Origin of the sequence: Mycobacterium sp. GA-2829, assembly GCF_001499965.1 — a bacterium.
Lineage (GTDB): Bacteria > Actinomycetota > Actinomycetes > Mycobacteriales > Mycobacteriaceae > Mycobacterium.
Map to the genome: position 1 here is coordinate 1 of NZ_LQIT01000042.1, position 45,723 is coordinate 45,723.

The 45,723-nt window shown below is 69.0% G+C and carries 50 protein-coding genes, 1 tRNA gene and 1 pseudogene; 27 read left to right on the forward strand and 25 right to left on the reverse strand.

Annotated features, from left to right (window positions below; all coding sequences use genetic code 11):
* A partial coding sequence (locus AU194_RS22515) for a DUF222 domain-containing protein (protein WP_157576418.1) occupies positions 1–497 on the reverse strand: 497 nt, incomplete at its 3' end.
* Between the two features lie 80 nt (positions 498–577).
* Between AU194_RS22515 and lnt the strand changes: the two genes are divergently transcribed.
* Positions 578–2,044, forward strand: coding sequence for an apolipoprotein N-acyltransferase (lnt, locus tag AU194_RS22520; protein WP_059091493.1), 1,467 nt, complete (start codon positions 578–580; stop codon positions 2,042–2,044).
* A 211-nt stretch (positions 2,045–2,255) separates the two neighbouring features.
* Positions 2,256–3,017, forward strand: coding sequence for a TIGR02206 family membrane protein (locus AU194_RS22525; RefSeq protein ID WP_369804198.1), 762 nt, complete (start codon positions 2,256–2,258; stop codon positions 3,015–3,017).
* 7 nt (positions 3,018–3,024) lie between these two features.
* Here AU194_RS22525 and AU194_RS22530 read toward each other — a convergent pair whose 3' ends face one another.
* Positions 3,025–3,663: a VWA domain-containing protein gene (locus tag AU194_RS22530; protein ID WP_157576421.1), complete on the reverse strand. Its 639-nt coding sequence runs from the start codon at positions 3,661–3,663 to the stop codon at positions 3,025–3,027.
* A 372-nt stretch (positions 3,664–4,035) separates the two neighbouring features.
* On the opposite strand from AU194_RS22530, the gene AU194_RS22535 reads away from it, so the two are divergent.
* Genes AU194_RS22535 through AU194_RS22545 form a run of 3 tightly spaced genes read left to right on the forward strand, consistent with a single transcriptional unit; the run spans position 4,036 to position 9,011 of the window.
* Complete coding sequence (locus AU194_RS22535) at positions 4,036–6,882, forward strand: RND family transporter (RefSeq protein ID WP_059091494.1); 2,847 nt, start codon at positions 4,036–4,038, stop codon at positions 6,880–6,882.
* 49 nt (positions 6,883–6,931) lie between these two features.
* On the forward strand, positions 6,932–8,299 hold the full coding sequence (locus tag AU194_RS22540) for a cytochrome P450 (RefSeq protein WP_059091495.1): 1,368 nt from the start codon (positions 6,932–6,934) through the stop codon (positions 8,297–8,299).
* A 13-nt stretch (positions 8,300–8,312) separates the two neighbouring features.
* Positions 8,313–9,011: a proteasome protein gene (locus tag AU194_RS22545; protein WP_059091496.1), complete on the forward strand. Its 699-nt coding sequence runs from the start codon at positions 8,313–8,315 to the stop codon at positions 9,009–9,011.
* Between the two features lie 2 nt (positions 9,012–9,013).
* Here the strand turns inward: AU194_RS22545 and AU194_RS22550 are convergent, their stop codons facing one another.
* A complete protein-coding gene (locus AU194_RS22550) occupies positions 9,014–9,211 on the reverse strand; it encodes a hypothetical protein (RefSeq protein ID WP_059091497.1) in 198 nt (65 codons plus the stop codon).
* A 95-nt stretch (positions 9,212–9,306) separates the two neighbouring features.
* Here AU194_RS22550 and AU194_RS32720 point away from each other — a divergent pair.
* The 3 genes and pseudogenes from AU194_RS32720 to AU194_RS22560 form a co-directional block, all read left to right on the forward strand.
* Positions 9,307–9,627: pseudogene (locus AU194_RS32720) on the forward strand (transposase); the annotation flags it as partial.
* A 216-nt stretch (positions 9,628–9,843) separates the two neighbouring features.
* Positions 9,844–10,890, forward strand: coding sequence for a resuscitation-promoting factor (locus tag AU194_RS22555; protein ID WP_231743545.1), 1,047 nt, complete (start codon positions 9,844–9,846; stop codon positions 10,888–10,890).
* A gap of 77 nt (positions 10,891–10,967) precedes the next feature.
* Positions 10,968–12,530: a serine hydrolase gene (locus tag AU194_RS22560; RefSeq protein ID WP_059091498.1), complete on the forward strand. Its 1,563-nt coding sequence runs from the start codon at positions 10,968–10,970 to the stop codon at positions 12,528–12,530.
* 6 nt (positions 12,531–12,536) lie between these two features.
* On the opposite strand, the gene AU194_RS22565 is transcribed toward AU194_RS22560, so the two are convergent.
* Positions 12,537–13,337, reverse strand: a complete 801-nt coding sequence (locus tag AU194_RS22565) for a DUF1906 domain-containing protein (RefSeq protein ID WP_082698798.1) — start codon at positions 13,335–13,337, stop codon at positions 12,537–12,539.
* Between the two features lie 263 nt (positions 13,338–13,600).
* Here AU194_RS22565 and AU194_RS22570 point away from each other — a divergent pair, with 263 nt between their 5' ends.
* Together AU194_RS22570 and AU194_RS22575 are read left to right on the forward strand one after the other, a co-directional pair.
* On the forward strand, positions 13,601–13,975 hold the full coding sequence (locus tag AU194_RS22570) for a heme-binding protein (RefSeq protein ID WP_369804199.1): 375 nt from the start codon (positions 13,601–13,603) through the stop codon (positions 13,973–13,975).
* 52 nt (positions 13,976–14,027) lie between these two features.
* On the forward strand, positions 14,028–14,312 hold the full coding sequence (locus AU194_RS22575; protein ID WP_231743541.1) for a hypothetical protein: 285 nt from the start codon (positions 14,028–14,030) through the stop codon (positions 14,310–14,312).
* A gap of 26 nt (positions 14,313–14,338) precedes the next feature.
* Here the strand turns inward: AU194_RS22575 and AU194_RS22580 are convergent, their stop codons facing one another.
* From AU194_RS22580 to AU194_RS22590, 3 genes are all read right to left on the reverse strand, one after another.
* Positions 14,339–14,827: a universal stress protein gene (locus tag AU194_RS22580; RefSeq protein WP_059091499.1), complete on the reverse strand. Its 489-nt coding sequence runs from the start codon at positions 14,825–14,827 to the stop codon at positions 14,339–14,341.
* Positions 14,828–14,960: 133 nt separating this feature from the next.
* Positions 14,961–15,314: a hypothetical protein gene (locus tag AU194_RS31965; RefSeq protein ID WP_157576427.1), complete on the reverse strand. Its 354-nt coding sequence runs from the start codon at positions 15,312–15,314 to the stop codon at positions 14,961–14,963.
* A 101-nt stretch (positions 15,315–15,415) separates the two neighbouring features.
* Positions 15,416–15,979 (reverse strand): YbaK/EbsC family protein, encoded by a 564-nt coding sequence (locus AU194_RS22590; protein ID WP_082698799.1) that lies wholly within the window; start codon positions 15,977–15,979, stop codon positions 15,416–15,418.
* 78 nt (positions 15,980–16,057) lie between these two features.
* On the opposite strand from AU194_RS22590, the gene AU194_RS22595 reads away from it, so the two are divergent.
* Together AU194_RS22595 and AU194_RS22600 are read left to right on the forward strand one after the other, a co-directional pair.
* Positions 16,058–16,435 carry a hypothetical protein gene (locus tag AU194_RS22595; RefSeq protein WP_369804200.1) on the forward strand — a complete coding sequence of 126 codons (378 nt, stop codon included), beginning with the start codon at positions 16,058–16,060 and terminating at the stop codon, positions 16,433–16,435.
* A 41-nt stretch (positions 16,436–16,476) separates the two neighbouring features.
* Positions 16,477–17,115 (forward strand): GNAT family N-acetyltransferase, encoded by a 639-nt coding sequence (locus AU194_RS22600; protein ID WP_059091502.1) that lies wholly within the window; start codon positions 16,477–16,479, stop codon positions 17,113–17,115.
* On the opposite strand, the gene mbtN is transcribed toward AU194_RS22600, so the two are convergent.
* The 6 genes from mbtN to crcB (AU194_RS22630) form a co-directional block, all read right to left on the reverse strand.
* The gene (mbtN, locus tag AU194_RS22605; protein WP_059091503.1) at positions 17,116–18,282 is read right to left on the reverse strand and encodes a mycobactin biosynthesis acyl-ACP dehydrogenase MbtN; all 1,167 of its coding nucleotides are present in this window, start codon (positions 18,280–18,282) and stop codon (positions 17,116–17,118) included.
* Complete coding sequence (gene mbtM, locus AU194_RS22610) at positions 18,279–19,847, reverse strand: long-chain-fatty acid--ACP ligase MbtM (protein ID WP_157576436.1); 1,569 nt, start codon at positions 19,845–19,847, stop codon at positions 18,279–18,281. Before mbtM ends, mbtN begins: the two co-directional genes overlap by 4 nt.
* A gap of 5 nt (positions 19,848–19,852) precedes the next feature.
* Positions 19,853–20,122: an acyl carrier protein gene (locus tag AU194_RS22615; RefSeq protein ID WP_059091534.1), complete on the reverse strand. Its 270-nt coding sequence runs from the start codon at positions 20,120–20,122 to the stop codon at positions 19,853–19,855.
* Between the two features lie 63 nt (positions 20,123–20,185).
* Complete coding sequence (locus AU194_RS22620; RefSeq protein ID WP_059091504.1) at positions 20,186–21,208, reverse strand: DUF190 domain-containing protein; 1,023 nt, start codon at positions 21,206–21,208, stop codon at positions 20,186–20,188.
* Positions 21,205–21,564 carry a fluoride efflux transporter CrcB gene (gene crcB, locus AU194_RS22625; RefSeq protein ID WP_059091505.1) on the reverse strand — a complete coding sequence of 120 codons (360 nt, stop codon included), beginning with the start codon at positions 21,562–21,564 and terminating at the stop codon, positions 21,205–21,207. The genes AU194_RS22620 and crcB (AU194_RS22625) overlap by 4 nt, the downstream gene beginning before the upstream one ends.
* Positions 21,561–21,959 (reverse strand): fluoride efflux transporter CrcB, encoded by a 399-nt coding sequence (gene crcB / locus AU194_RS22630; RefSeq protein WP_059091506.1) that lies wholly within the window; start codon positions 21,957–21,959, stop codon positions 21,561–21,563. Before crcB (AU194_RS22630) ends, crcB (AU194_RS22625) begins: the two co-directional genes overlap by 4 nt.
* A 71-nt stretch (positions 21,960–22,030) precedes the next feature.
* Here crcB (AU194_RS22630) and pgm point away from each other — a divergent pair, with 71 nt between their 5' ends.
* From pgm to AU194_RS22645, 3 genes are all read left to right on the forward strand, one after another.
* Positions 22,031–23,677 (forward strand): phosphoglucomutase (alpha-D-glucose-1,6-bisphosphate-dependent), encoded by a 1,647-nt coding sequence (gene pgm / locus AU194_RS22635; protein WP_059091507.1) that lies wholly within the window; start codon positions 22,031–22,033, stop codon positions 23,675–23,677.
* Positions 23,674–24,939, forward strand: a complete 1,266-nt coding sequence (locus AU194_RS22640) for an MFS transporter (RefSeq protein WP_059091508.1) — start codon at positions 23,674–23,676, stop codon at positions 24,937–24,939. Before pgm ends, AU194_RS22640 begins: the two co-directional genes overlap by 4 nt.
* Positions 24,940–24,994: 55 nt before the next feature.
* A tRNA-Ala gene (locus AU194_RS22645) sits at positions 24,995–25,067 on the forward strand.
* Positions 25,068–25,161: 94 nt separating this feature from the next.
* Here AU194_RS22645 and AU194_RS22650 read toward each other — a convergent pair.
* Entirely contained in the window at positions 25,162–26,370 is a 1,209-nt protein-coding gene (locus AU194_RS22650) for a Fic family protein (protein ID WP_059091509.1), read from the reverse strand.
* A gap of 300 nt (positions 26,371–26,670) precedes the next feature.
* Positions 26,671–27,033: a hypothetical protein gene (locus tag AU194_RS31435; protein ID WP_082698801.1), complete on the reverse strand. Its 363-nt coding sequence runs from the start codon at positions 27,031–27,033 to the stop codon at positions 26,671–26,673.
* A gap of 330 nt (positions 27,034–27,363) precedes the next feature.
* Here AU194_RS31435 and AU194_RS22655 point away from each other — a divergent pair, with 330 nt between their 5' ends.
* From AU194_RS22655 to AU194_RS22665, 3 genes are all read left to right on the forward strand, one after another.
* On the forward strand, positions 27,364–27,723 hold the full coding sequence (locus AU194_RS22655) for a heme-binding protein (protein ID WP_059091510.1): 360 nt from the start codon (positions 27,364–27,366) through the stop codon (positions 27,721–27,723).
* Between the two features lie 10 nt (positions 27,724–27,733).
* Positions 27,734–28,216: a hypothetical protein gene (locus tag AU194_RS22660; RefSeq protein ID WP_059091511.1), complete on the forward strand. Its 483-nt coding sequence runs from the start codon at positions 27,734–27,736 to the stop codon at positions 28,214–28,216.
* 84 nt (positions 28,217–28,300) lie between these two features.
* Entirely contained in the window at positions 28,301–28,993 is a 693-nt protein-coding gene (locus tag AU194_RS22665; protein WP_231743543.1) for an HdeD family acid-resistance protein, read from the forward strand.
* A 1-nt stretch (position 28,994) separates the two neighbouring features.
* Here AU194_RS22665 and AU194_RS22670 read toward each other — a convergent pair whose 3' ends face one another.
* Positions 28,995–29,426 carry a TIGR03618 family F420-dependent PPOX class oxidoreductase gene (locus tag AU194_RS22670; RefSeq protein ID WP_059091512.1) on the reverse strand — a complete coding sequence of 144 codons (432 nt, stop codon included), beginning with the start codon at positions 29,424–29,426 and terminating at the stop codon, positions 28,995–28,997.
* Between the two features lie 53 nt (positions 29,427–29,479).
* Here AU194_RS22670 and AU194_RS22675 point away from each other — a divergent pair, with 53 nt between their 5' ends.
* Complete coding sequence (locus AU194_RS22675; RefSeq protein ID WP_059091513.1) at positions 29,480–29,695, forward strand: hypothetical protein; 216 nt, start codon at positions 29,480–29,482, stop codon at positions 29,693–29,695.
* Position 29,696: 1 nt separating this feature from the next.
* On the opposite strand, the gene AU194_RS22680 is transcribed toward AU194_RS22675, so the two are convergent.
* On the reverse strand, positions 29,697–29,870 hold the full coding sequence (locus tag AU194_RS22680; RefSeq protein ID WP_231737667.1) for an AlpA family transcriptional regulator: 174 nt from the start codon (positions 29,868–29,870) through the stop codon (positions 29,697–29,699).
* Positions 29,871–30,015: 145 nt separating this feature from the next.
* Here AU194_RS22680 and AU194_RS22685 point away from each other — a divergent pair, with 145 nt between their 5' ends.
* From AU194_RS22685 to AU194_RS22700, 4 genes are all read left to right on the forward strand, one after another.
* A complete protein-coding gene (locus tag AU194_RS22685) occupies positions 30,016–31,014 on the forward strand; it encodes a PE-PPE domain-containing protein (protein ID WP_082698802.1) in 999 nt (332 codons plus the stop codon).
* Between the two features lie 69 nt (positions 31,015–31,083).
* Positions 31,084–31,464 carry a helix-turn-helix transcriptional regulator gene (locus AU194_RS22690; RefSeq protein WP_231743547.1) on the forward strand — a complete coding sequence of 127 codons (381 nt, stop codon included), beginning with the start codon at positions 31,084–31,086 and terminating at the stop codon, positions 31,462–31,464.
* Between the two features lie 4 nt (positions 31,465–31,468).
* Positions 31,469–31,879 (forward strand): VOC family protein, encoded by a 411-nt coding sequence (locus AU194_RS22695; protein WP_059091515.1) that lies wholly within the window; start codon positions 31,469–31,471, stop codon positions 31,877–31,879.
* Between the two features lie 3 nt (positions 31,880–31,882).
* Positions 31,883–34,264 carry an excinuclease ABC subunit UvrA gene (locus tag AU194_RS22700; RefSeq protein WP_059091516.1) on the forward strand — a complete coding sequence of 794 codons (2,382 nt, stop codon included), beginning with the start codon at positions 31,883–31,885 and terminating at the stop codon, positions 34,262–34,264.
* Here AU194_RS22700 and AU194_RS22705 read toward each other — a convergent pair whose 3' ends face one another.
* A complete protein-coding gene (locus AU194_RS22705) occupies positions 34,265–34,921 on the reverse strand; it encodes a hypothetical protein (protein WP_059091517.1) in 657 nt (218 codons plus the stop codon).
* A 154-nt stretch (positions 34,922–35,075) separates the two neighbouring features.
* On the opposite strand from AU194_RS22705, the gene AU194_RS22710 reads away from it, so the two are divergent.
* Together AU194_RS22710 and AU194_RS22715 are read left to right on the forward strand one after the other, a co-directional pair.
* Positions 35,076–36,038, forward strand: a complete 963-nt coding sequence (locus AU194_RS22710; RefSeq protein ID WP_059091518.1) for a hypothetical protein — start codon at positions 35,076–35,078, stop codon at positions 36,036–36,038.
* A gap of 24 nt (positions 36,039–36,062) precedes the next feature.
* Positions 36,063–36,710: a nucleoside/nucleotide kinase family protein gene (locus AU194_RS22715; protein ID WP_059091519.1), complete on the forward strand. Its 648-nt coding sequence runs from the start codon at positions 36,063–36,065 to the stop codon at positions 36,708–36,710.
* Here the strand turns inward: AU194_RS22715 and AU194_RS22720 are convergent.
* The 4 genes from AU194_RS22720 to AU194_RS22735 are packed head-to-tail and all read right to left on the reverse strand — an operon-like array spanning position 36,696 to position 41,973.
* Positions 36,696–38,912: a molybdopterin-dependent oxidoreductase gene (locus AU194_RS22720; RefSeq protein WP_059091537.1), complete on the reverse strand. Its 2,217-nt coding sequence runs from the start codon at positions 38,910–38,912 to the stop codon at positions 36,696–36,698. The two genes, AU194_RS22715 and AU194_RS22720, sit on opposite strands and share 15 nt — an antisense overlap.
* 42 nt (positions 38,913–38,954) lie before the next feature.
* Positions 38,955–39,545 carry a TetR family transcriptional regulator gene (locus tag AU194_RS22725; RefSeq protein ID WP_059091520.1) on the reverse strand — a complete coding sequence of 197 codons (591 nt, stop codon included), beginning with the start codon at positions 39,543–39,545 and terminating at the stop codon, positions 38,955–38,957.
* 52 nt (positions 39,546–39,597) lie between these two features.
* The gene (locus AU194_RS22730; RefSeq protein ID WP_059091521.1) at positions 39,598–40,740 is read right to left on the reverse strand and encodes an acyl-CoA dehydrogenase family protein; all 1,143 of its coding nucleotides are present in this window, start codon (positions 40,738–40,740) and stop codon (positions 39,598–39,600) included.
* Complete coding sequence (locus AU194_RS22735) at positions 40,741–41,973, reverse strand: acyl-CoA dehydrogenase family protein (protein ID WP_059091522.1); 1,233 nt, start codon at positions 41,971–41,973, stop codon at positions 40,741–40,743.
* Positions 41,974–42,085: 112 nt separating this feature from the next.
* On the opposite strand from AU194_RS22735, the gene AU194_RS22740 reads away from it, so the two are divergent.
* On the forward strand, positions 42,086–42,487 hold the full coding sequence (locus AU194_RS22740) for a PAS domain S-box protein (RefSeq protein WP_059091523.1): 402 nt from the start codon (positions 42,086–42,088) through the stop codon (positions 42,485–42,487).
* Positions 42,488–42,494: 7 nt separating this feature from the next.
* Here the strand turns inward: AU194_RS22740 and AU194_RS22745 are convergent, their stop codons facing one another.
* Both AU194_RS22745 and AU194_RS22750 read right to left on the reverse strand, forming a co-directional pair.
* Entirely contained in the window at positions 42,495–43,145 is a 651-nt protein-coding gene (locus AU194_RS22745) for a ScbR family autoregulator-binding transcription factor (protein ID WP_059091524.1), read from the reverse strand.
* 55 nt (positions 43,146–43,200) lie between these two features.
* Positions 43,201–43,932: a TetR/AcrR family transcriptional regulator gene (locus AU194_RS22750; protein ID WP_231743544.1), complete on the reverse strand. Its 732-nt coding sequence runs from the start codon at positions 43,930–43,932 to the stop codon at positions 43,201–43,203.
* A 411-nt stretch (positions 43,933–44,343) separates the two neighbouring features.
* Here AU194_RS22750 and AU194_RS22755 point away from each other — a divergent pair, with 411 nt between their 5' ends.
* Positions 44,344–45,213 carry a hypothetical protein gene (locus AU194_RS22755; protein ID WP_059091525.1) on the forward strand — a complete coding sequence of 290 codons (870 nt, stop codon included), beginning with the start codon at positions 44,344–44,346 and terminating at the stop codon, positions 45,211–45,213.
* On the opposite strand, the gene AU194_RS22760 is transcribed toward AU194_RS22755, so the two are convergent.
* Positions 45,175–45,723 (reverse strand): EAL domain-containing protein (locus AU194_RS22760; RefSeq protein WP_157576430.1); only part of this gene is annotated, 549 nt, incomplete at its 5' end. The two genes, AU194_RS22755 and AU194_RS22760, sit on opposite strands and share 39 nt — an antisense overlap.

Consider the following 45,723-nt stretch of genomic DNA (forward strand, 5'->3'; position numbering starts at 1 on the left):
CCGACGGCGGTGCGCACCAGGTTGACCTCGAACTGCTCCCGCGTCACCGTGTCCACCCAGGCGGGGAGTTTGTCGACCGCTTTGCGGATCACCTCCACGTGTTTGGCGGTGATACAGCCCAACGCTTGGGCCGCCGCGGTCGCCGCCAACACAGGTGGCAGCGACGGGCCGGTCAATGCTTGGCGCGGCGCCAACACCGCGGCTTCGGTCAGCCGGCGGTGGGCCTCGCTGCTGGAGATCCGCCACCGCACCGTCAACACTTCTTTCCATGATTTCGCCCCGAGTTGCTGCGGGGTGGCCTCGGCCTGCAGCCGGGCCAGCAGGCGGTGACTCATCGTGGGCAGCTGACATGACAGGGTTTCGAGCTCGTCGAGGGCGGCGAGCAGTTCGGTCTTGTCGAGCAGGTCGACCTCACAGGCGGCCACCGCCTCATAGGCGGCCCGCAGCGCGGTCACCGCGTCCTGGAGGCCGTTGCTCGACATACACCGAACATACATTCGACCACCGACAAGACCTGACGGCCTACTCAACCCCTGTGCACCGGACAGACGGTCCCTTCGGATGTGACGCTGGGGCGGTGAACGCGTCGTGGCGGGGACTCGTGGCGGCGGTCGCCGCGGGCGCGCTGCCGGCGCTGGCTTTTCCGGCACCGGCGTGGTGGTGGTTCGCCTGGGTGAGCCTGGTCCCGCTGCTGTGGGTGCTGCGGGCCGCACCGACCCCGCGGGCGGGGGCACTGCGGGCGTGGTGCGGGATGACCGCCTACGTCGTGGCGACCCAGTACTGGCTGCTGCCGAGTGCCGGACCGCTTCTGGTCGTGATGGCGGCCGGTCTCGGTGCGCTGTGGCTGCCCTGGGGGTGGGCCGCGCAGGTGATGCTGCGCGGGCAACCGACTGTCCGGGCGACCTTCGCGGCGATCGCGGTGCTGCCGAGCGCGTGGGTCCTCGCGGAAGCGGTGCGGGCCCGGCCCGGCCTGGGCGGTCCGTGGGCGGTGCTCGGCGCGACGCAGTGGAATCAGCCGGTAACGCTGGCGTCGGCGTCCCTCGGCGGAGTCTGGCTCACCGGGTTTCTGATCGCGGCGGTGAACACCGCGCTCGTCGGCGTGATCCTGCACCGGCGGTGGGCCGTTCGCATGGTTGCCGCGGCGGTCGCGCTGGCGTGCGCGGTCGTGGGTCCGGCGTGGTACTGGCTCGGGTCGGCGCCGCAATCGGGTCCGGCGGTACGGGTGGCGCTCGTCCAACCCGGCGACATCGACGACTCGACGGCTCGTCAGGCGGCCGGCGAGGCGTTGACCGAGGAACTGGGGGGCCGGTCGATCGACCTGGTCGTCTGGGGGGAGAGCAGCGTCGGTGTCGACATCGCCGGCCGACCGGAGGCGATGGCCCACCTCGCCGACCTGTCCCGGCGAGTCGGGACCGACCTACTCGTCAACGTCGACGCCCGCGATCGCACCGGCGCGATCGCCAAGACCTCGGTGCTCATCGGGCCGGACGGCTCGCGGGGTGAGTACACGAAGATGCGCTTGGTGCCGTTCGGCGAATACCTCCCGCTCCGGTGGCTGTTCGACTGGGCGGCGCGGCACACCAAGGCGGCCGCGGAGGACCGGCGCCGCGGCGCCGCGCTGGCCGTCGTGCACACCGACGACCTCGCGATCGGGCCGCTCATCAGTTTCGAGACGACGTTCTCCGACCTTCCGCGCCGGCTCGTCCACCAGGGTGCGCAACTACTCGTGTATCAGAGTTCCACCTCGACCTACCAAGGGAGTTGGGCGCAGCCGCAACTGGCGAGCAAGGTCGCGGTCCACGCCGCGGAGGTCGGCCATCCCGCGGTGCATGCCGGGCTGTCCGGCGTCAGCGCCGCCTTCGACGCCCAGGGCAGGCGAATCGCGTGGTATCCCGCCGCCGAGCGTGGCGTGGTGGTGGTCGACGTCCCGCTCGGCAACCACACCACCGTCTTCCAGCGGTTCGGCGATTGGGTTCTGGTCATGGCGCTTTCGATCCTTGCCTTCGCAATCGTCTTTCACGGCTGGGCAATACGCCGGAGCTGATCGATTCAGCGGTGTGATGCGGTCTGGATCACCTGTCGCACAGGCACTCCAACGGTGCGCGGGGTCCGCACGCTGCTCGGCGACGGCCTCGGCGACGGCACGGCCCATCGAACGCTCGGCTTGGACGGGCACATCGCCCGGGCGCGGTCGTTGCGCGACCCACACGGCGGTCGTCGGCGGTAACTGACGGAGGATCCGGTCTCGGACTGGGATGATCAAGACCGTGGTGGAGCTGATCTCAGCGCAGCGGGAGTTCTCGGCGTACGGCCCGTCGCATCTCGTCGTGCTGGTCGTGTTCGCGATCGGTGGGGTGATGCTGGTCTGGCGCGGGCGCCTGCTGACCGAAGCGCAGGCGCGGGTGGTCGCGCGGGTGCTCGCGGTTCTCCTCGTGACCGCATTCGTCGTCGCCCTGGTCTACAAACTCATCCGCCCGGACCTCGCGACGTCGGTGCCGCTGCAGCTGTGCGACATCGCGGAACTGACCGCCGCGTACGCGCTGTGGTCGCAGCGGCACCGGGCCTTCGTGCTGACGTACTTCTGGGGGCTGTTGCTCAGTTCGCAGGCGCTGCTCACCCCTGACATCGGGACGCCGCAGGAGGGTGCGCCGGACTTCCCGCACCACCTGTTCGTCACGTTCTTCACCCTTCACGTGCTCGTGGTGTGGGCCGCGGTGTACCTGACCTGGGGGCGGGGGATGCGGCCCGGCTGGCGCGACTACCGCTTCGCGGTGGTGGTCACGCTCGGGTGGGTGGCATTCACGTTGCTGTTCAACACGATCGCGGGAACCAACTACGGCTACCTGAACGGGAAACCGCCGACCGCGTCGGTGCTGGACCTCCTCGGTCCGTGGCCGGTGTACCTGGTCATCGAGATCGCCGTCGTCATCGTGGTGTGGGCGCTGATGACGTGGCCGTGGACGCGAAAGCCCCGCCGCCCGACCGTGAGCCGGGCCGACGGGGCCTCCGCGTCCTGAATCCGGGTCAGGTCGTCTCACCCATCGCGGCCCTGCGGTCGTGGTCGGTGAACGCGACCTGCCTGCCGTTGCGGATGTTCGTCACCATCTCGCGGGCCACACCGGTGACCGCCATCGTCGAGTCGTAATCGCTGTCGTCGTAGGTGATCGACGTCGTGCCCGCGATGCCCATCCGACTACCGACCTCGACGGCGTCGATGTTCGCGCCGAGGAAGATGAACGTCCAGTTCCACTGGTCCTGTTGCTGCTTGGTGAGTCGGTGGACCGCGTCCCAGCTCCACTGTTGGCTGGCGTTCTCCATTCCGTCGGTCATGATGAGGCAGATGACCCGGCCGGGGCGTTGCTCCTCGGGCAGCGCCGAGAGCTCCGCGCCGATCTCGGTGATGAAGGTGCCCACGGCGTCGAGGAGCGCGGTCATGCCGCGGGGTTCGACGACGAAGTCGGGCACCCGGTCGATCGGCGTCGACGAGTACACGCGTTCGTAGACGCTGTCGAACTGTGCGAGCGTGACGTCGCAGCGGCCGGGCAGCAGGCGCTGTTCGGAGATGAGCTCGCGCCAGCCGTCCTCGGTGGCCTGTTTCGAGGTGGCCATCGAGCCGGAGCGGTCGAGCAGTGCGGCGAGCAGTGTCTTGTCGGGATCAGTCACGGGTTCTCCTGATGCGTATTGCTGTTCGCCCGGTTTCGTCAGCGCGCAAGCACGGCCCTTCGACGGACCCTTCGAATGCTTGGTTTCGCCACCGGCGCCGCGGGCCGGCGGGCCCGTGACGATCGTGTACGGGCATCTCCACGTACCCCTTGATTATAGTGTCTGAACTGCACTTATGGACCGAATTCGGGGATTGTTCGGCGGCGGCGTCCAGCTGTGAACTAGCTGTCAATCGACGGTTTGACCGGTGCTCCGACCATGAAGGTTTGACAAGCTAGTCGAGTTACACGCGGGGCATGTTCTGTCACGCGACGGGTGTGCTCGGCGGCCGCAGGCCCGACCGCGCGCTGAACTGCTGGTGGTGGACGATTCATGGGCAGGACTGCCGAGCGATCACGCATCGCGCACGGTATTCGAATACTGGCGTTACCCATCGTGGTGGCCTGGCTGGCGCTCACGGTCGTGACCAATGTGTTCGTCCCGTCGTTGGAGAAGGTCGGCGAGGCGCACACGGTCGGTCTCAATGCCAAGGACGCGCCGTCGTTCACGTCGATGCAGCAGATCGGCCACAACTTCGAGGAGTTCGACTCCGACAGCAACGCGATGGTGATCCTCGAGGGCGAGCGACCCCTCGGTGCCGAAGCGCACGCCTACTACGACGGGCTGATCAAGAAGCTGGAAGAGGACACCGCCCACGTCGAGCACGTGGCCGACTTCTGGGGCGACCCGCTCACCGCGTCGGGAGCGCAGAGCAACGACGGTAAGTCGGCCTATGTCCAGGTGTATCTGCGCGGCAACCAGGGCGAGGCGCTCGCGAACGAATCCGTGGCCGCCGTCCGCGAGATCGTCGACACCACACCGACCCCGCCCGGACTGAAGGCGTACGTCACCGGCGGCGCACCTCTGTCTGCCGACCAGCACCACGCCGGCGACAAGGGCGTCGTCAAGGTCACCCTGATCACCCTCGGGGTCATCGCGGTGATGCTGCTGTTCGTCTACCGGTCGATCGCGACGATGGTCCTGATCCTGCTGATGGTGTTCGTCGAACTCGGCGCCTCCCGCGGCATCGTGGCCTTCCTGGGTCAGTACGAGATCATCGGGCTGTCCACGTTCGCGGTGAATCTGTTGACACTCATGGCGATCGCCGCGGGCACCGACTACGCGATCTTCGCGATCGGCCGGTATCAGGAGGCGCGCGGCGCGGGAAACGACCGAGAAACCGCGTACTACACGATGTTCGGCGGCACCGCCCACGTCGTGCTGGGCTCCGGTCTGACGATCGCCGGCGCCATGCTGTGCCTGAGCTTCACGCGGCTGCCGTACTTCCAGACGCTCGGGGTGCCGTGCGCGGTGGGCATGCTCGTCGCGGTCGCCGCGGCGCTGACGCTCGGGCCCGCTGTCATCGCGATCGGCGGCCGGTTCGGGCTGTTCGAACCCAAACGCCCGATCGCCTCACGGGGGTGGCGCCGGGTGGGCGTCGTCGTGGTGCGCTGGCCCGGACCCGTTCTGGTGGCGACCTGCGCGCTGGCGCTGGTCGGATTACTCGCGCTGCCCGGGTACGAGACCAGCTACGACACGAAGAAGTTCATTCCCGCCGACATGCCGTCCAACCTCGGGTACGCGGTCGCCGACCGGCATTTCGACACCGCGCGGATGAATCCCGAACTGCTGATGGTCGAATCCGACCACGATCTGCGCAACTCCGCGGACTTCCTGGTGATCGACAAGATCGCCAAGAAGATCTTCCGGGTGCCCGGGATCTCGCGGGTACAGACCATCACCCGGCCCGACGGCACCCCGATCGAGCACACCACCATCCCGTTCCTGCTCAGCGCGCAGAGCGCGAACCGCGACCTCACCGACAAGTACAACGAGGACCTGACCGCCAACATGCTGGTGGAGGCCGACGAGATGCAGACCTCCATCGACACCATGGAACGGATGTCGAGCCTGACCCGTCAGATGGCCGCCACCACCCACGAGATGGTGACCAAGACCCGCAACATGACTGTCGACATCGCCGAATTACGGGACCACATCGCCGATTTCGACGACTTCCTCCGGCCCATCCGGAACTACTTCTACTGGGAACCGCACTGTTACGACATCCCGGTCTGCTTCGCGATCCGCTCGGTGTTCGACACCCTCGACGGCGTCGACACCATGACCGACGACGTGCAGGCTCTGGTGCCCGACCTCGAGCGGCTCGATGCGCTGATGCCGCAACTCGTCGCGACCCTGCCGCAACAGATCGAATCGATGAAGTCGATGAAGTCGATGATGCTGACGATGTACTCGACGCAGAAGGGGATGCAGGACCAGTCGACCGCGATGCGGGAGAACTCCGACGCGATGGGGGAGGCGTTCGACACCGCCCGCAACGACGACACGTTCTACCTGCCGCCCGAGGTGTTCGACAACGCCGACTTCAAGCGGGGGATGGAGAACTTCATCTCCCCGGACGGCAAGTCGGTGCGGTTCATCATCAGCCACGAGGGCGATCCGGCCACCATGGAGGGCATCTCGCACATCGACGCGATCAAGACCGCGGCCAAAGAGGCCATCAAGGGCACGCCGCTGGAGGGGTCGTCGGTGTATCTCGCCGGTACCGCCGCCACCTACAAGGACATGCGGGACGGCTCGTTCTACGACCTGCTGATCGCCGGAATCGCCGCCGTGACACTGATTTTCGTCATCATGCTCGTCATCACCCGAAGCGTGGTCGCAGCCGCGGTGATCGTGGGGACAGTGCTGCTGTCGCTGGGTGCGTCGTTCGGGATGTCGGTGCTGCTCTGGCAACACATCCTCGGGCTGGATCTGCACTGGATGGTGCTGCCCATGTCGGTGATCCTGTTGCTGGCGGTGGGGTCGGACTACAACCTGCTGCTGGTGTCGCGGTTCAAGGAAGAGCTCGACGGCGGGCTCAAGACCGGCATCATCCGGGCCATGGCCGGCACCGGGTCGGTGGTGACGTCGGCAGGCCTGGTGTTCGCCGCAACGATGGCGTCGTTCGTGTTCGGCGACCTGCTGGTCATCGGCCAGGTGGGCAGCACCATCGCCATGGGGTTGCTGTTCGACACGCTCATCGTGCGTTCGTTCATGACACCGTCGATCGCGGCGTTGCTGGGGCGCTGGTTTTGGTGGCCGACGCGGGTGCGCACCACGGCGTCGCGGCGCCGGTTGGCGGCCATCGGCCTGGGGTCCGGCAACGCCGGCTGAGGGCGCCGAGGTCGCATCCCCGCGGCCGGCCCGCCATGATGGGGGTGTCATGGTTGCGACGAACGAGGACGCGGGGCTCGGCACGCTGCCCCTGCCGCCGAAGAATCCGCTGCCCTACCGGCAGTTGCTGCCCCTGGTGCGCAACTTCCACACCGGTCAGGAGGTGTTGCGGCGCGTCGGCGGGCCGGTGATCCGGCTCAAGCTCGGACCCGCGTGGATGATCCCGCAGATCGTGGTCGTCACCTCACCGGCCGGGATCCGCGACGTCCTGGGACGCAACCACGCCTCGGCCGAACGCTGCCGGGTGCACGACGAGGTCCGCGACCTCGGCGGCGAGAGCCTGTTCGTGCTGCGCAACCTGCCGTGGGTGCCGCGGCGCCGGGCCCTGCAACCGGTGTTCACCAAGCCGAGCGTGCGCGGCTTCGGTGGGCACATGTCGCGCGCCGCGGAGATGGTCGGGCAGGGCTGGGCCGCAGGCGTGCGCGTCGACCTGGACGAGGAGTGCCGCCGGTTGACCATGCGGTCGCTGGGCCGGTCGATCCTCGGGCTGGACCTCGACGCGAAAGCCGACGTGATCGCCGGGCCGCTGCCGGTGGCCGCGGGGTACGCCGCCGACCGCGCGCTCAAACCCGTGCGGGCGCCGCGCTGGCTGCCCACGCCCCAGCGCCGCCGCGCCACCGCGGCCGTCGCGACGATGAAGGCGGTCACCTACGACATCCTGCGCGCCTGCCGGGCCGACCCGACGATCGACGCGCCCCTGGTGCACGCGTTGATCAACGCCTCGGACCCCGAAACCGGTCTGGCGCTGTCCGACGACGACATCTGCAACGAACTGCTGGTGTTCATGTTGGCCGGCCACGACACCACCGCCACCCTGCTGACCTACGCGTTGTGGGCGCTCGGACACCACCCGGACCTGCAGGAGCGCGTCGCGGCCGAGGCCCGCGCCATCGGCGACCGGCTGCTGACCCCTGAGGACGTCGGCCGGCTCGGCTACACCGTGCAGGTGCTCAACGAGTCGCTGCGGCTGTGCCCGCCGGCCGCGGGCGTCGGTCGGCTGGCGCTGCGCGACATCGAGATCGACGGTTACCGAGTCGAGGCGGGCAGCCTCGTGGGGGTCGGGATCTACGCGGTGCACCGCGATCCGGAATTGTGGGAGCGGCCGCTGGAGTTCGACCCCGAGCGGTTCGCCCCGCACAACGTCAAGGACCGCGATCGCTGGCAGTTCATCCCGTTCGCCGGAGGTCCGCGCGCCTGTATCGGACAGCACTTCGCGATGTTGGAGGCGACGCTCGCGCTGGCCACGCTGGTCCGCGACCATGAGATCTCCTCGATCGAGGACGATTTCCCGCTCGAGGTGCCCTATACGACCGTGGCGGCCGGGCCCATCTGGGCCCGCGTGCGCCGCCGCACCTGAGAGCATCGCTGCTATGACGGTCGTGATTGCCCTGCGCTGCGCCGACGGGATCGTGCTCGCCGCGGACTCCCAGATCACCGAACCCGCCCGCGGTCTGACGTACCCGGCTCAGAAACTGCACGGGCTCGGTAAGCGCGCCGCCTGGGGCGGCAGCGGCTCCCGTGCGGTGCTCTACGACCTCGAGCAGCTGTTCGACGCGCAGCCCGAGACCATCGTCGAGGCCCAGGACGTCGGACGGGCACTGCAGTCCCGGGTCGTGCCGGTGTTGCGCCACCACTACGAGAACTTCATCGAGACCGTTCCGGGCAGCGACGGCGGCGGCGCCACACCGGCGACCTATGTGCTGGCCGCGGGGTACTCCAATGGCGCCCCGTTCATCGTCGACATCGACCCCCACGGGTTGATCGGGCACTACGAGGAGACCGGCTTCCACGCCGTCGGCAGCGGCGCCCCGATGGCGCAGCAGGCGCGGGCGTTGCTCGCGAACTTCGGGATGTCGCAACGGCCGATCCGATACGGCGTGATTGCGGCGCTGCGCGTCTTGGACGCACTCGATGAGAGCTCCCCGACGGTCGGCGGCCCGATGGACCTCTGTCGCATCACCGCCGACGGCGCCGAGCACCTCTCCGACGACGAAGTCACGAAGGTTCGCAACGACGTACGCCGGTGGCAGGAGCTCGAAGACCGCGTGCTGGACGGGCTCTTCGACTGACCTCACTCCAGGCTGTCGCGCCGTTCGCCGATGAAGCGCAACAGTTCCGGGTCGGAGGAGACGAACCTGTCGACCTCCTCACCGCCGTCGCAGCGCAGCAACGCCACCGTGACCCGGTCCGGTGTTCGCGACAGGACCGTCCAGACGGCACCGCTGTCCTGCCAGCGTCGCAACTCCTCGACCAGATCTCGCTCGGACATGCCTCCACGATCCCAGTGCCGCTGTGCGGTACGCGCACAACACGCCGGACGGGTTGACCGGCCGACGGCCCGGTCAGGGGCATGATTGACCGCTGATGAAGCTCGCGACGGTGACCACCCGCCCGCCCGCCGGGGCGTCAGGCGCTCCCGCGCAGGGGCTCTCGCCCGACCATCTGTTGATCGCGGCGCTGGTCGACGAACACCTGGACCTCGCCCGCATCCGGGCCGCCTACGGCGACGATCCGCGGGTGCCGGTCAGCATCCTGCTCCTCGGTTACACGTCCGGGGTGTACTCGTCGCGGGAGATCGCCCGTAAGTGTGTGGATGACAACGATTTCCGATGGCTGGCTGCCGGGCAGAGACCCGATCGCCATGCGATCGCCGAATTCCGCACACGGCACCTCGCCGCGCTGACACCATTGTTCGTACAGGCGTTGGTGCTGTGCCAGGCCACGGGTGTCGCCCGGGTGGGACACGTCGTGCTCGACGGGGCGACCCGGGGTGCGCTCGCCGAAGACGTCCTGGCGATGCTGGCGGAGGCTGAACGCGCCGACGCGTTCGAAGCGGCGCCGCCGACCCCAACGGCCGCCCGACGGCCGACGCTGCACCGGGCGCTGCTCGGTGCGTTGCTGATGGTGCTGATGGTCGCGGGCACCTACACCGTGGCGGCGCACAAACGCGTCACGCTCACCGTCGACGGCGAGTCGATGACGGTGTCCACGATGCGGTCACGGGTCGGCGATATTCTGCGGGACAACGGTTTCCGCGTCGGCGCGCACGACCAGGTCAGTCCGGCTGCCGACGCGGCCGTCGCGGATACCGTCGTGTTGCGGCGCGCGCGGCCGCTGCAGTTGTCCGTCGACGGGGGACCGGGCAGGCAGGTGTGGACCACCGCCCTGACTGTCGAGGATGCGCTGAACCAGATGTCGCTGACCGAGGCCGCACCCGTCACCGCCTCCCGGACCGACCGGTTGCCGGTGGAGGGTATGGCGTTACCCGTGGTGACCCCCAAGCGGGTGCACCTCGATGACGGCGGTGTCCCGAGCGACCATCGCCTGGCGGCGGCCACTGTGGGGCAGTTCCTGGCCGCGGCGGGCGTACCGCTGCAGCAGAGCGACAGGGTGGAACCGGCCGCGTCCAGCCCGGTCCGTGAGGGCATGCGCATCGTGGTGACCCGCATCCGGGTGCACCGGGAATCCGCGCGCCTGCCGCTGCCTGCGCCGCTGCGGCGCATCCACGATCCGGGCCTCAACATCAGCCGCAGCGTGGTCGACGATCCGGGCGCCCCGGGGGCACAGGACATCACCTTCGCGGTGTCCACGGTCAACGGCAGGGTGACGGGGCGGCAGGTGGTGGCCCGCGACGTGGTGGCCCCCGCTCGGCCGCAGGTACAGCGGGTCGGCGCGAAACCGGGCACGCAGGTGCCGCCCGTGCGGACCGCCGCCTGGGACGCGGTGGCGTCATGCGAATCCAGCGGCAACTGGGCCATCAACACCGGCAACGGGTTCTACGGCGGGGTGCAGTTCAAGCAGAGCACCTGGGAGGCCTATGGCGGTCTGCGGTTCGCGCCGCGCGCCGACCTGGCCACCAGGGAGGAGCAGATCGCAGTCGCCGAGGCCACGCGCGCGGGACAGGGGTGGGGTGCATGGCCGGTGTGCAGTGCGCGGGTCAAGCGCTGATCCGGTTTTCGCGTTCCAACCGCCGCCGAGAGCCTATGCTGGCCCGCACGTGATCCCCGGAACCGACGGCGTCTCTCTTGGCCACTGAAACCCTGGCCGCCCTGGCCGGCAGCCTCCGCAAAGTCGTTGTGCTGGCAACAGTTTGCGTGATCGCCGCCGCGTGCGGTCACACCGCCGAGGATGTCTCCGCGCGCCTCCCGTCGACCCCGAGCCCGAGCGCGCCGCCCGCACCGCCACCGCCACTGCCACCGGCGCCTGCCGCCCTGGCCAGCCCCGCGATCACCGCCGACTTCACCGGGGTCTCCCGGCCGATCGAGGATGCGATCGCGGCCCGGCGGCTCCCGGGGGCGGTGCTGCTCGTCGGGCACGGCGGCCGGGTCGTCTTCCAGCGCGCCTACGGCGATCGCAGACTCGCCGGCGAGCCGGGGCTCGACGGCAGGCCGGGCCCTGCCGAACCGATGACCGAGGACACGATCTTCGACCTGGCCTCCCTGACGAAGGTCCTCGTGACGGCCGTGGCCGTCCTGCAGCTCTACGAGCAGGGCAGGGTCGGGGTCGACGACGCCGTGCAGGACTACCTCCCCGAGTTCAACCCGGCTCACGACCCGCAGCGCGCCACGGTGACGGTGCGGATGCTGCTCACCCACTTCTCGGGGGAGCCCCCCGACGTCAACCTCGACGATCCGTGGGGTCTGGCGCGGGCGGACAAGAAGGAGGGTCTCCATCGGGCGCTCACCGCGCCGCTGGAGGCCCCGCCCGGGACTGTCCTCCGGTACGCCGACATCAACTACATCCTGTTGGGCGAACTGATCGAGCGGGTCACCGGCGAGCCGTTGGACGCCTACGCCGAGCGGAACATCTTCGCGCCGTTGGGGATGACGGACACCCGGTACCTGCCGCCCGCGCGGGCATGCGGGCCGCACAGGTTCCGGGGCGCCGTGCTGCAGTGGGCGCCGGCCCCGAAATCCGGTGCGCCGGTCCGCTGTCCGGCGGACACATGGAACACCGAACTGCTCGCGCGCATCGCGCCGACCGCCCACGACGACGAAGGGCGACGCGACCCGCGCACCAACCCGGACTGGGACCACCTGTTGCGCGGCGCGGTGCACGACACGACCACGCGGCGCATGGGCGGCGTGGCCGGTCATGCCGGGGTGTTCTCCACCGCACGCGATGTGGGGACGTTCGCCCAGGCGCTGCTCGACCGGCTGGCGCACCGCCCGAGCGGATTCCCGCTCAGCACAACCACACTCGAGCTGATGACGACTCCACAGCAACCTGGCCGCACACCCGGGCAGGTCGACGCCGCCAATGCGGCCGCCGCGGTCGCGCCACCCAACACCCGGCATCCGCTGCTGGCGTCGAGCTATCCGGCGGTCCGTGGCCAGAATCTGCGCGGGCTCGGCTGGGACATCGACACCGCGCAATCCCAACCGCGCGGCAAGGTCTTCCCCGTCGGGAGCTTCGGCCACACCGGTTTCACGGGAACGTCGGTGTGGCTCGATCCGGCGTCGGACACCTATGTGGTGTTGCTGGCCAACGCGATCCATCCACGGGGCAATTGGCCGATCTCGACACTGCGGGGTGAAGTGGCGACCGAGGTGGCCCGTGCCCTCGGTCTCGGACACGCGCCGCGCTGAGCCGCATCAGCCTCGAGGGAGGTCCCACTGCCCGAAGTCGGCGGCGAGCACCTCGTCCACGTCGACGCTGGTGCCGCCGAGGCGCACCCCGGGATTCGACGCGGTGACGACCACGGACTGGAAGAGCACCGCCCTGGACTCGCGCTCCCCACCAGACCAGGCTCTGGTCTGCCAGGCCCACCAGTGCCCCGGCGTGGTGGAGCGGCCGATCACCCCGTCCTCGATCGCCCAGGCGCACACCCGGTTGTGGCCGTAGACGCCGGTGCGCGCGACCCCGAGAACCGAGTTGATGCCGCGCAACCACTGCACCGCGACGCTGCCCCAGGTGTCCTGGTCGATGTCCTCGTCGATGCTGAAGAAGATCGGCGCCGAGGCCGGACCACCGGCGGCGCTGTGCCACCGCAGGGCAGTCTCGGCGTCGGCCACCCCGCCGTCGTATCCGCGGGTGAAGTCCGACGGGGTGGGCCATCCGGGCTTGCCGTACTGGTAGCAGCTGACGACGTGCAGACCGGCGGCGCGCAGCGCGTCCGCGTAGCCGCGGGTGACCGGTTTGAAGTCGAAGTCCGCACCGGGCCGCAACTCAGAGACGTAGACCAGCGCACCGTCGAAACCCGCCGCCCGGATCTCCTCCGGTGCGACCAGCCGATGGGTGAAATCGATCAACTGGAGGTCCGCGGCCGCCGCCGATCCTGCGGTCAGGGTCGCAACCGCCGGACCGGCCACGAGAAGAGCCGGGGCGGCCACGGCACAGGTGAGGACCTCGCGCCGGGAGACGGCACGACCGGACGGCCCCTGGGAAACGTGCACTGCGGAATGGTAACCACTTCCCGGCTGCGCCCGGGCCCTGTCGGCCGAGTCGACGAAAATCGTTGTGCTCCGGCGGATGTCACGGGACGTGGGCAACCGTGTGCCGGTCGCGACGACCGACCGGGGTTGCCAGAAACCCGAGAACGGTTCCTTCCGAAAACTTTCACGTCGGAATCGCGACTCGTCACGCGAATTCCGACCGTGTGCGTGCGCGTCATGGCTACGGTGTCCTTGACTCAACCGCACGGTGAAGGAGTCAACGCGTGTCCCACTCAGACCACGTCATCCGGAAGACGTTGACGATCATGGGAATCGGAGCGGTCCTGCTGGCCGGCTCGGCGTCCGCAACCGCTCAGCCCGCACCGCCGCCACCAGGGTGTACGGCGGGAGACCTCGCACAGGTGTCCGGCGCGGTCGGTACGGCGATGGCGAACTACCTGTTCAGCCATCCGGACGTCAACACCTTCTTCACCAGTCTGCGGGGCCTACCCAACGAAGAAGTCCGCGGCCGCGTCCAGGACTACATGACCGCCAATCGCCAGGTGGAGGCCGAGATCAACGGGATCCGCCAGCCGCTGACCGATCTGCGGAACCGGTGTGACGCCCCCGCGCCGGCAGGCCCGCTCGGCCCGCCGTGATGTGCATCCGCCGGCCGTTCTCGGTGAGGGGAGTGAAGCGATGAGTCGAGGGATGCGAGCGATCAGACTGGCGGTGGCAGGCGCCTCGGCAAGTGCGGCCGTATTCGGCGTCGTCTCGGTGGTTCATCCGCCGGGAGACGCGACGGCCGATGTGTGCGCCAGCGTCGGGCGCCGCGTCTCGGTCAGCGGGTGCGCGAACATCGCCGACGCGGTGGCGCCCTATGTGCCCCCGCCCGCCTACTACGCGCCGATGCCGTACGACCCACCACCGCCGCCGAACGCCACCGGATGCGTCAGCTACAACGGCAGATGGGTCAGCGCGGGCGGCTGCAACTAGGCCGGTCCACAACGGTCGACGGCGGCTCAACCGGCCGTGTGGACGATCAGGATGTCGACCTTGGCGCGCCGGGCGACATTCGCGGGTACCGAGCCGAGTAGCCGGCCGGCAACCGTGTCGAGTCCCACATCGCCGACGACGAGCAGGTCGGCGTTCACCTCGTCGGCGAGTTTGATCAGTGCGTCGACCGCCGCACCCACGATCGCTCGCTCCTCGATTCGCTGCGCGCCGACGGCTTTCGCCCGATCGTGGGCTTCCCGCAGGACCGCGTAGGTGGGAGCGCTGCCGTGCAACATGTAGCCCTCCCGGCCGAGGCTGTCGGAGCCGCTGCGGTCGGTGATCCCGTCCGGCGACGGGGGCCTCGACCAATGGCCCTTCTCGACGGCGGGGAAGTGCGCGCTGGCCAGGACCAGCCGGGCATTCTCCGCAAGGGCGACCTCGGCGGCCCGTTCGACCGCCCGCAGCGACGACGCCGAGCCGTCGGTCCCGACGACCACGGTCCGATACCCGTCCATATCGCCTCCCGTCGCACGGCTGTGGACCACCTCGGCGCAAAAAGGGAGAAGCGGTCCCGAATCGGCGTCGCGTTTTCCGGTCATGCGACCCGAAGACGAGAAGGCGCTCGGATTTCCCGCGCCGGGGCGTGGATCAATTCTCGATCGATCGATCTCCCAGTGGATGATCATTTTCGACCTTGAATTGTTCGAAGCGGTGCACCATGCGCTCGCTCAACCGGATGAGCGGGTCCTCGTGCCCACCGGGCATGGTGTACGCCAGCTTCCGCAGTTCGATGGCAAACCCGTATAGATCCCGGCTCAGTGATCCGGCATTCATGAATTCGACCTCCCGGGAGGGGTATTTCCAAACGCAAAATAGTCGGCGGATTTTGATCTTGTGGAGATAATCCGCCGGCACCCGAGTTTCTCCCGACCACCCTCTGATGGGGAACCTTTTCATCCTGGCAAGATTCTGAGGATTCACCGGGTTGCGAATGCGCGCCATGAATGGCTGGGCATCCGCTCAACCATTCCGCGAATTGCCGCTGCGCGTAATTCCGGTGTTGGCGGGCGTGTTCTCGTTCGCCGGCCAATGCACTCGAAGCGCTACTCCGCCTTGGTGATCGGCAGCGCTTCGGCGTGCGGTCGGGCGGCGAGCCGGCCCGGTTCGGCGAGGATCTTGGACCCGCGCACACCGCTACCGACGACGACGCGGGGCTGTTCGAGCACGAGTTCGTCGATGAGGATCGGCCAGCCCCCGGGCAGCCCGACGGGGGTGATGCCCCCGTACTCCATGCCGCTGAGTCCTACGGCGATGTCCATCGGCGCGAACGACGCCTTGCGCGCGTCGAGCCGCTTGCGCACGACGCCGTTGACGTCGGCGCGCGCGGTGGCCAGCACCAGGCACGCTGCGTACCAGACCCGGTCGGCGCGCTTGGCCTCCACGACCACGCAATTGGCCGAGTGCTCGAGGGCGATGCCGTAGTGCGCGCAGAATTCGGCGGTATCGGCCAGGTCGGGATCGATCGCGCTGACCCACAGCCCCCGCGGGCCGTGGCTCTCCACATTCCGCCGGACAGGCTCGGCCACGAGGTCGAGCGCGTCGGCGATCGGTGTGAACTCGAGGGCGCCCAGACGCTGCACGTCCCCGGCCCGGTCCCGCTCACTCATGGCATCACCCTGACATACGCTCGCTGCGTGAACGCAGCCGCTGCGGTGGGGGTCGCCGCGATCTTCGTCTGGGTGGGCATGGTGGTCGCGATCTCGTTCCTCGAAGCACCGCTGAAGTTCCGGGCGCCCGGCGTGACGTTGCCGCTCGGACTCGGCATCGGACGGCTCGTGTTCCGTGCCCTCAACGGTGTCGAGGCGGTGCTCGCGGCCGCGGTGGTCGTGACGCTGCTGGTGCACCGACCGGGGATCGGCGTCATCGCCTCGGCCGCGGTCGCGATCGTGTGCCTGCTGGTGCAGGTGCTGGCCGTGCGTCCGCGGTTGAGCCGGCGGTCGGATGCGGTGCTCGCGGGTGCGGAGGGACCGCGCTCGCACGCGCACTTCTGGTACGTCGGTTTCGAGGTGGTCAAGCTGGTCGCGCTGATCGTCGCCGGGGTGCTCCTGCTCACCACGGCGTAGGTAAACCTACCCTCAGTCGCTCGGGTAGGCTCGTCGCTCAAATGACCGAGATCGATGAGGCGCTCAAGCCGGTCCTGCCCCGTGAACTGACGACCATCTCCGACGAGGTGCGCGCCGTACCGGCCCCGCCGCTGCCCGTGTTGGCCGAACCGTTCGCGCTGCGCCCTGCCGACCCGGCCGCCGACGCGGAGATGGTCTCGGAGTGGATGAACCGGCCCCACCTCGTCGAGGCGTGGGAGTACCCCTGGCCGCCGGAGCGGTGGCGGCGCCACATGCAGGCACAGGTCGACGGGGAGTATTCCCGTCCGCTGATCGGCAGCTTCAAGGGCACCGACCTGTGCTACGTCGAGTTGTACCGGGCGGCCAAGGATTCCATCGCGCCGCGGTACGACGCCGACCCGTACGACATCGGCATGCACGCCGCGATCGCCGACATGAAATTCGTCAACCGGGGGTTCGCGCCGCTGCTGCTGCCGCGCGTGGTGGCCAGCGTCTTCGAGATCGATCCGCGTTGTCGCCGCATCATGTTCGACCCCGACCACCGCAACACCGGCGCCCGCCGGGTCTGCGAATTCGCCGGCTGCACCTTCCTCGGCGAACATGACATGGCCAACCGGCGCATGGCGTTGTACGCGCTGCCGCGGACCCCGCAGGACGCGCCGGCGGCCGTCGACCGCTAGCTAGTCGTCGTCGCTGACCGGCGAGTCGATCAGTTCGTCGTAGCCGTCGTAGTCGGGGCGCATGGCCGCGGCGACCAGTTCCCACAGCACCTCGTCGGTGCCGCCGCCCACGCGCGCCAGTTTCATGTCGCGCCACCAGCGGCCCAGCGGGGTCTCATCGGTGAGATAGCCCGAACCACCGAAGATGTGCATGCATTCGGAGACCACCTCTTCGCCGAGGCGTGCGGCGGTGACCTTCATCGCGGCCGCCGCGCGCAGGTCGAGGCGGCCGCCCGCGGCGATGCCCGCCAACGCGTACCGCAGCATGTCGACCCGGGCCTGCAGGTCGGCCATCCGCATCCGCAGCGCCTGGTGCTCGTAGAGGGTGTGACCGAACTGGCGGCGTTTCATCATGCGCGCCAGCGTGATTCCGATGACGCGTTGGCTCGCGCCCGCCACCTGGCCTGCGATCGAGAGCCGCTCGTGCGCCAGCCCCCACGAGATCGCCGCCAACCCGGTGCCCGGGCGCGCGACGAGCGCGTCGGCGGGCACCCAGGTGTCGATGTGCACCGCCGCGGTGTCCAGCGGACCCGCGCCCACCTTGTTGTACGGCGTCTGCACCTCGACCTGGCTGGTCGGGACCGCGATCACGACGACGTTGCCGTGCCTGCTGGTCGGGTCGTGGTCGACGTTGCGGGCCACCACTATGATGTGGTCGGCGATCGGCGACAGCGACACGAACTTCTTGACACCGCGGACTTCGTAACCGTCACGCGCGGAACGCACTTCGGTGCCCACGATCTGCAGATCGGATCCACCGGACATCTCCGAGGCGCCGATGCACAGCACCGCCTCACCGCGGATCGCCTGTTCGCAGATGGTGCGCAGGTAGTCGTTCTTGGCGAAGCGCCGCAACAGCGCGATGGCCGAATCGTGGAGGCTGACCCCGACGCCGATGCCGGCCGAACCCAGCTTGCCCAACTCGATGGCGAGCGCGATGAGCTTCGCCACGTCCGGCTGCTGGCCGTCGCCCCATTTCTGCGCGAACACCTCGTGCTTCCCGAGATGTTCGATCAGTTGACGCGGGAAGCGTTCTGTCGCTTCGGCTTCGGCGGTCCAGGCCTTGACCTCGTCGTCGAACACCCGGGCCAGCAGATCCTCGTAGTCCTCGGCGGCGATGCCCGTCACCCGTTCACCTCTTCCAGATTGCGTTTGACCTCCAGGCGGCGCAGCTTGCCCGACGAGGTGCGCGGCAGCGCACCCGGTTCGAGGAACACCACGTTCGACGGCACGACACCGCAGGCTGAGGCGACCCGAGCCACGAGCTCGCTGCGCGCCGCCGGTTCGTCCGTTCCGCGGAACTCCGCGGCGATGACCAGGCCCGGGCGCACGGCGCGTTCACCGGTGCCCACGGCGACCACCGCACCCTCGCGCACACCGTCTACCTGACTTGCGACGCGCTCGACCTCCGCCGGGAAGATGTTTCGGCCTGCGACGGTGATCAACTCCTTCGCCCGTCCGCACACCACCAGGCCAGCGTCGACGAAGTAGCCGAGATCGCCCGTGGGAAGCCAGGTTCCAGGCGGCAACGGCGTCTCGCCGAGGTAGCCGCTCATCAGCGACGAGCCACGGATCTCGATCTCGCCGATCTCGCGGCCGTCGACCTCGTCGGTGGCGCCGCCGGTGGGGGAGATACGTACCTGCATCCCGGGGATCGCCTCGCCGACGACGGCGTGCTCGCGGACGTAGTGCCCGCTGTCGGTGCGCACCTCGACCGTGTCGGTGCGCAACCCGGTCCCGAGCAGGGGAACCGTTACCGCGCAGGTGGATTCGGCCAGACCGTAGGACGGGGACAGCGCCGCGGCGTCGAACCCGAACCGCGCCATCGTGGTGGCGAAGCCCCGCGTGCCGTCACAGTCGACGGGTTCACCGCCGTTGAGCGCGAAGCGGACCGACCCGAGGTCGAGGCCGGTCAACCGGCTGCCGTACTTTCCGATGAGCCCGTAGGCCATGTTGGGCGCGGCGGTCAGGGTGGCGCGGCTCTCGGTGAGCCAGTGCAGCCAGCTGAACGGCGACGCGGAGAACGCGGTCGTGGGTGCCTGCCACACCTCGGCGCCGCCCAGTGCGCCCGCGAGCAGGAACGTCAGCCCCATGTCGTGGTAGAGCGGCAACCATGAACACCCGACGTCGTCGGGGGCGATGTCGACGCGGGTGAGCAGTCCGCGCAGATTCGCGAGCACGGCCTGCGGCGTGAGCTGGGCGGTGCGCGGTGTCCCGGTCGATCCGGCGGTGCCCTGCAGGACCGCGAACTCGCCGTCGCGGGGCATTGGCGGGCCCGCATCGGCCCGGCGTGTCTGTGCGGCCCGGGTGACGTCGCGGGTGGGCACGGGCGCCGTCACGGCACGGAGCGCGTCGAGGTGTGCACCGTGGCTGTAGACCAGGTTCGCGCCGATCGCGGCGGCGCGCTGCATGGTGTGGTGCGCCCACTGCTCGAGGTCGGCACCGCGCACGGGTCCGGGCAGGACCGACACCGCGGCGCCGGCGTAGAGGATGCCCGGGATGGCCGAGATGAACTCGACGGTGGGTTCTCCGACCAGCACCACGACCGCGGCGCCGTCGTCGGCGAGGTCGCTCGCGACGTTCTCGGCGCGCGTGTGCACCTCGGCCCATGGATGGCGAATCCAGATTCCGTCGTCGAGGACGACGAGGTCGCGGCCGCTGGACGTCATCGCATCGGCCAGCGCTGACGCCAGCGGGTTCACTGTGTGCTCTGCGAGCTCGGCACCTTGGCCAGGATCGCGGCCTCGAGGTCGCCGACCGTATCGCAGCTGAGCAGGTCCTCCTCGGTCAGCGCGACGCCGAGGCGGTCCTCGATCGCGACCATGCCGACGGCGAACGCGACCGAGTCCAGACCGACGTCGTCGATCAGTCGGGATTCGCGGGTCACCCGACGGACGTCGACGTTCATGTCGTCGCGCAGGATCTCCGTCAGGGCGGTGCTGATGGCCTCAGGGTTACTCGTTTGCACGCGCACGGACGGTACACCTCCCAGTCAGGTAAGGCTAGGCTTACCCGCCGGGGCCGATGAACGTCACAGCGTGCCGCGGCGCACCCCGTCGTCGACCCACACCGCACCCGGCACGGTCTCGACGGTGACCACCCCGTGGCGGCCGGTGACCTCGTCGATCACCCGGGCACCCGCCGCGATCCGGTCCGGGGTGTCGATGACGATGGTCGTAACCGGGACGTGCCTCCCGACCCGCAACAGGTGGTCGGCCAGCGGCGCCTCGCCGCCCTGGAAGCCCCACGCGCCCCGGAACACGGTGGCGCCGGCACTCGCGTGCAGATCGCGCAGCCGATGGACGAGGGCCCGGTGCACGGGCATCCCGTCGTGCAGCGCCGACGCGCGGGTCTGCACGGTCAGCTTCCGGAGACCGTCCGGGTGGATGGCGCCCGCCGCGGGTGCGACGGGTTCGCCGTGCAGCGTGGAGGTGTTGACCGCCTCGACGGTGAGCATCTGCACGCCGGGTGTCGCGCGCAGTGCGTCGACGACGTCGGTCGCCCGCGCCGTCGGACCCATCCCGACGACCATCGCGGGCACGTCGACGTTGCGGCTGAAGAACCGGGCGCGCCGACGGTGTCCGTCCGCGGTGCCGTCCACCCCGACGTAGGCGGTCGCGGTGTGGAAACCGTTGCGGCGCAACACCTCACACACGGCGGCATAGGCCAGCACTCCGCCGATCCGCCCGCCCCGGCGCACGTAGACACTCAGCCGGGTCAGCGGCGTGCCCGGCATCGGCCCGGCCGCCGGGTGGACCGACTCCCGGGTGATCAGCCCGCGGGTCACCAGCCCGGTCGCCTGCGCGGCGAGCTCGCGCATCTTCGCCGTGTCGTCGACCGCGATGACCGCGATCGGCGGGTCCTCCGACCCGGTCAACGTCACGTCGCTGCGCAGATCGTGCCGCGGTCCGAAGCCCGCGATACCGCGGATCACGATGCTGGTCGTCACCGCCGCCGCGGCGTAGCGGTCGAGCAGCGCGTCGGCGGTGAACCGGTCGCCGCTGCGCTGCCGCTCACCGAAGTACGCGGTCACCTTGGTCAGGTCCCCGGTCACACCAGGCTCCCCAGCCACAGGCCCGCCGCGGCGGCCGCGAGGCCCAGCGCGACGCTGCCGACGATGTTGGCGATGGCCGGCCGGCCCCGGCGCTCCTCGGCGAGGCGCTGGGTCTCCAGCATCCACGTCGAGAAGGTCGTATAGGAGCCGACGAACGCGGTGCCCGCGAGCAGCGCGAGGTGAGGACTCAGCGCCATCCCGCCGAGGAACCCGAGCAGCACCGCTCCGCTGACGTTGACGGCCAGCGTCCCGAACGGGAAAGGTCGCCCCACAGCCTTGGTGACGGCCCGGTCGACGAGGAAGCGGCACACCGCCCCCAGGCCGCCGAGGACCGCCACGCCCGCCCACACGATCATCGGCGGATCCGTGCCCGGCGCACCAGCGCCGTCGCCACCACGACCGCCAGCACGCCCGCGGCCAGGCTGGCCGCCGTGTAACCCGCCGCCAGCGCGACGTGGCCGTGTTCGAGCATCCGCACCGTCTCCACCTGCATGGTCGAGAACGTGGTCAGCCCGCCGCACAATCCGGTGCCCAGGAGCGGGCGGCGGTAACTCGACACCGGCAGCCGTTCGAGCAGCCGGGTGGTGAAGTAGCCGAGCAGGAACGCCCCGACGATGTTGACGGTGAACGTCGGCCACGGCCACCGGCTCGGCTCATCCGCGGCGAGCTCGGCCAGCCCCGCCCGCGCCAGCGTCCCCAGCGCGCCGCCGACGAAGACCGCGGCCAGTTCCCGACCGTCGAAACGAGGCATGACCGAGAGTATGGCGGGAATACCTCCAGCCGTCCGACAGCGTGACGGCACCGAGAGGCAGAATCGAGAACATGGCGGCCCATCCCCGCGCCGGTCAGCCGGCGCAACCCGAAGACCTCATCGACGTCGCACAGGTCGTGACGGCCTATTACGCCGTGCAACCCGATCCCGACGACGTCGCCCAGCAGGTGACGTTCGGGACGTCCGGGCATCGCGGGTCGAGCCTGGACGCGGCGTTCAACGAGGCGCACATCCTGGCCACCACGCAGGCCATCGCGGAGTACCGCGCCGCCCAGGGCTTCACCGGCCCGTTGTTCATCGGCCGCGACACCCACGCGCTCTCGGAGCCGGCATGGACGTCGGCGATCGAGGTGTTGGCCGCCAACGACGTTGTCGCGATGGTGGATTCGGCCGATCGCTACACGCCGACGCCCGCGGTCAGCCACGCCATCCTGGCATTCAACCGGGGGCGGGACTCCGATTTGGCCGACGGCATCGTCGTCACCCCGTCGCACAACCCGCCGCGCGACGGCGGCTTCAAGTACAACCCGCCCAACGGCGGGCCTGCCGACACCGACGCCACCGGTGCGATCGCCAAACGGGCCAACGAGATCCTGCGCGACGGACTGCGCGCGGTGAAGCGCGTGCCGCTGGCCCGCGCGCTGCAGAGCGCCCAGCGTCACGACTACCTCGACGCCTACGTCGCCGATCTGCCCAGCGTGGTCGACCTGCACGCGATCCGCGCCGAGGGGATCCGCATCGGCGCCGACCCGCTCGGCGGGGCGAGCGTCGACTACTGGGGCGCGATCGCCGAGCGGCACGGACTGAATCTGACCGTGGTCAACCCGCTCGTGGACGCGACGTGGCGGTTCATGACCCTCGACGGCGACGGCAAGATCCGGATGGACTGCAGCTCGCCGAATGCGATGGCTGGGTTGATCCACAAGGTGAACGGTGCAAGCGCCGACTACCAGATCGCCACCGGCAACGACGCCGACTCCGACCGGCACGGCATCGTCACTCCCGACGGCGGGCTGATGAACCCCAACCACTACCTCGCCGTCGCGATCGACTACCTGTTCGCCCACCGGCCGAACTGGCCGACGTCGACGGCGGTCGGCAAGACCGCCGTCAGCTCGTCGATCATCGACCGGGTGGTGGCCGGTCTCGGCCGCACCCTGCAGGAGGTGCCGGTCGGCTTCAAGTGGTTCGTCGACGGGCTGATCGGCGGGACAATCGGTTTCGGTGGTGAGGAGAGTGCGGGGGCGTCGTTCCTGCGCACCGACGGCACCGTGTGGACGACCGACAAGGACGGCATCATCCTCGCGCTGCTGGCGTCGGAGATCCTCGCCGTGACGGGGTCGACGCCGTCTCAGCGGTACGCCGAACTCGCCGAGAAGTACGGGGCGCCGACCTACGCGCGCATCGACGCCCCGGCCGACCGTGAGCAGAAGGCGCGGCTGGCCAAGCTCTCGCCCGAGCAGGTCACCGCCACCGAACTGGCCGGCGAGCCGATCACCGCGAAACTCACCGCCGCCCCGGGCAACAACGCACCGCTGGGCGGGTTGAAGGTCACCACCGAGAACGCGTGGTTCGCCGCGCGGCCGTCGGGCACCGAGGACGTGTACAAGATCTACGCCGAATCCTTCAAGGGGCCCGATCATCTGGCCGAGGTGCAGGACGCCGCCCGCGAGGTGGTGGCGGCGGTCATTTCATGACGTCCTCGACGGAGGCCGACTGTTCGACGGGGAAACGGCGGCTGCCGCGCGAAGTCTGGGTGCTGGTCGCGGCGAATGTCGTGGTGGCGCTGGGCTACGGCGTGGTGGCCCCGGTGCTCCCGCAGTACGCGCGGCACTTCGGTGTCACGATCAGCGCGGCGACGTTCGTCATCACCGCGTTCGCGGTCATGCGGCTGGTCGGGGCGGCGCCGGCGGGGCTGCTCGTCCAGCGGCTGGGGGAGCGGCGCGTCTACATCAGCGGCCTGATCATCGTCGCGCTGTCCACCGCGGCGTGCGCCTTCGCCGAAACCTATTGGCAGCTACTGATATTCCGTTCCCTGGGCGGGGTGGGTTCGGCGATGTTCACGGTGTCCTCGTTGGGGCTGATGATCCGGATATCGCCGTCGGATGCGCGGGGCCGCGTGGCGGGGTTGTTCTCGTCCGGGTTCATGGTCGGCTCTGTCGGCGGGCCCATCCTTGGCAGCCTCACCGCGGGCTTCGGATTGTCGGCGCCGTTCCTGATCTACGGCGCGGCGCTGCTGGTCGCGGCGACTGTCGTGTTCGTCAGCCTGCGCGGTTCGGCCGTGGTGTCCCGCCCCGACGAGGACGACGCGGCGCCCGTGCCGTTCAAGGCGGTGTTCCGGCACCGGGCGTACCGGGCGGCGCTGTTCTCCAACTTCGCGACGGGCTGGGCGTCGTTCGGGCTGCGGATCGCGCTGGTGCCGCTGTTCGTCGTGGAGGGGCTCGGCCGCAGTGCCGGCGCGGCCGGGCTGGCGCTGACGGCGTTCGCGGTGGGCAACATCTCGGTGGTCATCCCCAGCGGGTATCTGTCCGACCGGCTGGGGCGGCGCAAACTGCTGATCGCCGGGCTCACGCTGGCCGCGGTGTCGACGGCGCTGGTGGGCTTCACCACGTCGCTGCCGGTGTTCCTGGCCGCGGCCTATGTCTCGGGTGCGGCCACCGGCATCTTCGTCTCCCCGCAGCAGGCGGCCGTGGCCGATGTGGTCGGTAACAAGTCGCGCGGCGGGACCGCGGTCGCGACGTTCCAGATGATGGCCGACATCGGGTCGATCGGCGGCTCGCTGCTGGTGGGCCTGATCGCCCAGTACACGTCGTTCGTGTGGGCGTTCATGGTCAGCGGGATCATCCTCGGTCTGGCGGCGCTGGGCTGGGTCTTTGCGCCGGAGACCAGGGTGCGGCCGGAGACCGGCACCACCCCCGCGCGCCCACTGGGCCCGGAGGCCGGTGGCGAAGTCCCCTGACCAGCGATTTTGAGTGACCACCCCTCGTGGTGTAATTTCGGTGAGCACGCATTACGGGGCTATGGCGCAGTTGGTAGCGCACCACACTGGCAGTGTGGGGGTCAGGGGTTCGAATCCCCTTAGCTCCACTCTTGGAAACCCGCTCTGACCATCGGTCGGGGCGGGTTTCGTCGTTTGCGGGCACGTCGGAGATCCGTCTTGACGACCGTGCAGGCCGACGCTTTAGCCGGATCGGCCGCGCCACCCGGCTCGCGCCGCGAACGCGTCGAGCACGCTGAGGACTTCTGGTGCGCGCCAGGCTCTGTTGCGAGCGCGGTCGGTGAACTCGACGATTATTCCGGCGGCGGTCAACGGGTCGACATATCGGCGAGCGTTCCCGGTCGTTATGCCAAGTTCACGCTGAAGAAGTTGCGCGTTGAAGACCGGATGCTGGATGAGCAGGTCGGCGACCCGATGAACAGCTGAATCGCGCCGGGCGGTGATCCTGGTATTCCATTCTTCGCGAATCGATCTGAGGTCGGTGACCAGTCGGCGCCCGTTCGCGACCGCGAGCAGCGACGCTTCCGAGAGGCGCTCGACCATGGGTGCGGGATCACCGTCGCGATAGGAGCCGAGGGCGCCGAAGTAGGCGTCGGTGTCGGTGAGGAGCCCGGCCGAGACCGGGACGGTGATCTGGCGAGTAAGTCGCTTGTGGCGCAGCATCGCTTGGATGAGTGCGCGGCCGGTCCGGCCGTTGCCGTCGGTGAAGGGATGGATGGTCTCGAATTGTGCGTGGGCGATGGCGATCTGGGGGAGGCTGGGCACATCGGCGCGACGGGTGAAGGCCAGCAGATCCTCGATCGCGCCGGGCACGCGGGTGTGATGAGGTGCGATGTAGTCCGCGCCGCGGGGGCCGAAGTTCCCACCGCCAATCCAAACTTGCCCGGTGCGCCAGCGTCCAGTTGAGTCGTGATCGCTGTTGCGCATCAGGGCCGCGTGCATAGCCAGGATCGCTTTGTCGTCGAGTCGGTCGGCCAGGGCGACCGCAGCCTTCATGGCTTCGGTGTTGCTCACGATCAGGGCGGCATTGCACCGGCTGGTGTCGCCGAGGGCTTCGGCTTCAGCGATCGCGCGGGCGGAGGCGGTCAGGTTCTCGATGTTCGAACTCGCCGCGGACTCCGATTGCAGCAAGACGGCGCCGAAGGGCGCGATCTCGTCGCCGAGCTCAGCGTCGAAACGTGCGATCTCATTGCTCGCTTCTTCAGCATCGGCCAGGACCGCCGCAGGAAGCGCCACCGCGAGTTCGGCGATGGAAGCCGGGATCGCCGCCTCGTACTTTCCGGCTTGTCGCTGCGCCGCCCGCAGGTCCGCGAGTCCGTAACCGGCTTCGACGGGCGCGTCCCGCGTCAGCGTCTCGTACGTGAGCGCGGTGCCCTCGTCAGCTGATGCCACACAACAGAGATGGCATCACTTCATGCCTTAAGTGATGCTATCGAGCGCCCGCGATCATCATGTTTCAGCTGGCTGTTCGCGGACCTCTTCGCCTCCACTGGGAGTGCCGTCTCGTCCCTATAGGCGGTTCGTTGACCACAAGTGTGACGACAACGCCGACGACAGTAGCGTGCCCAACTACGTTTACAACACGTCGTCACCGCCGGTAAAAAGCCTGTTCACGGCCACTGCCCGGTCCCGGCAGTGTGGGGGTCAGGGTTCGAATCCCCTTACCTCCACTTCTTGGTTTTGCGGACCAGTTCACCGTCGGCGACCACCACCGCCACCACGACCGCGGGGCGGTCTTGGCGCCGGACCGGGACGCCCGATGTCTGGTCGATCCGGGGGCCTGATGTCGGGAGGTCGCGGAACCGGGATGTCGACATCGAGGTCGACGTCGACGACGTCCGGGACGTAGACGGGCAGCCACGGGTCGACGTACACCGTGGGGGCCGGCGGCGGCGGGTATACGCACCGGATGGTCACGACGTTCCAATACATCCCCGGGGGGCACGGCGGTGGGGGCGGCTGCGCGCGGCCGACGGGCGCTGGCACGAGTTCGATCAGCGGCAGGACTGTCAGGATCACGGCGGACACGGCGATGCGCTGTATCAAAGGCTTCATCGGACGTCTTCTCTCAGTCGCCTCTGGGGGAGAATTCTAGGTGCGTCGGCAGCCCGATATGTCCGAATCCGATGGTGTCGCGTGGGAACGTGACCTTTCAAACACACTCTGCGAGCGTGAAATTCGGTACACGTCGCGGTCGGCAGTCTTATCGTTTCTCGATAGGTGCGGGATTCTCACACCTCCATATCGCGGAAGCAGCCGTGCGATGACGTCAGTGCTACAGCAGGCCGGGATCAGCCCGAACGCCGGTGAGCCAGAGTTCTCGACGCCGACACGATTTACCCCACGGCGGGCCAACAGTCGACGATCCAGTGGAGGAGAAGAGCAATGACGTTGCTGCGACAAGGTTTTCATCAACGAGCGGTGATCGCGGCCGTCGGTGCCGCCGCGTGGACCGGTGCGGCGCTTCTCGGCGGCACCGCGATTGCCAGCGGCCAGCCACCACCCGCACCGCCGAACTGCACGCCCGCGGATTGGGCCGGCGTACGGGCGGGTGTCGCTGCTGCGGTCTCGGCCTATCTGTTCACCCACCCACCTGTGAACGATTACTTCGCAACCCTCAAAGGGCAGCCCAGGGAGGAGATGCGGCCGCAGATCCAGCAATATCTCGACGCCAATCCGCAGGTGCGCGCCGAACTCGAGGCCATCAGGAGGCCGGCCGTGGACTTCCTCGCCCGTTGCGAGTAGCGCTCCGAGAATGGATCTGGCGAGCTGGATCCTCGGTCTGTCACTCATCGTGCTGACCATCGCCATCCACACGACGGGAGTGGTGGTGATGGCGTTTCGCATGGAACCGAGGATTCGTAGGCGCGTGGGGAAGTACGCGCTCGATCCGCAGCGCGCGATCCCCATGGTGAGTGCGAGCATCGGATTGGTGGCGCTGAAACTGGCGATTCTGCACGGGTTGGAAGGGGTGCTCTGGGCGTCGGCGTACCGTTGGCTCGGCGCCTTCGACTCGTTCACGAACGCGTCGGTGTATTCGCTCAGCACGATGGTGTCACTCGACGTTCCCGGTCTGGTCCTGCCTGAACGGCTGCGCTTGACAAGCGCTTTGGAGGCGGTCAACGGTGTGCTGCTCTTCGGTATCAGCACAGCCTTCATGTTCGCCGTGATGCAGGCGTACTTCTCCACACTGTTCCGTCGAGGCCCTCACGATACTCAGGCCGAGGAGGATCGGTAAGCGCGAATTAGTGGCCTAAGCAAGAGGGTTGGCGATCCTCCAGGCGAAAGATGTACGACGGGTGCGGGTGAGTCTCACACTGAGGTGGTCGACGTCGAGCGAAAGCAGATCGCCTTCGTCGATCGACGATCGACGCACATCAAGCGAGCGTTGATTGGGGTAATCATGGTTAGCGCGAACGAACGTGCCCACGCACCGTCGGCCACGGGATCGTTTTTCAAGGACCGCTTGCGCGAAGAAGTCGCTGCGACGACACGGCACTGGTGGCTCATGCTCGTCGTGGGCGCACTCTGGATCGTCGCGGCGATAGTGATACTGCGATTCGACTACACCACTGTGGCCGCCATCGCCGCGCTCTTCGCCGGCGTCTGCTTCGTCTCGGCGGTCAACGAGGCGATGGTGGGTGCGGTGTCCCCGCCGGGCTGGCGAATCATGCACTGGCTGCTGGCGGCGGCGTTCGTCGTCGTCGGCGTGTTCGCCTTCGTGCGCCCGGATCCGACCTTCGTCGGACTGGCAGCGGTGATGAGCTTCTACTTCATCTTCCGCGGCGGCTTCGACATCGCCTCGGCGATCGCGGGCAGCGGATCACCGGGTTGGTGGGTCCTGCTGCTCGCGGGCTTCGCGCAGATCGCGCTCGGCTTCTGGGCCGCGGGGTCCTGGAAGGTTTCCGTCGTCCTGCTCGTCTCGTGGGTCGCGGCCGCCGCACTGCTGCATGGAATCGGCCAGATCTCGACCGCGTTCATGCTCCGCCGCGTGGGCAAGGAGATGGCCGCTTGACTCAACCCCGGCCGTCGGGCTGGTCGTTGTTCTTCTGCGCACCCCACCCGTGCACCCGGTCGATCTCGATCAGCGCGCTGACGCGGGCCCGCTTGCGGTCGGGGTACTCCTTGCCCTGATAGTGCTGCGACAGCGCGTCGATGTCCGCCAGCCCCTCGTCGTCGTACATCTCGGTGACGTGGCCGATGAGCGTGAGATGGGTGTACCAGTCGGTGTCGTCGATGACCGTCAGCGACACCCGCGGCTCATTGCGCATGTGCTCCAAGCGTTTTCGCGCGACATCCATGTTGACCAGCACGCGGCCGTCGTCACGCAGCAGGTACCACGTCGCGGCCGATACCGGTTGGCCGTCGCGGCGCACGGTGCTGATGACGGCGGGGTTCGGCTTCGACAACATCTTCTTGGCGTCGTCGGTCAACTGTGTCGATGTCATATCCCGGGGGTTGCCCGAACTACGAGCGCTCAAGCGGGCGGATACTCAGACCCATGACAGCGAAATGGGACGTCGTGATCGTGGCCCCCTTCGAGGAGGGCATCGAGCACCCCTCGGACGAAGATTTGCAGTCCACCACGATCGACGCCGCCGATGAGGTCGCTGCGCGGCAGACCTATGCCGACGAGTTGAAGGCCGCCGCAGGCCGCCGGCACACCGCCGTGCAGCTGCGCCGCGACGGGCGCATCGTCGAGCAGTGGCCCGCCTGAGTCACTTGGCGCGCCGCCGGGAGGCCACCCAGCGGTCGACGGTCTCGCGCGCCCATCCCTGATTGCGCCCGACCGTGACATCGGGTTCCGGGAAGTCCACGTAGCCCTTCACCGTCGCCAGACTGACGCCGAGATACTCGGCGATCTCGCCCCGCGACATGAAATGCAGCACCACGAATGGTGAGCCTACCCGACCGGATGGCAACATACTTAAAGACGAAACCAGCTCTACTTACTAGTGCAAATAGTTCGTTTGAACTGTATTTTTGTCCGCAACGATAGGTTGCTAGAGACCCCCTTAAAGGGGTTTAGTCGCCGCCATGAAAGCCGTCCTTAAGGTGGCGACCGCCGCCACTTCCATCGCGATCACCACCGCCGCCCCCGCCGTGGGCGACACCGCTCTCTATGTCGGTGGGACCGGCTGGCCGGGCACGCCGTCGCATTCGCAGATGACCTGGCTGCAGAACGACCTCTACGCCGGCCGCGACGACACGCTCGTCGGCGTCGGCTACCCGGCCTCGCCGGTGATGATGGACCAGTCGGTCGCGGTGGGCGCCAAGAATCTCGGCAACTTGGTCAAGACCACCAGTGGGCCGAAGACCGTCGTCGGCGTCTCCCAGGGCAGCCTGGTGCTGCACGCGGAGGAGAGGCGCATCATGGCCCTGCCCGAGGACCAGCGGCCGGCCAAGGGCGACCTGCGATTCGTCTACATCGCCGACCCGGCCCGGCCGAACAACGGCATCGCCAACCAGTTGCCCAAGGGTGTGCGGATCCCCGGGATCGGGCTCACCAGGCCGGCACCGCCGGTCGAAACCCCGTACGAGACGGTCTACGTCACCCGCGAGTACGACGGCATCGCCGACTTCCCCGACCGTCCCCTCAACCTGCTGGCCACCGCCAACGCGCTGATGGGCGGGGTGTATCTGCACGCGAACTACGGCGTCGACCTGAACGACATCCCGAAGAGCAACATCACGGAGGCGACGAACACCAAGGGCGGCGTGACCAAGTCGTACATCATCCCCACAAAGGAACTGCCGCTGACCAAGCCGCTGCGCCAGCTGGGGGTCGACCGCCGCATCGTCGACGAGGTCGACAAACACCTGCGACCCGTGATCAACGCCGGGTACAAGCGCCACGACGTCAAGCGCAACACGTTGTCCGGCACCGAGGAGCAGCGCGAGTCCGAGGATCGGGACAACCGCACGAACTCCGCCAAGGACGACGAGGACGCCGCGCCGACCACCACGCCGACGAACACCACGACGACCGACGCCGAGGACAACGACGCCGACAAGGACGCCGCGGCCGCGTCGTAGGATTCGCGGGTGGCTCCCGACGAGCGGCGACTCGACGATCTGAAGCGTCTACGCAGAGTCCGCGACCGGATGGATCGCGACTACGCGCAACCCCTCGACGTCGAAGCCCTCGCCCGCGGAGTCGGCATGTCCGCCGGCCACCTCAGCCGCCAGTTCAAGGCCGCCTACGGCGAATCGCCCTACAGCTACCTGATGACGCGCCGCATCGAACGCGCGATGGCGCTCCTGCGCCGCGGCGACCTCAGCGTCACCGAAGTCTGCTTCGCCGTTGGCTGTTCGTCGCTCGGCACCTTCAGCACCCGGTTCGCCGAGCTCGTGGGCGTACCGCCCAGCACCTACAGCATGCAACTCGCCGACGCGAGCGCCGAACCGCCGTCGTGCGTGACGAAAGTGGTGACCCGACCGGTCAGGAATCGAGAAGCGCCGGCGGTGGCGCCCCACTTACGGTGAGTCCATGGACATCACCATCCTCAACACCTTTCTCCCGCACGAAGACCCCGAACAGTCGCTGGCGTTCTACCGCGACGTGCTCGGCTTCGAGGTCCGCCTCGACGTCGGCGGCGGCAAAATGCGCTGGATCACGGTCGGTCCGCCCGACCAGCCGGGCACCTCGATCGTCCTGCACCCGGCGGGCGCGGACCCCGGCACCACCGACGAGGAGCGGCGGGTCATCGCCGAGATGATGGCCAAGGGCACCTACGCGATCGTCGTGCTGGCCACCAAGGACCTCGACGCCACGTTCGAACGTCTGCAGGCACGCGGCGCCGACATCGTCGCCGAACCGACCGTCCAGCCGTACGGTGTCCGTGACTGTGCCGTCCGCGATCCCGCGGGCACCATGATCCGTATCCAGGAGCTGCCCTGACCCATGGCCCAGACCACGAGCACGCACGCCGCCGACAGCCACGACGTCATCCGGGTGGTCGGCGCCCGCGAGAACAACCTCAAGAACATCGACGTCGAATTGCCCAAGCGCCGACTGACCGTGTTCACCGGAGTCTCGGGTTCGGGTAAGAGCTCGCTGGTGTTCGGCACCATCGCCGCGGAGTCGCAGCGCCTGATCAACGAGACCTACAGCGCGTTCCTGCAGGGTTTCATGCCGTCGATGTCCCGGCCGGACGTCGACGTCCTCGAAGGTCTGACGACGGCGATCGTGGTCGACCAGGAGCGGATGGGCGCCAACCCGCGCTCGACGGTCGGCACCGCCACCGACGCGCATGCCATGCTGCGAATCCTGTTCAGCCGCATCGGCGACCCGCACATCGGCTCACCGCAGGCGTTCTCGTTCAACGTCGCCTCGGTCAGCGGTGCGGGTGCGGTGACGTTCGAGAAGGGCGGCCGCACCGTCAAGGAGCGGCGCGAATTCTCGATCACCGGAGGGATGTGCCCCTGCTGCGAGGGCCGCGGCGCGGTCTCCGACTTCGACCTCACCGCCCTTTACGACGACTCCAAGTCGCTCAACGAGGGCGCGTTGACGATCCCCGGCTACAGCATGGACGGGTGGTACGGCCGGATCTACCGCGGCTGCGGCTATTTCGACCCCGACAAGCCGATCCGCAAGTACACCAAGAGGGAACTCAACGACCTGCTCTACCGTGAGGCGACGAAGATCAAGGTCGACGGGGTGAACCTCACCTACGCCGGTCTCATCCCCACCATCCAGAAGTCGTTCCTGAGCAAGGACGTCGACGCGATGCAACCGCACATCCGGGCGTTCGTCGACCGGGCGATCACGTTCGCGACCTGCCCCGAGTGCGACGGCACCCGGCTCACCGCCGAGGCGCGGTCGTCGAAGATCAACGGCTGCAGCATCGCCGACGTGTGCGCGATGCAGATCAGCGACCTCGCCGAGTGGATCCGCGGCGTCGACGAGCCGTCGGTCGGCCCGCTGCTGGCGGGGCTGCGGCACCTGCTCGACTCGTTCACCGAGATCGGTCTCGGTTACCTCTCGCTCGACCGGCCCGCGGGCACGCTGTCCGGGGGAGAGGCGCAGCGCACGAAGATGATCCGGCACCTCGGATCGTCGCTGACCGACGTCACCTACGTCTTCGACGAACCGACCGTCGGGCTGCATCCCCACGACATCGAGCGGATGAATACGCTGCTGCTGCGCCTGCGGGACAAGGGCAACACCGTGCTCGTCGTCGAACACAAACCCGAGATGATCGCGATCGCCGACCATGTCGTCGACCTCGGTCCCGGCGCCGGCGGCGCCGGCGGTGAGGTGGTCTTCGAGGGCACGCTGAACGGACTCCGTAAGAGCGGCACCCTGACCGGACGGCATCTCGACGACCGGGCGACGCTGAAAGAGACTGTGCGGCAACACAACGGAGCGCTGCAGATCCGAGGCGCGGCGACGAACAACCTGCGCGACGTCGACGTGGACATCCCGCTGGGCGTGCTCGCGGTGCTCACCGGTGTCGCAGGGTCGGGTAAGAGCTCGCTCGTCGACGGTTCGTTGGCCAACCGCCCGGAGGTGGTCGCCATCGACCAGGGCGGGATCCGCGGCTCGCGGCGCAGCAACCCCGCCACCTACACCGGGCTGCTCGACCCGGTCCGCAAGGCGTTCGCGAAGGCCAACGGGGTCAAACCCGCGCTGTTCAGTGCGAACTCCGAGGGTGCCTGCCCGGCGTGCAAGGGCGCCGGTGTCATCTTCACCGAGCTCGGCGTGATGGCGACCGTGGAATCGCCGTGCGAGCAGTGCGAGGGCCGCCGGTTCCAGCCCGCGGTGCTCGAGTACACGCTCGGCGGGCGCAACATCGCCGACGTGCTCGAGATGCCGGTCGCCGATGCGCTCACCTTCTTCGCCGACGGCGATGCCCGCACGCCGGCCGCGCACAAGGTGCTCGAACGCCTGGCGGACGTCGGGTTGGGTTACCTGTCTGTGGGACAGCCCCTTTCGACGCTCTCCGGCGGCGAGCGCCAGCGTCTCAAACTCGCCACCCGGCTGGGGGACACCGGTGCCGACAAGAAGGACGTCTATGTGCTGGACGAGCCGACGTCGGGTCTGCACCTCGCCGACGTCGAACAGCTGCTCGCACTGCTCGACCGGCTGGTCGACGGCGGGAAGTCGGTCATCGTCATCGAACACCACCAGGCTGTGATGGCCCACGCCGACTGGATCATCGACCTGGGGCCGGGTGCCGGCCACGACGGTGGACGGGTCGTGTTCGAAGGCGCACCGGCCGATCTGGTCGCGAGCAAGGCGACGTTGACGGGCCGACACCTCGCCGAGTACGTCGGCGCCTGATCACCGCCCGGCGCGCGCCATGATCGTCGCGTCCCGGTCGACGATCCGCACCATCGCGTCCAGGTCGGAGGCCACCTGGCCGAACGCCGTGTGGAGCGCGTCGAGTGCGGTCTGGTCCGGCGGGTCGGGCAGTACCGCGCAGCGGCCCTCGACGTCGCGTGCGCTCTCGACGACGGTTTGCAGCGCGCGCGTCAGGTCGGGGTCCGGGGTGTCGACGATCCCCGACATCTCGACGGTGATGGGTGCGAGCATCTGGCTGCAGTAGAACTTGATGGCCGCGGCGTCCCGGGCGGCGATCGCGTCCTGGACCTGGGGACGCACCTGTCGGGTCACCTCGGTCGCGGTGTCGAGCGTGCCCGACGAGGCGGTCACCCACTCCCACATCGCCTCGCGCGCGGCACGGGTGGGTGCGCGCACCCCCCACCCCTCCTGCACGACGGTCGGCGTCGCGGTGATGGAGCCGCCGACGGACGCCGGGTGTTCGACAGGCTCTCGGTCCCGCCCGGTGCCGACGCTGAGCCCGCCCGCCAACAGCGCCGCGGTCAGCACGACCGCCCCGAGGACGGCGACGATCGCTTTACGTGGATCGGCGCGCCGTCGCGACGTCGGCGTATGCGCTCCCGGAGTCCATCCCGGCGGTGCCCCAGGTCCCCCCATGCGTCAGAGACTAGTTGTGAGTGCAAAGGTCTGCGGGGCTTCGGCGGCACCTGAGGCCGAGAGAATTGACGTTTGTGTTTATTCGGTGCGACGGCGGGTACGGGCAGATGACCACGTCAACGGCCGCGGGGAGCCAAGAACAACGGAGTTCGAGATGGAAGACGCCCTACGAGACATGTGGAGTTCGGTGGCGACCTTCGCGCCGAAACTTCTGGCGTTCCTCGTCATCCTCATCATTGGGTGGATCCTGGCGAAACTGATCGCCAAGGCCATCGACAAGATCCTCGAGAAAGTCGGATTCGACCGGGCCGTCGAACGCGGCGGAGTGAAGAAAGCGCTGGCCCGCAGCGATTACGACGCCTCGACCATCGTCAGCAAGATCGTCTACTACGCGCTGCTGCTGGTGGTGCTGCAACTGGCGTTCGGGGTCTTCGGCCCGAACCCGATCAGCGCACTGATCGCCGGCGTGGTCTCGTTCCTGCCGAAACTGCTCGTCGCGGTGATCATCGTGGTGGTCGCGTCGGCCATCGCCGCCGCGGTCCGCGACATCGTCGCCAACGCCCTGAGCGGTCTGTCCTACGGCCGACTGCTGGCCAACATCGCGAGCATCGCGATCCTCGGGTTGGGCGTCATCGCCGCGCTCAACCAGGTCGGCATCGCGCTGACGGTCACACTGCCGGTGCTGATCGCAATCCTCGGGACCGTCGGCGGCATCCTCGTGGTCGGCGTCGGCGGTGGGCTCATCAAACCGATGCAGCAGCGTTGGGAGGACTACCTGACCCGAGCCGAGAACGAAGGCCGCACCGTGCGCGAACACCTCGGCAACCGGGACCGCGAGGACACGACGATGATCCCGGCCGCCCGTCCTTCGTCACCACCGCCGGGATACTCCCAGGGCAGCGCGCAACCCGGGTACACCCAGGGTGCGCCGCAGTATTCGGAGGAACCCCGGTATCCCAGCGGCCCGCAGTATCCGCAGTCCGGTCCGCCGACGGCGCCGTACCCGCCGCCCGGTGGCTCGCCCAATCCGCCGCCCGGCGGTTATGACGATCCGCTCGGAGGCAGGCACTCCGGACCGCAGTACCCGTACGGCGGAGGTCCCGGGGGACAGCGGTAACCGGCCCCTATAGTCGCGGAGGTGATGACCGCTGACGAAGCGCTGCGTGTGCTCACCGAGGAGGCCGAGGCCCTGCTCGACGGCCGGCCCGGTCGTGTGCTCGTCGGGATCGCAGGCCCGCCCGGCACCGGGAAGTCCACGTTCGCCCGCCGCGTCGTCGAGAACCTGGGTCCGGCAGCGGCCTACGTGCCGATGGACGGGTTCCACCTGTCGAGCACGCAGTTGACCCGGTTGGGGCGGCTCGATCGCAAGGGCGCGCCGGACACGTTCGACGTCGACGGGTACCGCGCCACGCTGGCCCGCATCGCCGCCGACCACCGGGTCCGCGACGTCTACATCCCCGACTTCGACCGGGCGCTCGAGGAACCGGTGGCCGCAGGCCGGGTGGTGCCCGCCGACGCCCGGCTGGTGGTCACCGAAGGCAACTACCTCGGTCTGTGGGACGGCGTGCCCGCGCTGCTCGACCGGCTCTACTACCTCGACAGTGCACCCGCGGTCCGCCGGGCGCGACTGATCGCCCGCCATGTCGCCGGTGGGCGCAGTGAGCACGACGCCCGCCGCTGGGTCGAGACGGTCGACGAAGCCAATGCCCGGCTCATCGCCGACACCCGCGACCGATGCGACCGGGTCCTGGAAGTGGATGCGGCGCAACCTGTCTCAGGCGGTGACTGACGGGCGCACCGTGCACGGCACTCCGTTGACCACCTGGGTGTTGCTCGGTACGTCGACGAGATCCGGCGGGTTGAGCAGGTTGACGTTGACGCCGGGATGGCGGTTGGCGAGGTCGAGGCGGGTGCCCGGCACGCCGTGCCCCCACCCGTGTGGCAGCGAGACCACACCGGGCATCATCTCGTCGCTGACCTCCGCGACCACCTCGACCGCACCCTCGCTCGTCGCGACCTCGACCGGTGCACCGCCGCGCACGCCGAGCCGCTGCGCGTCGTCGGGATGGATCAGCAGGGTGCACCGGTCGCGTCCACGCATCAGCGTGGGCACGTTGTGCAGCCAAGAGTTGTTCGACCGCAGGTGGCGGCGGCTGGTCAGCACCAGATCCGGAGCGCGACGGTCGATTCGCTCGAGTAATCGCGGTACGTCGGCGATCAGGTGCTCGTGCGCGAGCTCGACCCGCCCCGACGGTGTGCACACCACCTCGTCGATCCGGCCGCCGGACAGTTCGCCCAGGCGCAGCCCGTCAGGGTGACGACGCGCCGTCTCCAGCGTCAGACCGCCTGGGCGGCGGCCCAGATCGTCACCCCACGGGCCGAGGCGGATGCCGAGATCGACGAGCCGTTCGGGGCCGCGGCCGGTCAGCGCCGCCATCGCCTCGTCGGGAGCCCGGCCGCTGAGCGGGGTGTGCTCCGCGGCGCACATGGTGGCGACCAGCCCCGCCACGTAGAGATCGTCGAGTGCGGCGACGTCCACCTCGGGTACCGGTGTGCCGAACAGCGCACCGCCCAAGCGCAACAACAACTCCCACTCCGCGGGGCGGTCGGGTGCCGGCTCGAACACCGGATCCGACCACTTCACGCACGACGCGAGCGCGTACATCCAGTACAGGTCGTCGGCGTGCGGCCGCTCCAGCGGCGACAGCCCGGGCAGGATGACGTCGGCGTGGCGGGTGGTCTCGTTGAGCCAGCTGTCGACGGCGATCATCGCGTCCAGGCGCGGCAGTGCGACGTCGAGGCGTCCCGCTGCCGGTGCCGAGACCACGGGGTTGCCCGCGACCGTGATCAATGCCCGCAACCGCCCCTCGCCGGGGGTGTCGATCTCCTCGGCCAGGCAGCTGATCGGATACTGTCCCAACACCTCTGGCGTCCCGCGGACCCGGCTGGCGAAGCGGCCGAATTGCCACCCCGGACCCTGCTGGTCCGGTGGTTTGGCGAACATCGGCGACCACACCTCGGGGGTGGGGAACACCGCCCCGCCCAGCCGGTCGAGCGCACCGAGCGCAGTGTTGAGCACGAACACCAGCCAGGTGGCCAGCGTGCCGAATTCCTGTGTGCAGGCGCCTATCCGGCTGTAGAGCACCGGATTGTCGGCCTGTGCGATCTCGGCGGTGAGGCGCCGGATGGTCGCCGGGGCGATGCCGGTGGCGTCGGCGACCCGTTCGGGGGAGAACGGCGCCGCGAGCGCGATGACGTCGTCCAGTCCGTCGACCCGGTTCTCGAGGTGGGCCGGTCGGCGGACCCAGCCCTGTTCGGCGAGGGTGTGCAGCAGCGCGAACAGCAGCAATGCGTCGGTGCCGGGCCGGATCGGCACCCATTCGGTCGCCTTGGCGGCGGTACCGGTCCGCCGGGGGTCGATTACCACGACCCGGCCGCGCTGCGCGACGGCCACGAGCCGCCCGGCGATGTCGGGCGCCGACAGCATCGAACCCTGCGACGCCGACGGGTTGGCACCCAGGATTATCAGGTGGTCGGTGCGGTCGAGGTCGGGGACCGGCGCGTTCCACATACCGCCGAAGAGCAGGGTGCCGACGACGTTGAGTGGCCACTGGTCGACGGTGCCCGGCGAATAGTAGGCCTGCATCCCCGCGGCCTGCGCGAAGCCGATCAGGGCGCCGATATGGGTGCTCAGCCCGAGGTTGTGGGCGACCGGGTTCCCGACGTAGACCGTGAGTGCTTGCGCCCCATGGTCGTTCAGCACGGGCCGCAGCACCCGCTCGGTCTCGGCGAGGGCGTCGTCCCACGAGACCTCGACGTGGTCACCGGTGCGGGTCTTGACCAGTGGCAGCCGTAGCCGGTCCGGGTCGGCGTGGAGGTGGCCCAGCGACACGCCTTTGGGGCAGAGGTGCCCGCGGGACCACACGTCGTCGCGGTTGGCGCGCACGGCGCGTACCCGGGTGCCGTCGGTGTCCACGGTGAGCCCGCACATGGCCTCGCACAGCGGGCAGGTGATCTTGTGTTCTGGCACCGGTCAGCCGTCGGTGTCGGGCAGGATCAGCGACAGCATCGTGTCGAGCCGGTCGGCCATGGTGCGGTAGTCGATCGCGCAGGACTGTACCTGCACGAGCGCACCCCAGAACAGCGTCTCAAGGGCGGCCTGCACCTCCGGCCACGCCCCGGTGCCCAGCGCGGCGGCGATTCGGCGCTGTACCTCGGCGCCGATGCGGTCGCGCGCGACGGCGACGGCCGGTTCGTCGCTGCTGAGCAGCGCCCGGCTGCACGCGGCGGCGAGCGTGGGCTCGTCGGCCATGACCAGGGCAACCGCGCGCAGCTGGCCGCCCACCCGGGCCGCGGGCGGATTGTCGGCGACGATGACCAGCGGCAGCGCCGTCACGCGGTCGAGGTACAGCTCGGCGAGCACGGCGTCGACCGAGGGGAAGTGTGCGGTCACCGCGGCGGGCGCCACCTGCGCCCTGGCCGCCAGCGCCGGCATGGACAGCCGACCGTCCGCGCGTTCGCCCAACAGGGCAGCGGCGGCGCTGAACACCCGGCGGCAGGTCAGTGTCCGGCGACCGTGCGCGTCATGGAGCCGGGTGATGTGGGCCACGCCGCGGCTGGACATGTGTCCAGCGTAGCGGTCGGCCGGGCCGGGCACCGGCTTTCGCCGCACCCGATCAGGGACGCGTGAGCTGCGCGTACCGGCTGAGGTGATGGTCGGTGGAACCGAACTCGTACTGCAGGGCGGTGAGCCGCTTGAAGTAGTGCCCGATCGCGAGTTCCTCGGTCATGCCCATCCCGCCGTGCAGTTGGACGGCGTTCTGCCCGACGAAGCGTGCCGCGCGGCCGATCGTGGCCTTGGCCGCCGACACCGCCCTGGCGCGCACCTCATCGGCGGACTCCAGGTTGAGCACCGCCAGATACGTTGCGGCGACGGATTGTTCGACTTCCATGTGCATGTCGACCATGCGGTGCTGCAGGGCCTGGAAACTGCCGATGGGCGTGCCGAACTGCTGCCGTTGCTTGCAGTACTCGACGGTGTCGGCGAGGACTTTGCGCATCAGGCCGACGGCTTCGGCGCACACCGCGGCCGCCCCTTCGTCGCGGGCCCGGGCCAGCGACGGCCAGACGCGGCCTTCCTCGCCGAGCAGCGCGTCGGCGGGCACGCGCACCCCGTCGAAGGTGAGGTCGGCGGCGCGGCGGTCGTCGATGGTGCGGTAGGGGTGGGTGCGCAACCCGGAGTCGGCCGCGGCGAGGTCGACGAGGAACAGCGAGATCCCGTCTGCGTCGTCGCGGCTTCCCGAGGTGCGGGCGGTGACGAGTAAATGGGTCGCCAGCGGTGCGCCGAGGACGACGATCTTCTCGCCCCGCAGCACCCAGTCGGCGCCGTCCTTCTCGGCGGTGGTGGCGACCTCACGCCAGTTGTCACCGGAGGCGGCCTCGGTCGCGGCGAGCGAGACCACCGCGGTGCCATCGACGATCTTCTCCAACAGCGCCGCCGCGGTGTCGCCGGCCGCACGCTGCAGCAGCCCGCCGGCCACCACCACCGTGTCGACGAACGGTTCGACCACCAGCGCGTGGCCGAGCGCTTCGGCGATCACCATCGCCTCGACCGGTCCGCCGCCGATGCCGCCTGCCTCCTCGGGCAGGGTGGCTCCCAGAATGCCGAGTTCCTCGGCGAAGCCCCGCCAGATCTCCGGCTGCCATCCCGCGCCGGTCTTGGCCGCGGCGCGGCTCTTCTCGAGTTCATAACGGGTCGACAGGAACTTCGTCAGCCCGTCGCGCAGCAGTTCTTGTTCTTTGGTGAGCGAGAAGTCCATCTACAGCCCCAATGCCGCTTTCGCCAGGATGTTGCGCTGAATTTCGTTGCTGCCCGCATAGATCGAGCCGGCACGGTCGTTGAAGTACCGCAACGGCGCGACCGCCTGCCAGGGCTCGCCGCTGACGTAGCCGTCGGCGGGGGGCTCGTACTCGGCGACGGGACCGCCCGGGCAGGTGGCGTGGGGTTGGTAGACCCGGCCCCGCGGACCCGCGGCGGCCATCGCCAGTTCGGTGAGCTCCTGGCTCAGTTCGGTGCCGAGCACCTTGAGCATCGACGACGCCGAGCCAGGGTTCTTACCCGCCGCCACCGTGGCCAGCACGCGGTACTCGAGGATCTCCAGGACGTCGGTGCGGATGCGGGCGTCGGCCAGTCGGTGCGCGAAGCGGGCGTCGTCGATCAGCCGGCCGCCGTCGGGTCCGGGCTGGTCGGCGGCGACGGTGGCGATCTCCTCGGCCAGCACCTGCAGCGCAGGCGCGGATGAGCCACCGCCGCGTTCGAATTCGAGGAGGTACTTGGCGACGGTCCAGCCGTCGTCGATATCGCCGATGACGTTGCGCTTGGGCACCCGCACCTCGTCGAAGAAGACCTGGTTCTGGACCTCCTCCCCGGAGGTCATGACCAGCGGGCGGATCTCGATGCCCGGGGCGGTCATGTCGATCAGCACGAACGTGATGCCCTGCTGTTTCTTCGGCGCGCGGGTGGTGCGCACCAACGCGAACATCCAGTTCGCCTCGCCGGCGTGGGTGGTCCAGATCTTGCTGCCGGTGCACACCAGGTCGTCACCGTCGTCAACGGCCGCCATGGTCAGCGCGGCGAGATCGGAGCCGGCCTCGGGTTCGGAGTAGCCCTGGCAGAAGAACACCTCGCCGGTGAGGATGCGCGGCAGGAAGTAGTCCTTCTGTTCGGGGGTGCCGAATTTGATGATGGCATGCGCGACCATCCGAATCCCCATGGGAGACAACGACGGAGCGCCGGCGAGCGTCGATTCCCGGCTGAAGATGTAGTGCTGCGTGAGCGTCCAGTCGCAGCCGCCGTACTCGACCGGCCACGCCGGCGCCGCCCAACCGCGCTCGTGCAGGATCGCCTGCCACGCCATGCTCGCCTCGTGATCGGCGTACACGCTGGTCATCAACCGTCCGGCCCGCCGGATCTCCGGGGTCAGCTTCTCGTCGAGGAACGCGCGCACCTCGTCACGGAACGCCAGATCGCGCTCCGACCACGTCAAGTCCATGGGTCACCCCCGTCTCCAGTGTGCTTCCACACAGTAAACCTAGTTAGTCAAGTCATGGGTCAGCCCCCTTGCAAACGCACCGAGTCGTGACCAGGTGGGTGATACTTCCCCCATGGAGCGGCGACGGAACGGCCCAGACGATCGAGACCCGATGTCGCTGCTACGGGACATGCCCGCGCTGGTGCTCCTCGAGCGCTTCCCGGTCCCGGTGCTCGCGATCGCCGAGGACGGCGCGATCCTGTTCGCCAACGCGGCCTTCGCCGAGATGGTGGGGTCATCGGCCGAGGAGGTCACCGCGTCGCGCTTCGCGGAGATCTTCCACGACCTGCCCGCCGAGGACTCCGCGGTCATGGTGGTTCGCGCCCACGCCGACCTGATCGTGGGCCTGCGGCACCGCGACGGATCCCTCGTGCGGGCCCGGATGAGCAAATCCGCGCTGGTGCGCGGGGACGACCCGGTGGCACTCGCCACGTTCACCGATCTCACCGAACGGCTGTGGGCGGAGGAACTGTAGGTCCGGCTCAGTCGGGGCGCGGGCGCCGGAGTGTCTCGCGGGTCAGGAACTCGGCGAAGTACTCGCGCGAGTCGTCGGTGACGATGGCGGGCAGCACCAGAGCGAACATGCGGGTGACGCGGTCGCGCAGATCCGTGCCGCCCGATGCGGCATCGGCGAGCAGGCTGCCGCCCACGAACGACCCGACAAAGGTCTCGGCGACCGCGACGACGTCCACGTCGTCGCGCACATCGCCCTCATCGCGGGCGCGCTCGACGTCGGCGGCCATCGCCGCCAGCCAGCCGCTGTAGGTGCCCCGGGCGGACTCGCTGAAACCTGCGAACACCCGCATCAGCATGATCCCGACGCGGGCCACCCGGTCGGTGCGCAGTTGGTCGACCACGACGAAGGTGCCGTGGATGATGCTCTCCAACGCGGGGGAGGACGTCTCGCTGATGGCGTCGAACGTGCTCCGCAGCCGGGCGCTTCCTTCGGCCACGATCTCGGCGGCCAGGGCTTCCTTCGAGTCGAAGTGGTAGTACAAAGCGCCTTTGGTCATCTCGGCGCGTTCGATGATGTCTCCCAGACCCGTTCCGGGATAACCCCGTTCGCTGAACAGGTCGACCGCCGCCTCGATGATCCTGCGGCGGGTCGCTTCCGAACGTGCTTGCCGAATCATGCCGTGTTGCTCACCTCCGGACGAGTGTCGGCGCCCCGCGGCGCCGGCCCCGCGGTCACAGAGTATCGGGGGGCAGCGGTCGCGCCCGCGTGATTGCGGTGGCGCAGTGCCTGCGGACGTACGTGGTCAGATAGCGCAGGCGGTCGGGCACCGCGAGGCCGGGCAGCACCAGGGTCCACGCCCGCCCCAGGTCGCCGAGATAGCCGACAGGGTCGCCGACGTCGTTGGCCTGGCGCACGCCCAGGTAGAGGAACACCAGCACGCGCGCGACGTCGTCGGGGGTGACGTCGGCCGCGGCGTCCCCCTCCTCGACCGCGCGACGGGCGAGCGCCGACAGCGCGTCGCGTGACACGTCGAACGCCCGCCCGCGCAGGCCGTCGGTGCGCCCGACGGCCTCGAGCAGGTTGAGGCCCGCGCGGCCGAGGTGGTTGCCGATGTCGTCGAGTGCGATCGCGAAGGTGGTGTCGACCAGTGTTTCCATACCGGAGCGCTGCAGCGCCGTGGTGTCCTCGACGATCCGCTGGTTCGATATGAGCCACTGGTCGACCACGGCGCTCGCCAGCGCGTACTTCGACCGGAAGTGGTGATACATCGCCCCCTTGGTGACCGCGGCCTCGGCGAGGATGTCGTCGAGGTTCACCAATCCGTAGGGTCTGACCGCGAACTGCCGCGCGGCGGCCTGCAGGATCTGCAGACGCGTCGCGTCGGTTCGCCGGTCGCCCTGCTCGGCCACGCACACCTCGGGATCCAGTAAAGCCGCGTACTGCGCGGTCGCCGGCGGCCGCACCCCGCGACCGCGCTCATACTGTAGGTCATTGCATCGCGTGCGAATGATTCAAAAGGTATGTAATGTCGCCCTCGTGTTGACTGCAAGTATCTCGGGTGTCGGCCGGTCGCATCGGGTGGCCTGCGGCAGGGGATTGCCGTCCGCACTTTCGCCGCGCGGGTTGCAATGGTACCTTCATCCGGTTGCCACGGCCTGTTCTGGCAAACCCCCTCAAATCCCTGTACAGGCCGTGGTGACCCACCTCGCCGCAGCAGCGTCGGCAACACGCCGCGGGTGGGGCAGCGGTTACGCCGGTGTGGCTCCTGGAAACAACGGGCAGAACGGTCAGCGTCCGTTCGAGCGGGACATATCGACTGGCGATCGGGACGACCGGCGCGACGCGCCAGAGCAACGGCGAGGTGTTTAACGCGTATGTGGGATCACGAAGTCGACGTGGTGTGTGTGGGTGGTGTCGTCGGCGCGTTCGCCAGCGCGGTGGTCGCCGCTGACGCCGGAGTGGACGTCCTCGTCGCTGCGACGTCGGCCGCGGACCGTGGCTGGCCCGCCGGTCGTGTCACCGACGAGGAGACGCTCGAGTACTTCGCCGCGCTCACCGACGGGCTCGCCATCGGACCGCAGCGCCAGGGGGAGGTGTCGGTGCGCCCGGTCCGGCCGTTGACCCCCGCCGAGCGGCGCCGGGTCGCGCCCTTCTACGGCGCCCGCCTCAAGAAGTGGACCGAACAGTGCCTGCGTTCGCCGTACGCGCTCATGCACACCCGGGTGTCCGACTGGGACACCACCACCATGCGCACCCTCGAGAACCGTTCGGTACAGGTGAAATCCGTCGGCACGATCGCGCTACCCACCGACGGCGGGGCGGTGCCGATCGCGGCGTGGCTCGACCGCGAGGTGCGCGACCGCGACATCGAGGTGCATCGCGACGTGCGGCTGCAGCGGATCGTCTTCGAAGAGGGCGTCGTCATCGGTGCGGTGCTCGACACCCCCGACGGCGCCTTGGCCGTGGGTTGCCGACACGGCATCACGCTGGCGCCCGGCGTCGCGCATCCGGCGGCGGACGACTACGTCGGCGGCGCCGACGAGGCCGAGGTGGCACTGGTCAGTGAGATCGGCAGTCGGTTCGCCCGCGTCGAACTGCTCGCCGCCGCGCCGCCCGCACCGCCGTCACCGAACTGTGCGAGCAGCAATCGCAAACTGCCCAAGGCGATGCGGGAGTCCCGGCGCGGTCGCGCCGAACTGCGGCGGTCACGCGAAGTGAACGGGCACCCGCCCCACGGCCAGTAGTTGTTCCATCTCCGCGCCGGGCACCGGGCGGGACAGCAGGAAGCCCTGGGCGCGGTGGCAGCCGTGGTGCAACAGGGTCCGCGCACCGACCTCGGTCTCGACTCCCTCGGCCACCAGCTCGAGTCCGAACGCCTCGGCGAGCGCGATGATCGCGCGCACGATCGCCAGATCGCCCGGATTGGACCCGAGGTCCTGGACGAAGCCCTTGTCGATCTTGAGGGTGTCCACCGGTAGCGACTTCAGCAGCGACAACACGCTGTAACCGGTTCCGAAATCGTCGATGGCGACCTGCACACCCGCGTCCTTGAGCCCGGCGAGGGTGACCCGGGTGGTGTCGATGTCCTGGACGACGACGCTCTCGGTGATCTCCAGGCAGACGGATCCGGGTTCGAGGCCGAACTCGGCCATCACCCCGGCGACCGAGTCCACGAAACCCTCGGTCACCAGCTGCACCGGCGACACGTTGACCCGCAGCACGGCCTGCCCGCCCACCCCGCCGGCCCGCTCATG

Excerpts from the sequence above, each read along its gene's own strand:
- AU194_RS22525 (WP_369804198.1), top strand. The coding sequence starts at position 2,256 with ATGATCAAGACCGTGGTGGAGCTGATCTCAGCGCAGCGGGAGTTCTCG.
- AU194_RS22535 (WP_059091494.1), top strand. The coding sequence starts at position 4,036 with ATGGGCAGGACTGCCGAGCGATCACGCATCGCGCACGGTATTCGAATA.
- AU194_RS22540 (WP_059091495.1), top strand. The coding sequence starts at position 6,932 with ATGGTTGCGACGAACGAGGACGCGGGGCTCGGCACGCTGCCCCTGCCG.
- AU194_RS22545 (WP_059091496.1), top strand. The coding sequence starts at position 8,313 with ATGACGGTCGTGATTGCCCTGCGCTGCGCCGACGGGATCGTGCTCGCC.
- AU194_RS22550 (WP_059091497.1), bottom strand. The coding sequence starts at position 9,211 with ATGTCCGAGCGAGATCTGGTCGAGGAGTTGCGACGCTGGCAGGACAGC.
- AU194_RS22555 (WP_231743545.1), top strand. The coding sequence starts at position 9,844 with ATGGTGCTGATGGTCGCGGGCACCTACACCGTGGCGGCGCACAAACGC.
- AU194_RS22575 (WP_231743541.1), top strand. The coding sequence starts at position 14,028 with ATGCGAGCGATCAGACTGGCGGTGGCAGGCGCCTCGGCAAGTGCGGCC.
- AU194_RS22580 (WP_059091499.1), bottom strand. The coding sequence starts at position 14,827 with ATGGACGGGTATCGGACCGTGGTCGTCGGGACCGACGGCTCGGCGTCG.
- AU194_RS31965 (WP_157576427.1), bottom strand. The coding sequence starts at position 15,314 with ATGGCGCGCATTCGCAACCCGGTGAATCCTCAGAATCTTGCCAGGATG.
- AU194_RS22590 (WP_082698799.1), bottom strand. The coding sequence starts at position 15,979 with ATGAGTGAGCGGGACCGGGCCGGGGACGTGCAGCGTCTGGGCGCCCTC.
- AU194_RS22595 (WP_369804200.1), top strand. The coding sequence starts at position 16,058 with ATGGTGGTCGCGATCTCGTTCCTCGAAGCACCGCTGAAGTTCCGGGCG.
- AU194_RS22600 (WP_059091502.1), top strand. The coding sequence starts at position 16,477 with ATGACCGAGATCGATGAGGCGCTCAAGCCGGTCCTGCCCCGTGAACTG.
- crcB (WP_059091505.1), bottom strand. The coding sequence starts at position 21,564 with ATGATCGTGTGGGCGGGCGTGGCGGTCCTCGGCGGCCTGGGGGCGGTG.
- crcB (WP_059091506.1), bottom strand. The coding sequence starts at position 21,959 with ATGCCTCGTTTCGACGGTCGGGAACTGGCCGCGGTCTTCGTCGGCGGC.
- pgm (WP_059091507.1), top strand. The coding sequence starts at position 22,031 with ATGGCGGCCCATCCCCGCGCCGGTCAGCCGGCGCAACCCGAAGACCTC.
- AU194_RS22640 (WP_059091508.1), top strand. The coding sequence starts at position 23,674 with ATGACGTCCTCGACGGAGGCCGACTGTTCGACGGGGAAACGGCGGCTG.
- AU194_RS31435 (WP_082698801.1), bottom strand. The coding sequence starts at position 27,033 with ATGAAGCCTTTGATACAGCGCATCGCCGTGTCCGCCGTGATCCTGACA.
- AU194_RS22655 (WP_059091510.1), top strand. The coding sequence starts at position 27,364 with ATGACGTTGCTGCGACAAGGTTTTCATCAACGAGCGGTGATCGCGGCC.
- AU194_RS22660 (WP_059091511.1), top strand. The coding sequence starts at position 27,734 with ATGGATCTGGCGAGCTGGATCCTCGGTCTGTCACTCATCGTGCTGACC.
- AU194_RS22670 (WP_059091512.1), bottom strand. The coding sequence starts at position 29,426 with ATGACATCGACACAGTTGACCGACGACGCCAAGAAGATGTTGTCGAAG.
- AU194_RS22675 (WP_059091513.1), top strand. The coding sequence starts at position 29,480 with ATGACAGCGAAATGGGACGTCGTGATCGTGGCCCCCTTCGAGGAGGGC.
- AU194_RS22685 (WP_082698802.1), top strand. The coding sequence starts at position 30,016 with ATGAAAGCCGTCCTTAAGGTGGCGACCGCCGCCACTTCCATCGCGATC.
- AU194_RS22690 (WP_231743547.1), top strand. The coding sequence starts at position 31,084 with ATGGATCGCGACTACGCGCAACCCCTCGACGTCGAAGCCCTCGCCCGC.
- AU194_RS22695 (WP_059091515.1), top strand. The coding sequence starts at position 31,469 with ATGGACATCACCATCCTCAACACCTTTCTCCCGCACGAAGACCCCGAA.
- AU194_RS22700 (WP_059091516.1), top strand. The coding sequence starts at position 31,883 with ATGGCCCAGACCACGAGCACGCACGCCGCCGACAGCCACGACGTCATC.
- AU194_RS22705 (WP_059091517.1), bottom strand. The coding sequence starts at position 34,921 with ATGGGGGGACCTGGGGCACCGCCGGGATGGACTCCGGGAGCGCATACG.
- AU194_RS22710 (WP_059091518.1), top strand. The coding sequence starts at position 35,076 with ATGGAAGACGCCCTACGAGACATGTGGAGTTCGGTGGCGACCTTCGCG.
- AU194_RS22715 (WP_059091519.1), top strand. The coding sequence starts at position 36,063 with ATGACCGCTGACGAAGCGCTGCGTGTGCTCACCGAGGAGGCCGAGGCC.
- AU194_RS22720 (WP_059091537.1), bottom strand. The coding sequence starts at position 38,912 with ATGTGCGGGCTCACCGTGGACACCGACGGCACCCGGGTACGCGCCGTG.
- AU194_RS22725 (WP_059091520.1), bottom strand. The coding sequence starts at position 39,545 with ATGTCCAGCCGCGGCGTGGCCCACATCACCCGGCTCCATGACGCGCAC.
- AU194_RS22730 (WP_059091521.1), bottom strand. The coding sequence starts at position 40,740 with ATGGACTTCTCGCTCACCAAAGAACAAGAACTGCTGCGCGACGGGCTG.
- AU194_RS22735 (WP_059091522.1), bottom strand. The coding sequence starts at position 41,973 with ATGGACTTGACGTGGTCGGAGCGCGATCTGGCGTTCCGTGACGAGGTG.
- AU194_RS22740 (WP_059091523.1), top strand. The coding sequence starts at position 42,086 with ATGGAGCGGCGACGGAACGGCCCAGACGATCGAGACCCGATGTCGCTG.
- AU194_RS22745 (WP_059091524.1), bottom strand. The coding sequence starts at position 43,145 with ATGATTCGGCAAGCACGTTCGGAAGCGACCCGCCGCAGGATCATCGAG.
- AU194_RS22755 (WP_059091525.1), top strand. The coding sequence starts at position 44,344 with ATGTGGGATCACGAAGTCGACGTGGTGTGTGTGGGTGGTGTCGTCGGC.